The sequence below is a fragment of the Blastocatellia bacterium genome (assembly GCA_035275065.1).
Lineage (GTDB): Bacteria > Acidobacteriota > Blastocatellia > UBA7656 > UBA7656 > DATENM01.
The window spans coordinates 57,672-115,342 of record DATENM010000087.1 but is presented as its reverse complement, the minus strand read 5'-3'; the positions used below and the strand labels follow the sequence as shown (position 1 = coordinate 115,342).

The following is a 57,671-nucleotide window of genomic DNA, read 5'->3' as shown; positions in this document are numbered from 1 at the left end:
TTGGCAGAGCTTCCCGCCTGATCTTCGCGCTCATCGTGACGTTGTTTGCTGCCGTGCGCTTTTGGAAGCTCGCCGCTTATGGCCTGTTCAGCGACGAAGTCTTCAGCGCCGAGACTGTGCATCGCACCTGGCCGCAGTTGCAGCGCGCCGTCATCAACGACGTCGTTCACCCGCCGCTGTTTTATTACCTGCTGAAAGCCTGGATCGCCGCGGGTGACGGCCTGCTGTGGATGAAGCTGCTGCCGGTGCTCTTCGCGCTGATAGCCCTCGTGCCGTTCGTCTTGCTGTGCCGTGAATTGAAGCTGCGCCCGTTGACCATTAACCTGGCCTTGTTCCTGATGGCGGTCAATGAGTACCTGGTCAACTATGCGCAGGAGCTGAGAATGTACAGCCTGCTGCTGCTGTTGGTCATGACTTCGATGTGGCTGTTTGCACGGCTCACGAACGCCCGCCACCGCGCCTTCGCTCTGCAACTGGCTTTACTGGCGACGAACCTGCTCCTGGTCTACACGCATTATTACGGCTGGCTGATCGTCGCGGCTGAATCGCTTTTTGTGATTCTCAAGCGCCGCGACTTGCTGCCACCGTTTAGTCTTTCAGTCGTGGCGCTGGTCGCGGGCTTCCTGCCGTGGATGTTCGCTGTCGCCGAAGTGGCTTATGATAAAGGCGGCCTGGGGCCGAATCTGAAATGGAATACCCGGCCAACGGCGACCGATTTTTTTCAGCACTACGTTACCTTGAACGGCCCGGTTTATACTTCGTGGCGCGCCTACGCCATCGTCTTTTCAAGCGCAATCTTTTTCACGCCTCTCTTGCTCTGGTTGTGGCGGCGGCTAAGGAAGGCAAAATATGGCGTGGGATGCGCTGACGCGCGCGGCGGCAAAGGTAATGCGCAATCGACTACGGTCAACGATTCGGATAGCAATGTTTTTGTGTGGCTGGCGCTGCTGGCGCTGCTGCCGACAGGTATCGCCTTCGCGGCGAGTTATCTGCTGGCGCAGTCGGTCTGGGGCAGCCGTTTCCTGATCGTCGTCGCGCCGGCTTACCTGCTGCTGGTCGCCCTTGCCGTGACAACGCTGCAACCGCGAAGGCTGCGCCATTTTGCTATGGCGCTGATCGCGTCGTGGGCGGCGCTGAGCGGCGCATTGCAGCTCACGCATCGTGACAAGATCAACTGGCAGCCGCTGGTCGAGCGCATGGCTCAACAGGAGATCAGTCAAGGCCCGGTTTCTGTCTACACGCGGCAAGGCGTCACCGGCACGACCATTCAATACTATCTTGATCAAGCCGGCGAAGCGCGGCTGCGCGTTCAGTACGTTGACGACTACAGCCGCATCGATGACACGCAGTTCTGGATCGCCTTCATCCGTTACCGCCACGAGACCGGGCCGCTGCCTTCCGAAGTGCTGGCGGCGCGCGGCGACCGGCTGGGCGAAGCCATAGAAGCCGACGCGCCCGGTCATAAAGTCATCTTCATCCCTGTGCGACACGGAAGCCAATAAGGCGTTCAGCTTGTCCGACTATAGCGGATTTCAATCGGGTGTAGCACAAGGCGGTTAGCTTGCGCACGGGCTCGCGCAAGCTAACCGCCTTGCGCTACAGGGCAAACGCAATCGAAATCCGCTCTAAGGCTCGGTGAGGATGGTGATGTCTGCACGCTGGCGGGTGGCGTTGAGAAAGCGGTCAATCTCCTGATTGATCTTCTGCTGGCGGATGATCTCGGTGATGCGGGCGCGCACGGTGAGGTTTTCATTCGGCAGCCGGTCATCGAGCCCCGGCACCACCTGGCCGCGCTCGCGGATGCGCGGCGCCAGCGTTTCGTCGTAATAGCGCTGAATCTCTGCCTCGGTCACAAAGATGAACGAGCGGAAGCGAAAGTCCACGAAGCGCTCGATCAGCAGCATCTCGCGGATCAAGTCGTTGACCCGCGCCGGGGTCAGGCCGACCGCCCCTGTGCGTTGTAAGAATGCCTGCTCCGAGCGAAATCCTTTCACCAGCGCCGCGCGCCGCTGATTGATATCTTCGGCGGTAATCTCGGCGGTCGGCACGCGGCGCGCTTCCTGCGCAATCAACCGTTGATCGAGCATCACGTCGAGCTTCTGGCGCAGCAGCTCAGAGCTCACCCCTTCCGCCGGGTTGGGCGCTTGCGGGTCCATCGCCAAACTCCACAGCAAATCGCTGCGCGTGATAATGTCGTCGTTGACCAGCGCGACGATCTGATCCACCACCTTCTGGGGCTGTGCCGCAGACAAGTAAAAAGTAAAAAGTAAAAAGTAAAAAGTCAGGAAGCCAATCGCTCTCAGCCTGCTCGCCAGAGAATCGCTTTGTACCGAGCTGCGTTCCTTCTTTTCCACTTTTGCCTTTTACCTTTTACCTTTTTACTTGATTAGAACGTCTGTCCAATCGTGAAGTGGAGATGATAACTGTCATAGCCCGCCGGCTTGTTGAAGACCAGGAAGCCGACGTCAAAGCGCACAGGCCCGACCGGCGTTTTAACCCGCACGCCGAAGCCGAAGGTCTGTGTCAGGTTCGACGGCTTCATGTCGCGCACGCGCTGGAAGACGTTGCCGGTGTCTGAAAAGACCGCGCCGCCCAGGTCGCGCCAGATCGGGAAGCGTAGCTCATTGTTGACGACCAGCACGGCGTTGCCGCCCAGCGGGCTCAACATCAGCTTCGGTGTGCCATCGTCATTGCGAATGATATTGCCCGCCGTGTCGCGCTGCGGCACCAGGATCGTTGGCCCGGCTTCTTCAAACCCGAAGCCGCGCAAATCGCGCGAGCCGCCGGCGAAGAATCGCTCAGAGATCGGCAGCGTGGTTTGGCCACCGAACGGCGACGCCAACCCTACCCGCCCCGACAGCGAGTAGACGGTGTCGCGGAAGCGCGGCAGCGCGTAGTAACGGTTGTGCTCGAGGCTGAGCTTGATGAATTGCTCGTTGCCGCCCAGCGCCTTCGAGGCGAAATAAAAACTGCCAACCGTCTGCATCCCCCTGGTCGGATCAAACTTATTATCGCGCGTGTCGTAAGCGAAGCTCGGCCCGATGCGCCCCAGGCGGATGGGCCGCGAGTTGCGCTGAATCTCTTCCAGCGACAGGCCGGGACAATCGCCCGCCTCGACTTCGCTCAACTGGCAGGGAAGGCCAAAGATGCTGATGCGCTCGAAGTTGTAACTGGCGAAGACGATAAAATTCGGGGTCACGCGGCGCTCGGCCTGCAACGACGCCGTGTAGCGATCAGAGCGAAAGTCGCGCTCACCCAGCCGCCGCGCGAAGAGCGAAAACAGGGTCGGGAAACGTGTGCCGAACGGGCGCGGGTTCTGCAACGAAATCTGTCCGAACAGCTCGTTTTCGGCGACACGGATCTGCGTGCTGCCGGTGTAGAGCTTGCCGAAGAGGTTGTAATAGGTGAGCTGCGTCAGGCCGCGGACGCCGTGCAGAAAGGCGAGGCCGGGGATCGTCTTGGTATTGACGTTCGCCTGATAGCCGAAGCCGAACAACAGGTCGCGCCGCTTGGCTTCCAGGAGGTTGACGGTGACGGCGCGCTCTTCGATGTTGTTGGCGGTCTGGCCGACCGCTTCAGACGTGATGTTGACCGAGTTGAAGGCGTTGGTGTCGTAAAGCTGTTGCTCGGTCTCTTGCAGCAGGTCGTTGCGCAGCCAGTCACCGGCTTTGAACAGGTAGAAGTCGCGTTCGAGCCGCCCGGTGTCGCTGTGCGCCGTGCCGCGTGTCGTCACACTCTGAATGCGCACGCGATTGCCTTCGTTGACCGCAAACAGCAGGCGCACGCGGTCCTGACCTTCGAAGGTGCCAAGCTCGACCGCTTCGGATATGACTTCCGCCGCCGCATAGCCGCGCGTTGTGTAGACCGAAAGCAAGCGCTCCGTGTCACTGTTGACGACTGAGGCCACGAGCGGCTCGCCCTGCTTGATCTCCATGTCTTGCCGCAACTCGTCAACGGTCAATACCGTGTTGCCGCGAATGGCAACCTCTTCGACATAGGTGCGCGGCCCCTGCTGCACGTCGTAGGTGATGATCAGGCTATTGCCGGTCGGCGACACGCCGCGCCGCACGTCGACGTGAGCGCGCCGGTAGCCGACTTCGCGCAAGCGCTTCTGAATCAGGTTGGCGTCCTGCCGCAAGTAATCGTCGTTGGTCAGGCCATAGTGGTTACCGATGATCGGCAGCGAAGATGCCACCTTCGACTTCATCTGCTCTTCGAGGGTGCGATGCGGGATGGCGTCAACCCCATTGATCTCGATGTCGGTCAGCTTGTAACGCCCGCCCGTCGTCACCTTATAAACCAGCGTCGCCGCCGTCTGCGTTCGGCGCGGCGCCTGCGGGCGCGTCACGCTGGCGAAGAAATAGCCCTTACCCTGCGCATACTCGCGCAGGCGGCGCGCGCCTTCTTCAAGCGAGAAGTCATCGACGCCGCCCTGTCTGAAGAAGGGCAGTGTCTTGCGCATCTGATCGCGGCTGATGTCCAGCCCTTCGACGCTGACCGTGATCTTCGGCCCCGAAACCACATTGACGACGACCGCCACCGAGTTGGTGTTGACGTCGGGCGTGATGTTCTGAGTAATGCGCGCGCCAAGATAATCCTGGTTGAGGTAGAAGTCGCGCAGGTGGTCCATCACGTCCTGCACGGCTGACGCCGAAAACGGCTGGCCTTCAACAATCGTGTGCGGCAGCTTGCTGAAGTCGAGGCGCTCGCCTCTGACCGTAATCTCGAACTTCGAGACCTTCGCTTGCTCGCCGGGATTGATCGTGTAGATGACCGTCGCGCGGGTGCCGGCCGGGTCGAGCTGCACGTCAGAAGTGATCTGCGCCTTGAGGTAGCCACGCGATGAATAGAACGCCTGTAACTCGCCGAGGCCGCGCTGCACCGCCGCGCTTGAGGCAAACTGGCCCGGGTCGAGCTGATTCAGGCGGGCGCGCAATTCGGTGGCCGGAAAGATGGGGGTGCCCGCGAAGGCGATGGCATCGATGCGGGCGCGCGGACGGACGAAGAAGCGCAGGGCGACGCCGTTTGCGCCGTCTGCCGTCGCTTCGACGCGCGCGTTGGCGATCAACCCTGAGCGAAAGAGCCGCACCAGCGAATCGTGAATGCGCCCCGGCGAATAATCCTGGCCCGACGCGACGTCAATCAGCGCGCGCATCTCGGTCACGGCGCTGCCCGGCGCGCCTTCGATCTCGACGGTCACGCCGGTCACCTGCCGCCCCAAAAACTCCGCCGTCTGCGCCTGCGCGCAAACGGAAGGCAAAAGGCAAAAGGCGAAAACAAGGAAGATCAAACCGACCGCAGAGGCCGCGGAGGGACGCAGAGGAGCATACTCGACAAGCCTCTGCGCCCCTCCGCGGCCTCTGCGGTCGCTCATGCTGTCCAGATCGCTCTGCCGGCTTTGCATACGGAGCTTCATCATTAGAAACGTTTGCGTAAGCGCACATCGAATCCCAGCTCGCCGCGCTCGTTGCGATAGCCGACGACCGAGAAGCGATTGCTCAAGCGGTACTCGACCAGGATCACCCGCTCGATGCCCGACGGCCCCGAAGTCAGGTTCTGCGAATAGGTCACGGTCAGGTCTTTGGTGATCCGCTGGCCAAAGGTGACGCGCGCCGTCGGGTCGCTGCCGCGTCCGATCAACAACGGGTCAATCGAGAAGCGGCTGCCGCTGGTGCCGAACAGGCGCTGCGTGCCGCGCTCGATCTGTTCCGAAAGTGATGCGGATAACAGAGACTGCGCCAGCCCTAATCCGGTCTGCGTTACTGCCGCGACTTCCGTGCGCTGGCCCGACACACTGCCGGTCAGCACCAGCGAGATGATGTCAGGCTCTGGCAGCGGCGGGTCCGAAGAAACGGTCGTCTGCAACTTGGAAAGCGTGCCGTTGAAACCGACAGTGATGTGATAGCCGCTGATGTCAGCTTCCGATTGCAGGTCGAGGCTGAGATCAGCGCCGCGCCGCGGCGGCAAGGTCAGAATGCCGCGTGACAGCTCGAAGCGCCCGCGCCGGAATTCGATGGTGCCGCGCGACAGCAGCACGCGGCCCGAGATGACCGGGGCATCCACCCCGCCGCGCAGGTTCAAGTAGGCGCTGCCGACCGCATCGGCGATGTTGTTTTTGATAATCAGCGTATTGTCCGCGGTGATGCGCAGGTCGAGCGTGGTTTGCAAGCCGCCGCCGCCGACGCCTTCGCCGCCGCCGCCCGGCCCGACTTCGACGAAGGTCGGCGATAAGGGGCCGTTGCTGCCGAGCAATTCTTCAATCGTCAGGTCGCGGGTGTATGAAGCGCGGCGCACTTCGGCAGTGCCCGATAGCACCTGCACGCGGCGATTGCCTTGCAGCGTCAACTCGGCATCAATCACTGTCTGCGTGTCGCGCGGGTATTCGACGCCGACCTGATCGAGCGTCGTTTCAATGCGCCAGCGATCCGGCACCAGTCCCGCGAGCGCCGCGCCGCCGCTGATTTGAATCGTGCCGCCGCCCGGCGCGTTGCCGCTGAAGTTTTCGATCACCGCTTGATTCGAGGTGAAGCGAATCGTGCCATTGCCGCGCGCCAGTGAGAGCGGCACGTCGACGACGCGCACGCCGATGTTGCGCAGCGTCGCCACGCCCAGCAGTTGCGGCGAATCGAGCGGCCCGACTAGCGATGCGTCAACGCGCGCGATGCCGGTCGTGAAGACGATCTGCGTGAACGACGACAGCAGCCGCAGGTTGATCTCGCCGTTGACGTTCAGGCGCGACTGCGCGCCGCCGTTGCGCGCCAGCGTGCCTTCGATGGTGATGCTTGTGCCTTCGCCGACCAGCGTGACGCGGTTGATCGAAACCCCTGTGGGGCTGGCGGTCACAATGATCGGCCCTTGATTGGCAATCGTATAACGCTGGCGCTCGTTGATCGCGCCGCCGAATTCGAGCTTGGTCAGATTGGCTACGGCTTGAAGCTTGTCGGGATCGCGCAGCGGGCCGCTCAGTTTGATCGTGCCGGTAGCGGTTCCTGAAATGCCGCTCAAGCCCGGCGCGACCAGTTCGAGGTAAGGCCCAATATCTGTGTCGGTGAATTCGATGTTGGCGCTGACCGGGTAGGCGTCGCGGTCACGCAGGTCGATAGTCGCCGCGAGCGTGCGCGGCTTATCCAGCACGTTGGCCGTGGCTTCGACTTTCAGCAAGCCATTCTCGGTGAGGGCCGTGACCTTGGCATTGCCGAGGTCGCGCCCGTTGAACGTGACGTTCTGGCCTTGAATCAGCGCGTTGAGGTTCAACTCTGACCAGTCTTCGGTATTGCCCCACTTGCCCTGACCGTTGACCGTGACATCGGCGGTGCCGGTCATTCGCACGCTCTCTGAAAGCTTTTGCGAGAGATCGCTGAGATCGATATTCTTGCCCGTGGCGTTGAGCGAATACGCGTAAGTGTCGAGGTTGAATCGCCCCTCGCCTTGAACCTCTGACTGATTGCCGACGCGCATGCGCAGGTTCTGAACGGCAAGCTCGCTGTTGGCGAAGGTGATGTTGCCGGTGAATTCAGGAACCGTGATTTTGGCTACATCTTGCCCTTCTTCGGTCGAAGGCAGGTTGAATTCGCCGGCGCTGAGCGACAGGTTGGCTGTGCCTTCGATGCTGCGCGGGCCGGGCAGCCCTTTCAGGTCAATCGTCCCGGTGATCGTGCCGCGCCCGATCAGGTTGGCCAGCCCCGGCTGTGCCACGCGCACCAGACTCGGCAAGTCGAAGCTCTGCACGTTGGCTTTGACGGCGATGCCGTTCTTGTCTTTGGCCGCTTGCTGGTCGAGCCGCGCCGTCAGTGAAAAGTCGGCGCGCGAGCCGTCCGGCCTGACCAGCGCGGCATTGTCTATGCGCAGCAGCGCCGGACTGTAAGCGATGTCACCTTCGAACGAGCCGACCTCTTGCGGCGGCACATCGCTTACCGTGTCGCCGGCGGATTGAATCGAATCGAGCTTGAGATGGCCGCCGACTTCGGGATGGTCGAGCGAGCCGGAGACGCGACCCGTGAACTGGCCCGGCCCGGTCAAGGCAACGGGATAGTCCCGCTTCATCTCGTCGGTGACGAGGCCAAAGGCTTCGACGGCGCGCTGCACTTCGGCCATATCCGCCGAGTTGAACTTCACATCAAAATTGGCGTCGCCTTTCCAGCCGATGCTGCCGCTGACAGTCAGGTCGCTGTTGGCCGAATGCACGAAGGCGCGCTCGACGTTGAAGCCGCGCCCGTTGGCGGCCAGCGCAATCTCGCCTTTGGCCGGCAGCGGCTCGCCGGTTGATTCCGTAGGCGACACCGCCGCATCAAAGGTCGCATCGATGCGCCCGGTCGCCGCTTGATAGTTCAGGCCGGGGAACTGCAACCGCGCCGTGCCGTTTGCGGTGCCGCGCACCTGCACCTGTCGAGCCGCCGCGGCGGTCGCCGCTTGATCTAAATCGAGCGAGCGGAACTGCACGTCAACCGCCGATGCGCCGCCGCCATAAGCGATGGTCGCGCTGCCGGCGACCGTGCCGCCGAGCGTCGCGGCGGTGAACGATTCGAGACTAAATTTGCCGCGGTCTGCCGTCAGCCGCCCGCTGAGACCGCTGACGCTGATGCGCTCGCTCTTGAGCGCCGGCACGTTGATCGCGGCACTCACATTAAAACGGTCGCCCTCGCCTCTGACGCGAGCGTCGTCTACGCGCACCGAGCTGATTTCGACACCGCGGCCCGCCGCCTGCCCGGTCGAAAGCGCCCCTGTCGCGTTGTACTCGTCGCCGCTGCCCTCGACGTTGGTCTTGATGCGCAGGCCGCTGACGCGAAAGCCTTCGGCAGTGAGCGCCGATGATGTGACTTCGCCGGTCGCGTGATAATCCGCGCCCTTGCCGCTGACGTTGGCGTTGGCCTGAAGGCCGGCGACCGTGACGTTGCCGGCGGTCAGCGCGTCCGAGGTCAGCAAACCTTTCGCCGTGTACTCGGCATCCACGCCGCTGGCCGAGCCTGTGAAGCCGACCGCGCCTTTCATCCGGGTTTCCGGCATGAACACTTTAGCGATCTGCTCAAGCGCCGCCGACGCTTCGACCTGCGGCAGGTTGTACTTCAGCGGCGCGAAGCTTTCGACGTTGCCGCTGACATTGACGCTGCCGACATCGGAGCCAAACTTGAAACTCAGATCATCGATGCGCTGCTCGGCGCGGTTCTTCTCGTCGTAGTGAACGACGGCGCTGGCGGCGGCTTGAATGTTGTTGATCGTCTGACCGTCGCGGCTAATCTGCGCTTTGTCAAAGTTGAGCGCGAGGTCGTGATTGATTTTGTCCACGAGGGCGCGCGGCTCGCGCGGCTTCAGCTTCAAGGTCAGCCCCGCCATGTCTTTGCCGGGGTCAAAGGGCAAGATGGCGTGGATGTTGCGCTGCAAGTCGTCGTAGTGGAACGCGGCATTGTTGACTTCAAACAGCGCGGTCAGAAAGGTGACGCCGCTCTTCTTTTCTTCTTCGCTGCTGGGCGGCGCGTGCAGCTTGTCGAGGTTCGAGCGTCCCTGCGCGTCCACGCTCATCCAGACTTCCGGCTGGTTGACGGCGACATGCGTAATATTGATCTCGCGGCGCAGGTAAGAGATCACCGAGAACTCGGCGGTCATCTGCTTGACCTTGCCGAACGGCTCGCGGGCGTCGCCGGCATAGAGCGTCACGTCGTCGAGCGTCACCTTGTAGCCGCGAAGGTCGAGGTGGGTGTTGCCGATTTCGGCGCGGATGCCGAAGTCGCTCAACGCATCAATCACCTGTGATTGCAGGTAGAGATCGAGCCGCCCGCTGCGAATGTAGAAGACGACGGCAATGAATAAAAGAAGAATGACCCCGAGTAAGGCGAGCGCGGCGATGAGTAGCTTTCTCCGCATAATGATGAACAAGGAGTCAGGAGTCAGGAGTCAGAAGTCAGAATGGATAAGGAAGTCGGCGGCAGCGAGTACGCTTATCGCGCTTCCACTTTTTATTCTGACTTCTGACTTCTGACTCCTGACTTCTACACCTTCGTCAGCAAATGGCCGAGTTTTTCGCGCCGAGCGCGCAGCACTTTTTCGTTCGACTCGTTGGGCTCCATCTCGATGGGCACGCGGTCGGTGATCTCCAGATCAAAGCCTTCGAGCGCCGCGCGCTTCACCGGGTGGTTAGTGATCAACCGCATCTTGCGGACGCCGAGGTCGTGGAGAATCTGCGCGCCGATGCCGTAATCGCGCGGGTCCATCTTGTGCAATCCGACGATGGCCGCTTCGGCTTCGACGGCGTCCTTGTTCTGCTCGTCCATCAAGCGATAAGCGCGCAGTTGATTGACCAGGCCGACGCCGCGCCCTTCTTGCTTGAGGTATAACAACACGCCGCGCCCTTCGTTGGCGATAATTTCAAGCGCGCGATGCAGTTGCCAGCCGGTGTCGTCCCTGAGCGAGCCGAAGACATCGCCAAGCACGCATTGCGAATGAACCCGCACCAGCAAGTCTTCGTCCGGCTCGATGTCGCCCATGACCAGCGCGAGATGCACGTCATTGTTAATGTCGTTGGTATAAGCCACTGCGCGAAACTCGCCGTAAACGGTCGGCACGCGCGCTTCGCCGGCGCAGTGGATCAACAGCTCGTGGGCCATGCGATAGCTGACCAGGTCGGCGACCGAAATGATCTTGATGCCATGCTGGATGGCGAACTCGCGCAACTGCGGCAGCCGCGCCATCGTGCCGTCATCGTTCATGACTTCGCAGATGACCGCCGCCGGCATCAACCCGGCGATGCGCGCCAGATCAACCGACGCCTCGGTCTGACCGGGCCGCACCAGCACGCCGCCTTTGCGCGCCCGCAGCGGAAAGATGTGACCGGGCCGCGCCAGGTCCGCCGGGCGGGTGCGCGGATCAACCGCGACCTGAATCGTCGTCGCGCGGTCGGCTGCCGAGATGCCGGTGGTCACGCCGCGTCGCGCTTCAATCGAGACACAAAAGGCGGTGCCGCGCGAGGCGGTGTTTTCGGCTTCCGAGACCTGCAAGGGAATTTGCAATGCATCCAGCCGCTCTTCGGTGAGCGGCAGACAGATCAGGCCGCGTCCAAAGCGCGCCATGAAATTGATGATCTCGGGAGTGACTTTTTCGGCGGCGCACGCCAGATCACCTTCGTTCTCGCGGTCTTCATCGTCCACGATGATGATCATGTGCCCGGCGCGAAATTCTTCGATAGCTTCGGCGACAGTTGCAAATGACATAAAGCGTCCTCAGAGGGTGTGGGGTGTCGGGTGATAGGTGTTAGGGAAGAGAGCGCCGCGTTGTCCGGCACCCATCACCCGACACTCCACACCTAACAGCCGATACCTGACACCCATTCAGTATCCCTTTTCCTTCAAGTATTCCAGCGACAGTTTCCCCGGCGCGGCGGCGGCGCGACCGGTCTGCTCAAGCAAGCGCTCGACGTACTTGGCCAGCACGTCCACTTCGAGGTTGACGCGGTCGCCGCTTCGGCGGTCGGCAAGTGTCGTCTCGCGCCAGGTGTGCGGAATAACCGCGACTTCAAACCAATCGTCGCCGAGTGCGGCGACCGTCAGGCTGATGCCGTCTACACAGATCGAGCCTTTCATTGCGATGTAGCGGCCCAGCTCGCGTGGGAAGCGAAAGCGCACGCGGTAGGCGTTGCCTTCCCGCGTCGTTGACATCAACTGGCCGGTGCCGTCAACGTGGCCCTGCACCATGTGGCCGCCCAGCCGTTCGCCGACGCCGAGGGCGCGTTCAAGATTAACTCGGCTGCCGGCGCGCAGCTCATTCAGGGTCGTGCGCCGCAAGGTTTCAAGCGAGGCGTCGGCGGTGAAGTAATCCGTGCCCATCTCTGTGACCGTCAAATCAACGCCGTCAATGGCAATCGAGTCGCCGATGCGCGTGCCTTCTAAAACCTTGCGCGCCGCAAAGACCAGGTAGGCGCCATCGGCGCGGCGCTCGACGCGGCGCACATGGCCTACTTCCATAATCAATCCGGTGAAGATGCCCATACTAGTCTTTGAATGTGAGACGCGCCCGAAAATATTCCGCTCGCACGGCGGCGAGCGGCGGGCGTGACAATTGCGGCGAAGTGCTGGCGAGCGTCGAATTCAAGCTCTCATCGTTTCCAATTCGAGAAGAATTACTTTTAAGCATTCCGACGATAACGACAATGAAGTTTAGCTGCGCGCTTGAATGATTTCAAGGACGCGCTCGATGACGCGGTTGAGGGGCATGGATGACGTATCAATGAGGATGGCATCGGGCGCTTTGACGAGCGGCGTCGCCTCGCGCTCGCGGTCGCGGCGGTCACGCTCGGCAAGCTCGGCCTTGATCTGTTCAATGCTGACTTCGCGCCCGCGCTCGCGCTCTTCGAGAAAGCGGCGCGCGGCGCGCACATCGGGCGCGGCTTCGAGAAAGAGTTTAACCTGCGCATCGGGGAAGACTTTGGTGCCGATGTCGCGCCCGTCCATGACGACGCCGCCGGCGCGGCTCATCTGGCGCAGCTTATGGACAACCGCCTCGCGCACTTCGGGGATGGTCGCGACAATCGAAGAGGCGCGGCTGGCGTCGGGCAGGCGGATGGCTTCGGTCACTTCGCGGCCATCGAGAAAAACCCGCAAGTGATCCGGGTCGCCTTCGAGCCGAATGTCGGCATCGCGGGCGATGCGGGCGACGGCCGCCGCGTCCGTGAGCGCCACGCCGCCGTCAAGCGCTTTGCGCCCGACGGCGCGATAGACCGCGCCCGAATCGATGAAGAGATAACCGAAGCGCCGCGCCAGCGCTTTGCCGAGTGTGCTCTTGCCGACGCCCGACGGCCCATCAATCGCGATGACCAGTTTGTCCATGCTATGCGTTTGCGGTTGCCAGGACATCACGAACGGCAGCCAGAGCGGTTTCGCAGTCCTGGCGTGTGACGTCATGGTGCGTCACCATGCGAAGCTCGCGGGGGTTGATGCCGATGGCCAGCACATCGCGCGCTTTCAGCCGCGCCATCCAGTCGTTAATGCTGATGCCGGTATCGCTGATGTCGAAGATGACGATGTTGGTGTGAGCCTTTTCGGGATCGATCTTCAGGCCGGGAATCCCGGCGATGCCTCTGGCTAAGAACTGCGCGTTGGCGTGATCTTCGGCCAGTCGCGCGGTCATCTTTTCAAGCGCGATCAGTCCCGCCGCCGCCAGCACGCCGACTTGTCGCATGCCGCCGCCGTACATCTTGCGCGCCGCCAGGGCGCGGTCAATGAATTCGCGCGAGCCGACGATGAGCGAGCCTACAGGCGCGCACAGCCCTTTTGAGAGACAGAACATCACCGAATCGAAGGGCCGTGCCAGCTCGGCGACGTTGCGATTCAAGGCGGTCGCGGCGTTAAAGATGCGCGCGCCGTCCAGGTGAACCGGCAAACCGGCTTCGTGAGCGCGATCACAAATCTCTTGCATGCGCTCTAAAGACAGCACGGAACCGCCGGCGAAGTTATGCGAGTTTTCGATGGCCACCAGCCCTGTATATGCCAGGTAATACGCGGCGCGCGGGCGCAAGGCGGCGGCAATCGTCGGCCAGTCGAGCAGCCCGTCTTCGCCGCGCACGGGCCGCGCCAGCAAGCCGCTGAGCGCCGCCATCGCCGCCAGCTCGGCGTTAAAGATATGACTGCGTTCTTCACAGATGACTTCCTGGCCGGGCCGTGTGTGCAGGCGCAGGCAGATTTGATTGCCCATTGTGCCGGAGGGCACAAACAGCGCCGCCTCTTTGCCTAGCATGGCGGCGGCCATCTCTTGCAGGCGATTGACGGTGGGGTCTTCGAGAAAAACGTCGTCGCCGACTTCGGCGCGGGCCATCGCCTCGCGCATCTCCGGCGTCGGTTTGGTGACCGTGTCGCTGCGCAGATCGATGAAGCTCATGCGTGCTCCTCATTGCCGTGAAGGATTGATCGGCAATCATAGCACGCGGCCCGCCTGCGGCGGGAAGTAAAAAGTAAAAAGTAAAAAGGCAAAAGTAGCTGGAGCGCATGGCAATTTCTGCGCCGCTACTTTTGCCTTTTTACTTTTTACCTTTGCCTTGCGGCTGAGCCAGCGGCTCAGCCGCTGAAGCCGCCGCGGGTGAGCTTGACCTGGCCGTTGACGCCGTTGACGATGATCGGCGTGCCGCCGGCGCCAATCTTGGCGCGGAAGTTATTGCGTTCGAGCTTGCCCATCACGGTGACATTCGGCACGTCGGCGTTGACGCGGCCATTGATGCCAGTGACTTCGACATCGGCGTTGAGGTCTTCGGCGAATTGCATTTCGACGCCGCCGTTGATGCCGCTGACGTGGATGCCGCGCTCGCTCAGACGGAGGATGCTCACTTTGACGCGCCCATTGATGCCCGACAGGTTGGCATAGCCGACCGCCTGCGCGACTTCGACCGCGCCATTAATGCCGCTGATCGTCACAGGGCCTTCGATAGCCCCGACCGTGGCGCGTCCATTGACGCCGCTGACGTTCAGCTCGATCTGCCGCGGCAGGCGCAGCGTGACTTCGTGGCGCACTTGATGGTCGCCGGAGTCGTGGTTCTTTTCTTCGCCGCGCACCACCAGGCCGCCCGCCGTCTGCTCGACAAAAATCTTGTGATAATTCAGGTCATCGCGGTTGCGCGCCTTGCGGACGACGTGAACCTCGGCGGTCGCTCCATTGCCGGTTTCGATATCTACTGTGCCGTTGACGCCGCGCACTTCGACGCGCGCCCCCGAAGCCAGCGTGAAGGTCTGGTTGATTTCGTCGCGTTCGCTGAATGATTCGTCATTGTCGCGAGTATGCCGTTGCGCGTTGGCCGCCATCGGTACGATGAGCAGCGCGACAAGGGCGACGAGGGAGAGCAGCAGGGATCGGTTTTTCATTTTCATACCTCTTTCAATAGTTGTGCGCCTGCCCTTGTCGGGCGGGCTTGCGGGTCATTTACAAACCTTCAACGCGTCGGCTTTCGCCTTGGCCAACTGCACGCCGCCGCTGAAAGAATCAAGGGTAAGCTGGGTACTGCCGTCGCCGAATCGCCCGACGAGTCGGCGGTTGGTCGAACCGCCCGACGCCTGCGATTCCAGCTTCAATGGGAATGCCGTATCGATTTCGCCGTTATAGGTCGTCAAGGTCGCCGTGAATCCCGGCGCGTCCGGCTGAATGTGCATCTCGATGGCACCGGAGATCGATTTGAGCCGATAGCGACCGCCGTTGCGGATCCGCCCGGTGAAGCTCACTTCGCCGCTGGTGCTGATGGCTTCAATGTCGCCGCCGACGCCGACCAGTTCAATGGCGCCGCTCACGGTATTGACTTCGGCGCGTCCCTTGATGCATTGCGCGGTGACATCACCGACCGTCATATTGGCGCGCAGATCGCCGGCGGCGTTCTGCACGTTGAGGCTGCCGTTGGTCGCCGCCGCATCAACCGCGCCGCCGATGTTTTCAAACGTCAGGTCGCCGTTGGTGCTGCGGGCGACGGCGTCGCCCTTGATCTCGCGGGCGGTGATATCGCCGTGGCGCGTCGAGGCTTTCAACGAGGCGACGCGGACGACGGTGATGGCGCCGTTGTTGGTGTTGACCGCGACCGGCGCTTCCATGCCGCTCACCTGGATGTCGCCGGTGGAACTCTCGACGGCATCAATGGTGACGTAGCGCGGCAGCTTGACATAGAGGTTGATTTCGTGGGCGGCGCGGCGAACCATCGTCACCGGCACATAAATCAGCACCTTCGGATTCGCTTCGTCGCCGCTGTTCTGCGCCTTGACCGGGTAGGGGCCTTCGTCGCTGGTGGCAGAGGCTTCGAGCGTGTCGCCATCCACGCCGTTGATGTGGATGTTAACCCTCTGGCTGGTGACGGCGACGCGCACATTGCGCGCCACCTTCATCGACAGCGGCGTCACCTGTTCCTGGCCGGGGAGCGGCATGACATAAACAGAAGCCGGCGGGCGCGGCGTGGCCGCCCGAGGCGTGGCCGGCACCGCTTTCGGGGCAGGCTTTGCCTTGACGGATGGCCGGGTCGTTGCCGGCGGTTGCGGCGTTTCCTGCGCCAGCGCCGCGCCGCTCGTCATCGCCATCACCAAAATTAAAATTGTAAGAAGTCTTCTAAACATAGCGGTCAGAGGTTTCTCGTTTCTGGTTCGCTAGTTTCTAGTTCCCGAACCAGAGAACAGAAACCAGGGACCCGAAACCAAGTCTTAATCGAGTGACATTGCCCGCAGGGTATCCACCTTCTTAGCATAAGCGCCGAGCAGGTATTGCAAAGCGACCGGGTCATCCGGGTTACGGCGGACGATCTGCCGGGTCTCCTGAATGGTGCGGTCAATGTCGGCCAGCGCCGAGTCGAAACGCGCCAGCACCGTCGGGTCGATCTGCGAGCGGCGACGGCTAACGTCCTGGGATAAGATGGCAATGGCCGCCTGATATTTCTGCTCGGCTTCGCGCACCAGCTTCATCGGGTCGGGCGGCGCTTGCGGCTTGTTGACCGCGAGCTGTTTTTGCGGGGCCGGCTTCGGCGCTATCGCTGTCGGCCTGCCGTCATTTGTCCCGGTTGCGTGTTCAGGTTTCTCTGCCAGTTCACGGCCCGTTTCGTCGGTGCCGGTCTGCGGCGGTGTCGGCGCGGCTTCGTTCTTATTGCCGATGCCGGGTTGGTTCGAGTCCTTCGCAAGCGATGACGGATTGCCGGGGCTGCGAGATTGTAGATAACTCATCACCACGACGGTGAGGCCGATGGCCAGCACGACCAGCGCCGCGGCAAATGCCGGGCTGATGTGCGGCATCGCGAAGAACCCCTTGAGCCGGTCGCGCCACCCTGGCGTCGGCGGCGCGATGGGCGTCGTTGACTTCTCGGCTTTGATGCGCGCTTCGATGCCGGCCCACAGCGCCGGCGTCACTTCGAGGTTGCGCTCGTAGCGCGCGAATAGCTCTTGCTCCTGCCGCAGCTCGGCAAGGATTGCGGCGCACGCCGTACAGCCCGCGAGGTGGGCGCGGACTTCAGCCGCGTGCCTGACCTTCAGCTCGCCGTCGAAGTATTCTTCAAGTATTGGTTGGCACACTTCACAATTCATAGCCCGCCCCCAGATAAGGGCTGATGCGCCGTTTCATCTCGGCGCGCGCCCTGTGCAGGTCCGTCTTCAGCTTGGCGATGGAAAAGCCGGTGATCTCGGCGATCTCTTCATAGCTGCGCTGCTGAAAAATCTTCAGCGTGAAGACCATGCGTTTGTCTTCGTCGAGCGCCGCGAGCGCCGTGCCGATGACGCCGCTCAATTCCTTGTCCAACAATTCACGATCCGGCGGCAGTTTATCATCTTTCAGCTCAAACACGCCGTCGGCATCGATCTCGACGCGCTGGTCGTCGCGCTGGCGCGAGCGCAGCGATTCGCGGGCGACGTTCTTGGCGATGCCGAACAGCCAGGTCGAAAGCTTGGCGTTATCCTGCAAGCCGCCGAGATTCTTATATGCTCGCACGAACGTCTCCTGCATCAGTTCTTCGGCCAGGTCGCGCCGGCCGACCATATCGTAGATGAAACTGATAATGGGCCGCGAGTAGCGCTCGAAGATCAGACGGAAGGCGTCGTCGTCGCCGCGCCGCGCGCGCGCGGTTATGTCGTCTGCGCTCTGCATCCTTGCACCGGCGCGTGCACCCATCAAGCTCACTAAGCTGGCCGCCTCCGTCATTTCGACTTCACCCTCAGTTCGCCTAGTTAGTGGCACGCGCGACGAAAAAGTTTCAGCGCCGGCTATATTTTATCCAAAAAAGGGTTGGGCACCGCAGCCGGCGGCGCTGCGACCATCATACATCATTTCGACGCCGCGGCTGGCTTTTTGCGCCGCGGTTTGTTACATAGCTCTTGCCTGCGACTCACTGTTTGGCTTGGGCGAGACGGTTCGATCAACTAAAATCAGACCCCGGAACAGGGGAGAAGCCATGCAAACCTACGATTTGATTGTCATCGGTTCAGGCCCGGCAGGGCAGCGCGCCGCCATCCAGGCGGCCAAGCTCGGCAAGCGCGTCGCCCTCATCGAAAAGCGCGAAGTGGTCGGCGGCGCCTGTATCAATACCGGCACCATCCCCAGCAAGACGATGCGCGAAGCCGTCACACACCTGTCAGGCTACCGCTATCAGGGCATCTACGGCATGAACTACCGCGTGAAAGAGAAGATCACCATGGCCGACCTCTCTTTCCGCGTCCAGCACGTCATTAAGACGGAGGTTGACGTGACGCAGGCGCAGTTGTCGCGCAACGAGGTCGAAATGCTTTTCGGCGCGGCCAGCTTCGTTGACCCGACGCACCTGCTGGTCGTCAACTCACGCGGCCAGTCAGAGCTTGAGGCCCACAACATCATCATCGCCACCGGCACCAAGCCGGCCATCTCGGCGACGGTGCCGATCAATGGGCGGACGATCATCAGCAGCGATCAGATACTCGACATTCCGGCGATTCCTAAAACTCTGATTGTGGTCGGCGGCGGCGTCATCGGCGTCGAATACGCCAGTATGTTTGCGACGCTCGGCGTGCGCGTCATTCTGATTGAAAAGATGCCGCGCCTGCTCGGCTTCGCTGACCAGGAGATTGTCGAGGCGCTCTGCTATCACTTGCGCGACAAGCGCGTCACCCTGCGCCTGAACGAGAGCGTCGAAAGCGTCGAAGAGACGCCCGAAGGCGCGGTGGTCGCCAATCTGGAAAGCAAGAAACGCATCTCCGGCGACATGCTGCTTTACGCCGTCGGCCGTCAGGGCAACGTCGAAGATTTGAACCTTGCCGCCGCCGGGCTTGAGGCCGATTCGCGCGGGCGCATCCATGTGGACGAGAATTATTGTACGGGCGTAGCGAACATCTATGCGGTCGGCGACGTGATCGGCTTCCCGTCGCTGGCTTCTGTATCGATGGAGCAGGGAAGGATTGCCGCGGGCCGCGCCTGCGGCGTCGAGCTGGACACCGAGCCGGCGAATTATCCTTACGGCATCTACACGATTCCGGAAATCTCTTTCGTCGGCAAGACCGAAGAGCAACTGACGGAGGAGGACGTGCCTTATGAAGTCGGCGTCGCTTATTATCGCGAGATCGCTCGTGGCCAGATTCAAGGCGACACCACAGGCCGGTTGAAGATCATCTTCCACCGCGACAGCAAAGAGATTCTCGGCGTCCACATCATCGGCGAAGGCGCTTCAGAGCTGCTGCACATCGGCCAGGCGGTCATGGTTTTGAAGGGCACGGTCGAATACTTCGTCAACACGGTATTCAACTACCCGACGCTCGCCGAATGCTACAAAGCGGCGGCATTCAACGGGCTGAACAAGCTGACGAGACTGTGAGACAGAGTGACAAGTGACAAGTGACAAGACGATGTCGCTCCATTTCCTGGCGAGTCGTCGTCTAAGGCCAGTTCTTTCTTGTCACTTGTCACTTGTCACTTGTCACCAGGAGAAAGCTTATGGGACTACAGATCGGCGTTTTGGCGGCGGAGCATATCGCGGCGGGCGCGGTCGAACATCACGCGATTGTCGGCGGCATCCGGCGCTTTCCCGACCAGAGTGATAAAGATTATCTGGCCGAGATGCCTGCCGAAGAGATCGCCCTGCGCATCGTCGAAGAGGTGCAGATTGCCCGCGAAGGACAGACGGTTGATTGTCTGGGCGTCGGCTTTCCCGGCATTATCCGCGACGGCGTCATTGAAGAGTCGCCGAACCTGTCGCAGATGAAAGGTCAGAACTTCAGCGTGTTGCTTGCCGCGCTGCTTGAGCGCGCCGGCATCAGCGCGCCGGTGCACCTGCTCAACGACGCTGACGCCATGGCCGCGGGCATCGCCGCCGAGCGTCGCCAGCTCGACCGCGTCGTGCGCGTCTGGTTCCTGGGCAGCGGCATCGGCTATGGCCGCTACCCGCAGGCGGGCCTGATCGGCGAAGGCGGCCACACCGTGGTCACGCTCGACCCCAAGGAGAAGTTCTGCCAGTGCGGCGGCGTCGGCCACCTGGAAGGCATTATGGGTTACCGCGCCATGCGCCGGCGCTTTCTCGACATGGAGCCGGATGAAGTATTTGAAGAAGCGCGAGCCGGTGACGCGCGCTGCGTGGCCTTCGTCGAGCTATGGCACAGGGCGCTGGCGGCGGCGACGGCGACGAGCATCCATTACGAAGGGCCGGGCAAGTTTTACATTTCGGGACCCGACTCGCGCTTCGTGCAGACCGAGATGTTGCAAATCTACCTGCGCGACATGGTCAAGATGAGCTCGCTTCAGGGCAGCGCCATCGAAGTGATCCCGACCAGCGACGAGATCGCCATTGTCGGCGCGGCGGTGAGCGCCGCACAAACCATGTGCGCCCGCGGCTAGGTGCTGGTCTTTAGATGCTGGACGCGTTATGCCTACGATTTTGAATACAGGCCCGTACCGCATCTACTTTTACAGTCACGAGCCTAATGAGCCGCCACATGTTCACGTAGATCGTGACGCGCAGTCTGCGAAGTTCTGGTTGAATCCTGTAAGTCTTGCGCGTAACCTTGGCTTTAGCGCGAAGGAGTTGCGACGCATTGAGGAAATAGTCACCGATCATCAAAGCGACTTTCTGGAGAGATGGAATGGGTATTTTGGCGCTAGCGGCTGACGAGCGAGTCGCTGATGTAAAGATAACTGAAGACGAACTGAGCGTGCGCCTGTGGGACGGGCGGACGATTTCTGTCCCTTTGAGCTGGTATCCACGTTTATTGAACGCCACGGAAGAGCAACGAAAGAACTGGCGAATTATCGGCGGCGGCTATGGCATTCACTGGGAGGATGTTGATGAAGACCTAAGCACGGAAGGCTTGCTACGCGGAGCACCTGCACCCCGCTAGGCCCAAACCAAAGGGGAGTGTTTTCTCCTAACCACAAGAATCGCTCTCCCGATGAGAGAGAGTACTTCTGCTGTAGCGAAGAGCGTTGAAACTGAAAGTGGGGAAAATATCTCGGACTACGACCAGACAATTAACTTTGAGATGATTTCTTCTTCCCGCTCGCGTTCAATCTTCGGTAGCGCCAAGCTCACCTGAATATGGGCATAAGCCATTGTCGGCGCGGCGGTGAGCGCGGCACAAGCGGCGTGCGGGCGCGCTTGAACGGCTCATCTATTCTATTCGCCGGCGAAAGCCTGTAGCGCCTCCTCGGCTGGGATCGTGACGACGCGCCCGTTCACGACGATCAGCTCATTCTGCTGAAGCCGCGACAGGGCGCGTGAAACGACTTCGCGCACGGTGCCGATCCGCGCCGCGATCTGCTGGTTGGTTAAGACCAGCTCAAAGACGACTTCCTTACCTGTGCGCCTGCCATGCGCCCGCGCCTCGTCGAGCAGCAATCGCGCCAGGCGCTCGTCCACTTCATGCAGCGAAAGCGATTCGACCAGCTCGGCGCAGCGGCGCAGCCGCGTGGCCAGCAATTTGAGGGTCGCCAAAGCGATGTTCGGGTGGCTCAGACATAACTTGCGCACGTCCCGCTTGTCTATGAAGAGGATGAGCGAGTCCTCATTGGATCAATATGGGAGCCGTTGCCATCACGACGCTCGCCGGGGCGCGGCTGATCCTTGCCGCCCCCGATTGGACGCTGCTCGGCGAGACGCTGCCTTTCCTCAAAGGGTTCACGCTATTCTTCTGGGCGGCGGGCACATGGTGGATACCCCTGCTGGTCATCCTCGGAATCTGGCGGCACGTTTACAAGCGCCTGCCGCTGACCTACGAGCCGCAGTACTGGGGAATGGTCTTTCCTTTAGGCATGTACACAGCCTGTACCTTCCAGTTATCAAAAGCGATCAACTTCGAATCCTTGCTGTTGATCCCCCGCTACTTTATTTATGTGGCGCTCGCCGCATGGCTGTTGGCGTTCGTTGGGCTGGTGCGTGGCCTGCTGTTCAAGCAAGCCTGAGCTTAAGCGGCGATGGAGGCCGGCAGCGCGCGCTTGTGCTAGACTGCCAGCGCCAGAGGCATTCGTTTGCGTTTGCCCTGTGGCGCAATCTAACAGATTGCGCCACCTACAAAGGAGAGCGTGTATGATTCGCTACCTTTACTTGCTGCTGTGCGTCTTAGGCGTCGCCCTGCCGAACTCGCAGTTGCTGCCCTTCTTGCGCGAGCATGGGATGAACCTCCCTCTGTTCGTCGAGCAGTTATTTGCCAACCGAATCTCCGGCTTATTTGGTCTTGACGTTATCGTTTCTTCGCTGGTGCTGTGGGTCTTCGTGTATACCGAAGGCCGCCGCCGGCAGATGAGACATCTCTGGTCGTACGTCGTCTGCAACCTGCTCTTGGGCTTGTCGCTCGCCTTACCGCTGTTCCTCTACGTCAGAGAGAAGCGGCTGCATGAGAAGCGCGGCGCGGCGGCAATGCCTTAGAGCAGCTTTCGGTTGCCTATGACCTGGGAGCGCGTGCATCTTGCCCGCCGGTATTGCGCATGCGAAAGCTTGCGGGCGAGACGCCCGCGCTCCCAGGCTACACCCGATTGATAACCGCTCTCCAACTTACTTACCTGAGAGCCTGGCCAGCGCCGCATCACACTCGGCGATCTTCGCCGCCTCTTCTTCGGGCACGCCATACTCGACGCTGGCGAACTCGCCGCGCTCTTTCAAGTCTTTCAAAATATCATAGCTGTGTTGATAACCGTCGCGCGCCGCCCGCCAGTGATCGGCCTGACGGCTCGGCTGTCGCTCGCGCCCCGCCATCGTCACATGAATCTGGCCGAGTATTGAATAGCTCGACGAAAGCAATCCGCGATACTCGGCGTTCGTCGGGTTGACTTCGCTAAGCACGGCGATGATCGCGCGCGCCTCTTCGGCAACCGTCAGGGCTTGCGCCCCCTTGCCGTTCAGCGCCAGCGCCAGGCCCAGGTGGATATGACCGTAAGCCATCTCGGCGCGCGCGAATTCGTTGTACGGCTCGTTGACGGCGAAATACCTGTAGATCGCCGCGGCGCGCTCGATGGCCCGCAAGGCTTCGGCGTATTGATTGAGCTTGAGCAGGGCGCGGCCCAGGTTGATCTGCGCCGAAGCGACGTTACGCCGCGCCTGCGCGTCTGCCGGGTCGGCGGCGGCGACCGGCTCCATGATGGCGGCGGCGCGGCGATAACTTTCCGCCGCGGCGCGCGGGTTGCCCGCGTGCATATGCACGTCGCCGATGTCCTGGCAGGCCTTCGCCAATGACTTTTGGAATTCTGGATTGTTTGGCTCGGCGGCGGCGATCTGCTCGTCAATCCGCAGAGCTTTTTGAAAGGTATCGAGCGCGCCGGCAAGCTCGCCGCGCTCGCCCTGCGCCTGGCCGAGCAGGGTCAGCGTCGCCGACATATCGTGACGCACGCCTTTGTCGTCGGGGTAAGCGGCCATCAGCCGTTCGCCGAGCGCCTGGCCCTTGCGCAGGCTCTCAAGCCCGGCGTTGAGGTCGCCGGTTTCCGCCAGCGCATAAGCCAAATTGCGATAGCCGGCCCATAGCTCGCGGCTCGTCGGCAGGTCGAGCCGATCACCTTCAGCCATCCCTTCGATCAGGCGTATGCCCTCGTGATAGGCTTCCTGAGCCAGTTTCGTGTCGCCTGTGCGCCAGCCGATGTCACCGATGCGCAGATAACTGACGGCCAGAGCGCGCCGATCATCGTCGCTATCCGGGTGCTTCCTTGCCAGTTCGGCGCGAATGGCCTGCGCTTTCTGATAACTGATGAGCGCGCCGGCAGGGTCGCCGAGGTTAGCGAAAAGTGGGTTGCCCTGCACGTCGCCGACTTTCTGGTAAGCCGTCGCCAGCTCGCGCTGCAATGACGAATCGCTGCCGCCTTCGCGGGCGAGATCGTCCAGGTATTCGAGCGCCCGCCGGACGACCAGCTCGCGCGCCGGTGTCGAGCCCGGCAGGTCTTTGATGGCGTCATGGAACTCGAACAGAAACGAGCTTGCCAGATGCCGCACATCGTTGAAGCGGCGCTCGGCGCGGGCGCGTTGTTGCAAGGTCATGACCGCGCCGGCAATCAGCGAAGCGAGAATGAGCACGGCGGCGAGCATCCCTGCGCGGTGCCGCCTGACGAATTTCGCCGTGCGGTAAGTGAGCGTGTCTTTGCGAGCGATGACCGGGCGGCCATCAAGGTGGCGGCGAATGTCGTTGGCCAACTGGTCAACCGAAGCGTAGCGCCGCGCCGGCTCTTTGCGCATCGCCATCAGCACGATGTTGTCGAGATCGCCTGCCAGCCGCCGGCGCAGCTTTTCGGGATTGCTGTCGCGCGTCCGGCTGATGGTTTCAGGCGTCACCTGAATGGTTCCGGTGCCGTCTGCAAGCGGGTAGGTTTCGACGCGCCCGACGACGGTGCTGGGTCGCTGCGGCTCTTCTTCGCAGACGACGCGGGCCACTTCAAGCGGCGTGCGATTGCTGATCCGGTAAGGGCGGTGGCCCGTCAGTAATTCGTACAACAGGACGCCGAGCGAATAGACATCGCTTGCCGTCGTGATGGCTTCGCCCTTGACCTGTTCGGGGCTGGCGTATTCCGGCGTCATCAAGCGCACGGCGACGGCGGTGGCTTCAATCGTGTGCGCCACCAGATCAGGATTCAAGAGCTTGGCGATGCCAAAGTCGAGCAGCTTCGGTATGCCATCGGCGGTCACCAGGATGTTTGACGGCTTGATGTCGCGGTGGATGACGAGGTTCTGGTGCGCGTAATGGATGGCGGCGCAGACCTTTTGAAAGAGCCGCAAGCGTTCGACGGTTGATAGCTGTTGCTCGTCGGCATATTGGTTAATGGGCCGTCCTTCGATGTATTCCATCACGAAGTAAGGCCGGCCATCCGCCGTGGTGCCGCCGTCTAAGAGGCGGGCGATGTTCGGGTGGTTGAGCGCGGCGAGGATTTGCCGCTCGCTCAGAAAGCGCCGCACCACGAACTCTGAATCCATGCCGCGCTTGATGAGCTTGATGGCGACCTGTTGCTTGAATTCGCCGGTGTCGCGCTCGGCCAGATAGACCGCGCCCATGCCGCCCTGGCCGATGCGTCGCAGGAGGCGATAAGCGCCGATGTGTGTGTCGTCGAGGAGCCTCTGCTGTTCGTTTGCCGATAGCGCGATGGTGTCGGCGTCCTGCATAAAAGCCGTCGGCCCTTCGGCATTCGTCACGCCCTGGAATTGACCCGACGCCTCGCGTATGGCGATGGTCGTTTCGACGTCGAGGCGCAGCCCTTCATCTGTGCAAGCGCGGTCGAGGTAGGCCGTGCGCTGGCCGGGCGCGAATTGCAGCGCCGCTTCGACGATCTCGCTGATCCGCCGGTCGCGGTCGGTTAGGATTTCGGATTCCATACAACTACACAACTATAAATGGCCCAAGCCGTCAGCTTCAAGTGTGGCCGCAAGGGCAGTAGGGTCTATTCATTCTCCGGACTTAAACCGCCAAGACGCCAAGGCCGCCAAGAGAAGACAGAGCTTTTCTTGGCGGTCTTGGCGTCTTGGCGGTTCATCCCCCAATGGTTATTCGAGAATGAATAGGCCCTGGCAAGGGCAGGGAAACGTCGGACGTGACGGACTGGAAACGCGGCGATGGCGATGCGATGTTGTCTAGAATCGCCGCGCGGGGATAAACTTCTATTACCGATGGCCGCGGAATCACCAGACAAACAGCAATGCGCGGGGTGCGGCGCGACACTGGCCGCGAACCTGCGCTACTGCGTCAACTGCTATCGCCCGGTGGCGGGTGCCCGCCCATCGCGGGCGCACGTCGAGACGGCTCGGCAAGTAGAGACCACGCACCGCCCCGACCCGACGACGGTTTTTCTACCCGAAGTTCATGAAGCCAACTTGCGCCGCGCCCGCCGCCGCAAGCGCGCCGCCATCATTTCTGCAACCGTCATCCCGCTCGCCGCCGCCGCCATCGCCACCTGGCTGGCGCTGACGCATCAATCGCCCGAGCAGCGTCAGTCGCTGGCGCGCAGCGAGATGGCCCGCCGCGAGTTACGCCTGATGGCCGAGGCGCTCGAACACTTTCGCAATGACATCGGGCGTTACCCGACGGGCGTCGAAGGGCTGCATGGCCTGATCAACCGCCCGGCGGCCTTCAGGCCGAGCGACGACGCGCGGGTCAATCAGTGGCTCGGGCCGTACATGGAGCGGCTGCCCGAAGTTGACCCGTGGGGCAACGATTATGTCTACGAGGTGACCGAAGCGGGGCAGGGATTCTTGCTCTACTCGCACGGGCCGGGGGGCGAAACCGGCTCTGATGGCCAGTTCCAGGTGACCTCGTCGGGGCAGGCGCGGGAGTAATCACTAATTCCGCCGCCTTCCCGGAAGCGGTTTCCCGGCAAAATCGCCAGGCGCTGATCGCCGAGGTCGCCGCTTGGAAAGAACGCCTGGGCAATACGCCGGTAATCCGTTGAGTGTTTGCTCCGAGAAACGGCTATAATGAAAAACACAGGGCGATGATGATCAAGACGATTCGAGTGGGCGACACCATCGGCTTCAGGACGTTCTCGAAGGCCATCCGTTACGGCCAAGTCGTCGAGCTAGTGATGCGCGGCAAGGAGGGCCGCCCTTCGCGCCGTGATGAAATCAACGTCCGGCTCAAGCCCGACGGTCACGTCGTGATGGTGCAGCGCTGGCGCATCGCCGAGCGTTACGACGGCAAAAAGTTATGAGGTTCTTTAACGCAACGAATCCAGCAATGCGGCGCGCGGTGGTCTTTACGGCACTGACCTGTGCGCTGCTACTCCCCTTTGACGCCGAGGCGCAGAAGCGCAAGAAGAAGCCGCCGCGCAATCCGCCAGGCGAGCTTGCTCAGCGCATCGCCAAAGCCAAAGATGAAGTTGTCGCCGCGGCCCAGAATTATAAAGAGAGCCTCGGCAAGCTGCTGGTCTTTCAAGAAGGCGATGTGAAAACGGCCAGCGAAACCGTTGAGAAGCGCAAGGCGCTGGTTGAGCAGCAGATCGTTTCAAAGCGCGAGCTTGAAGAGAGCGAGCGCGCGCTTGCCGCCGCGCAAGCGAAAGTCACCGAGACGCGACGCCAGATGACCGAGGCCGATCAGTTGATCGCCGAAGCCACCGCCGAAAAACAACTGGCCTTGATGCCGCCGCCGCGCGTCGGCACGACGGTCAGCAACGCGGTGCTCATCCGCTACAGCGGCGCGCACTGGGCGCTCACGGATTCGGCAAAAGTCCAGAGCTTCTTCGTCGGCCAGTTTCACCACGCCCTGCCCATCAGCGCCTTTGGGCAGACCGCCACGCATACACATCTCGGTTTCGATCACAGCAATGCGATGGACGTTGCCGTCCATCCCGACAGCGCCGAAGGGCAGGCGCTGATGGCTTACCTGCGCAGCCAGGGGATTCCCTTCATCGCCTTTCGCCAGGCCGTGTCAGGGTCGGCCACCGGCGCGCACATCCACGTCGGCTACCCTTCACACCGCTTCAAGTGAATGCGCGCTACGCGCGAAGGCAAAGGTGAAAAGTAAAAAGGCAAAAGGTCGGCAGGGGATTCAATAAATCGCCTCAGGCTACCTCTTAATCCGGCTCCAGCCTTTTGCCCTTTGCCTTTTGCCTTTTGCCTTCCTCGTGCTATCCTCTCGTCACCCGTTGGCGTGGTCGATCATCAACGCGAGAGCATGAGCATGAAGATCAAGATTTTGCTGACAGCCGTCATGGCCCTGGCGCTGGCCATCGGCATCGGCGGCAAGGCCCGTCCGTCGTCAGCCGCCGCGATCACCAAAGCCGCGCAACAGTTTCTCGCCTCCTTGACCGCCGAGCAGCGCGCCAAAGCACTCATGGAGTTTAATGACGAAGAGCGCTTCAACTGGTTCTACGTGCCGCGCGCCCGGCGCGGCATCCCGCTCAAAGAACTCGACGATCATCAGCGCCGGTTAGCCCAGGACTTCCTCAAGGCAACGCTCAGCCAGCGCGGCTATTACAAGGCGACGACCATCATGGAGATCGAGCTGGTGCTGCGCGAGATGGAATCGCCAACACCCGGCGATGCCGCCACCGCCGCGCGCCGTGATCCGGCGCTCTATTACTTTTCTTTCTTCGGCCAGCCTTCGGATAAAGCCGCCTGGGGCTGGCGCATCGAAGGCCATCACCTGTCGCTCAATTTTACGGCGATCAATGGCCGCGTTGCCGCCACGACGCCGAGCTTCTTCGGCTCGAACCCCGCGGAAGTCCGCCAGGGGCCGCGCCGCGGCTTGCGCGTCCTGGCCGCCGAAGAGGACATCGCCCGCGAGCTGCTCCATACGTTCAGCGACGCGCAACGCGCCAAAATTATCTTTCAAGCCGACGCTTTTTCCGACGTCGTTACGACCAATGCCAAGCGTGTGGATCCGCTGGCGCCGGTCGGCATCCCCGCCAGCCAATTCAATGCGCAACAGATGAGCCTGCTGGTGCGCTTGCTTGAAGAGTACGCCGGCGCGATGCCGGCTGATCTGGCGACGCAGCGCATGGAGAAAGTAAGGCAGGCAGGCTTAGAAAAAATCTGGTTCGGCTGGGCCGGCGGCACAGAGCTGGGGCAGCCGCATTATTACCGCTTGCAGGGGCCGACGTTTGTCATCGAATACGACAATACGCAGAACAACGCCAATCATGTCCACAGCGTGTGGCGTGATTTTCAGGGCGATTATGGCCGAGACTTGCTGCGCGAGCATTACTTGAACGCGCCGCACCATCATTCGCATTGAGCGGCGGCAAACTTCATAAAGAGCGATGAACTCTTCGGCAGAGCAAATGAACGTCGGCACCGAGTGGATGATCGATGCGCGCGGTTGCAAGTCAGAGCCGCTCGCAGACCTCTGTCACATGCGCCGGTTGTGCGAACGGATCATCCGCGAGCTTGATCTGAAAGTGATCGGCGACGGCCAGTGGCATCAGTTCGCCGCGCCGGGCGGCGTCACCGGCCTTTACCTGCTGACCGAATCGCACCTTGCCTGTCACACCTATCCTGAGCTTGGCGTTGCCACCTTCAATCTCTACTGCTGCCGCCCGCGCCCGCGCTGGCTGTGGGAAGCGCGCTTGCAAGCGATGCTCGGCGCGGCCAGCGTGAGCGTAAAATGTTTCACTCGCGAGGCGGTCGGTAATGATGCTGTGCCGGCTGACAACGCCCTCGCCATCCATGAGGTGGCCAACCCGTGAGCCCTGTGCAAGCATCCTGCCCGGCCTGTGGCGCGCCGATTCAATTTAAGATCGGCTCGTCCGTCGTCGTCGTCTGCGAGTATTGCAACTCGGTCGTGGCGCGCGGCGACCGCCGGCTCGAAGACCTCGGCAAGATCGCCGATCTGGTCGAAACCGGCTCGCCCTTGCAAGTCGGACTGCGCGGCGTCTATCGCGGTGCCGCTTTCGAGCTGACGGGCCGCGCCCAGCTCGGCCACGCTGCCGGCGGCCTCTGGGACGAATGGTACGCCGCCTTTCAAGATGGCCGCTGGGGCTGGCTGGCCGAAGCGCAGGGCCGCTTCTATCTCACCTTTCCCGGCAGCATCCCGCAGCAAGCCTTGATCGAGCCATTCGACACGCTTGAGCTGGGCGAGCCGGTGCCGTCGCTGCCGCTGCAAGTGCCGTTGATCGTCGCCGAAAAAGGCACGGCGCGCATGCTCGGCGCTAAAGGTGAGATACCTTACAAAGTCACGCCCGGCGAGCAGTACGAGTACGCCGACCTGTCGGGGCCGCACGGCGAGTTTGCGACGCTCGATTACAGCGAGCAGCCGCCGCTGGTCTTCATCGGGCGCGAGCTGCATCTGTCGGAGCTTGGCTTTCCGCCCGACGTTGTGCCGCCCGAGCATGAGTTTCGCCGCGTCGGCGCCACGCAGCTCAACTGTCCACAGTGCGGCGGGCCGCTTGAGCTGCGCGCCCCCGACAAGTCCGAGCGCGTCACCTGTCCTAATTGCAGCTCATTGCTCGACGTCAGCCAGGGCAAGCTGGCGTTCCTTAAAGCGCTCGACCCGCGCGTCAAGCCCATGATCCCGCTCGGCTCCATAGGCCAGTTCAACGGCACGCGCTTTATGTTGATCGGCTTCATGGTTCGCAGCGTCGAATTCGAAGGCGTCCGCTATTACTGGGAAGAGTACCTGCTCTACGAGCCGCAGGTCGGCTTTCGCTGGCTGGTGCGCAGCGACGACAACTGGAACTTTGTCGAAACGGTGCCGCCCGCCGCTGTCACGACGTCAGGCAATCGCGCCGTGACCTATGAGGGCAAACGCTTCAAGCTCTATCAAGACGCCGCGGCGCGCGTCGAGCATGTTTACGGCGAGTTCTACTGGAAGGTGATGACCGGCGAAGTCGTGCGCGCCGCCGATTACATCGCGCCGCCGTTGATGCTATCGCTGGAGACCAGCCATACCGTCGAAGCGCCGCCCGATGCGAAGGCGAAGAAGCCGGCAAAGGCGGCCAGGGCGAGCGAGATTAACTGGTCGCTGGGCCGATTCGTCAAGCCGCAAGAAGTCGAGCAGGCGTTCGGCATCAGCGGTCTGCCGCGCCCGTCGAAGATCGCGCCCAACCAGCCATACCCGCATAAGAAGATTTATAAGTACTGGGGCCTGCTGCTGCTGGCCAGCATTGCTACAGCCATCGTGCTTGCGGCGACGACGCGCCCGCAAAAAGTCTTCGAGCAGACCTACACGCTCGAACCGATCAAGAGTCTCGAAGATTCGCAGGTGCGCTTCTCCGAGCCGTTCGAGCTCAAGGGCCGAAAGAACGTTGTCATCACCGCGGCGGCCAGCGTTGATAATTCGTGGGTCGAGATCGAAGGCGATCTGATTAACCAGGCGACCGACGAGAGCGAAGCCTTCTCGCTGCCCGTCGAATATTACTCCGGCGTAGAGGATGGCGAGTCGTGGAGCGAAGGCAACCGCTCGCCGGACGTTTACCTGTCGGCGCAGCCCGCGGGCACCTACATTCTCGGCTTCGAAGCGCGCTGGGAGAAATTCCAGCAGCCGATGGCCGTCACGTTGCGCGTCGAGCAAGGCGTCTTCAATGGCGGCTACATCGTGCTCGTGTTGTTCTTGCTGTCGCTATTTCCCATCGTGATGTTGATCTATCACTGGCGCTTTGAAGCCAAACGCTGGGCCGATAGCGACTACAGCCCATATCAATCGAGTTCGTAAACAGAGGGAAGACGAATGCTGAGTCGAGCTTATCTCATCATCGGGTTGTTGATCGTTGGCGGCTATGGGTTGCTGGCCTTCACCGGCAAAGAGCTGGGCAGCTCGCACCGCGAAAAGATTCCCGCGGATGTGCGTCAGTCGCCGGGCGGCTACCGCTCGTTTCATTCCGTCAGCATCTGGCACTCAGGTTATAGAGGAGGAAAATAATGCCCATCAATTGGCTCGCTAACGCAACCTTATTCGCGCCGCTCGGGCGGCTGACCGCCATGTTTGTTCCCCTGCAACTCGGTGGCCTGGCGGAGTTGATTGTGGCGACGCTGGCGTTTTCGATTCTGGGAATCCTGCTATTCGCGCTGGCCTTCTGGGTCATCGTCAAAGTCGCGCCGTTTTCGGTGCGCAAAGAGCTTGAAGACGACCAGAACATCGCCCTCGGCATCGTCATCGCCTCGGTCATCATCGGCATCGCGCTGATCGTTTCGGCGGCAGTGCATGGGTAGCATCGGGGGCGAGGGACAAGGGGCTAAGGGCTAGAGGTCAGTTCAGCGCCTCTCGTCTCTGCTCCCCAGTCCCTAATCCCTAACCCCTGGCCCCTTGTCATGAACACGCCGGTCTTATTCCTCAATGTCCTGATCATCGCCACCTGCGGGCTGGTTTACGAGCTGCTTGCCGGCACGCTTGCCAGTTATGTGCTGGGCGACGACATCACGCAGTTCTCCCTGATTATCGGCATCTACCTGTTTGCGCTCGGCGCCGGCGCGTGGCTGTCGCGCTATATCGATAAGGGATTGGCGCGGCGCTTCATCGAAGTCGAGCTGGCGGTCGCGCTGCTCGGCGGGGCGTCGGCGCCGCTGCTGTTCTTGAGCTTTGCGCGGCTGAGCTGGTTTCACGTCGCGCTCTACGGCATCGTCTTTGCCGTCGGCACGCTGGTCGGCCTGGAGCTGCCGCTGCTGATGCGTATCCTGAAAGACAACCTCGATTTCAAAGAGCTGGTGTCGCGCGTGCTGACCTTTGATTATGTCGGCGCGCTGGTGGCTTCGATCCTTTTTCCGCTTTTCTTCGTGCCGCGCATGGGACTGGTGCGCACCTCGCTTTTATTCGGCCTGCTGAATGCGGGCGTCGGCTTGTGGGCGACATGGTTTATGCGCCCGCTGATTCCGGGCAGCGTCACCGGCCTGCGGGTTCGCGCCGTGATCGTCATGGCGTTGCTCTTGATCGGCGTCATCAAAGCCAACACGCTGACGTCGCTTGCCGAAGACGAGCTGTTTGCCGACGAGATCGTCTATTCGCGCACCACCCCCTATCAACGCATCGTTGTCACACGGGGCCGCGCCGGCTTCCAGTTGTTTTTGAATGGCCACCTGCAATTCAGCTCGGCGGACGAATACCGCTATCACGAAGCGCTGGTGCATCCAGCGATGATGCTCTCGAACAACCCGCGTCGCGTGCTGGTCTGCGGCGGCGGTGACGGGCTGGCGCTGCGCGAGATTCGCCGCTATCCATCGGTCGAATCGATCACGCTCGTAGACCTCGACCCGGCGATGACGCGACTTTCGACGAGCTTCCCGCCGCTCGCCGATTTGAATCAGCATTCGTATGATGACCCGCGCGTCCGCGTCGTCAACAAGGATGCGATGATCTGGCTGGAAGAGACCGACGAGCAGTTCGACGCGGCGATCATCGATTTCCCCGACCCGAATACGTTTGCCCTGGGCAAGCTCTACACGACGCGCTTTTATCGTTTGCTGAAATCGCGCCTCTCGCCGGCGGCGGCCATCAGTGTGCAGAGCACATCACCGCTGTTTGCGCGCAAGTCTTACTGGTGCATTATGCGAACGATTGAGGCGGCAGGCTTCACCGTCAAGCCGTATCAGACGACGGTGCCATCGTTCGGCGTCTGGGGCTACGCGCTGGCCCGCGTCGCGCCATTCGATCCGCCGTCGGTTGCGCCGCCGGGCTTGCGTTATTTAGATGACAAAGCGATGGCGGCGCTGTTTGTGCTGCCGGCTGATCTCGACGCGCTGCCGGTCGAAGTCAATCGGTTAGATAATCAGGCACTGGTGCGTTACTACGAATCGGAATGGAAGCGGTATGAGTAAAGCCGCCAGTCATCATTCGGTCTCGCGGCGCGAGATGCTGGCGACGATGCTCGGATTACCGGCGGCGCTGGCGGCGTGTCGCTCGAATGAAGCGCCGCGCTTGCCTGGAGGCGAGATTGTCGGCGCGTCGGATGGTTTCGGCCATCGCTTGCGAGACCGGTTAAATATCGAAGTGCCGCAAGACCGCTGGGAGAAAGCGACAGTCGTCATCGTCGGCGGCGGGGTCGCGGGACTGGCGGCGGCGCGGCAGTTGTTGAGAGCCGGCGTTGAAGATTTCGTGATGCTTGAGCTTGAGCGCGCGCCGGGCGGCACGGCACGCAGCGGCTCGTCAGCGGTGGTCGCTTATCCGTGGGGCGCGCACTATCTGCCCGCGCCGATGAAAGAGAACGTCGCGCTGGTTGAGCTGCTCGACGAGATGGGCATCGTTGAAGGGCGGACGGCGGACGGCGAGCCGATCATCGGGGAGCAGTTCCTTTGCCGCGACCCCGAAGAACGAATCTATTACAAGGGCCGCTGGTATGAAGGCTTATACTTGCGCGCCGGCGCTTCGACGGATGACCTGGCGCAGCTCGACGCCTTCAACAAAGAGGTCGCGCGCTGGGTCGGCTGGCGCGATACGCGTGGGCGTCGCGCCTTCACGATTCCGCTGGCCAATTGCTCGGACGATACGGAAGCGACGGCGCTCGATCAACAGACTATGCGCCAGTGGATGGAGGCTCGCGGCTTCACCTCGTGGCGCTTGCGCTGGCTGGTGGACTACGCGTGCCGCGACGATTACGGCCTGACGCTTGAGCAGACAAGCGCCTGGGCCGGTCTGTTTTACTTCGCCTCGCGGGTCCGTAAGCCGGGCGGCGAAGCTGAGCCGCTGATGTCCTGGCCCGAAGGCAACGGGCGGCTGGTGGCGCATCTCTATCAAAGGGCGCAAGCGAAAATGCGGCTCGGCTTTGCGGCGGCGGAGATCATCCCGACCGAAGCGAATGGCGAGAGCGGCGTTGACGTAATCGCCATCACTCAAGATGGACAGACCGCCACGGGGATTCACGCCGGGCGCGTGATCTTTGCCGCGCCGCATTTTCTGAGTCGTTATGTGATTCGCGACTGGCGCGATGCGCCGCCGCCGCACATCGCCGAGTTTCATTATGGCGCGTGGTGGGTGGCCAATCTTTTCTTGAAAGACCGCCCCGAAGAGAATAGTTTTCCGCTGGCCTGGGATAATGTGCTGGTCGAGAGCAAATCGCTCGGCTATGTTGTCGCGACGCATCAGCAAGGGTTGGATCGCGGCCCGACGGTGTTCACTTATTACTACCCAATGTGCGACGATGATGATCCGCGTCAGGCGCGAGAAAAGCTGCTGGCGATGGAGTGGCGCGAGTTTGCCGATGTCGCCTTGACCGACCTGACGCGTCCGCACAGAGAGATTCGCTCACTGGTTGAACGGCTGGACGTGATGCGCTGGGGGCATGCGATGATCAGCCCGCGCCCCAATTTCGTCTGGCGCGCGGCTCGCCGTGACGCCGCGCGCCCGTATCGCAATATCCATTTCGCGCACACGGACCTGAGCGGCGTCGCCTTGTTTGAAGAAGCCTTCTATCATGGCATGCGCGCCGCCGACGAGGTGCTGGCGGCGACGCGGGGACGCCGAGGAGAGACGCGGGGACACGACGACGCGGCGACGCGGGGATGATGCGGCGCACCTTCTGTTCAGGCTGGTTCTAGCAGTAAAGAGTGGAGAAATGAGTTCAGTAGCAAGCAGCAAAATCACGACAGATTCGCCGCGTCGCCGCGCCGCCGTGTCGCCGCGTCGCGCCGCCTGGCTGTTCTCGCGCAATACCGACCTCACGGTCTTCCTGGGCAGCGCCGTCGTTTCATTGTTGGCGTTGTGGATCGGCGCGAGCGCCGGCGTGCTTACGGGCGACACGCCCGATTGGGCATGGGTGCCGGCGGTGCTGATGATCGATGTGGCGCATGTCTGGTCAACCGTCTTTCGCGTCTACCTCGACAAAGACGAGATGCAGCGCCGCCCGGCGCTCTACTGGCTGGTGCCGGTGATTGGCTTTGCCATCGGTGTGGCGTTGTACTCGGAAGGCGAGCATGTCTTCTGGCGCGCGCTGGCCTATGTGGCGGTCTTTCATTTCGTGCGCCAGCAATACGGCTGGGTGGCGCTTTATCGCGCGAAGGCCGGCGAGCGTGACGCACTCGGACGATGGGTTGACACCGTGGCGATCTATGCCGCGAGCATTTATCCGTTGATCTATTGGCATGCCCACTTGCCGCGCCGCTTCTGGTGGTTCATGACTGGCGACTTCACCGCGCTGCCGCTGCTGCTGGCGAAAGCCGCCGCGCCGCTTTACTGGCTGGCGATGGCGGCTTATGCGGCGAAGTCGCTGCACGCCTGGTTGATTAAGAAACAGGCAAATCTCGGGAAAGATATCGTTGTCGTGACGACCGCCGTTTGCTGGTATGTTGGCATCGTGGCGTACAACTCTGATTACGCCTTCACGGTGACCAATGTGGTGATTCATGGCGTGCCATACTTCGCGCTGATTTACTGGTACAGTCGCCGCCGCATGGGGCAGACCGGCGGGCGCGGCGTCTATCGCCTCTTTGCGCGCGGGCCGCTGCTGTTTCTCGCCAGCCTCTGGGCGATTGCTTACGTCGAAGAGCTCTTCTGGGATCGCGGCGTCTGGCAGGAGCGCAGCTGGCTCTTCGGCAGCCCGTGGGAGATCGGCGCATTAAAGCTAATCCTGGTGCCGCTACTCGCGCTGCCGCAGTTGACGCATTATGTTCTCGATGGCTTCGTCTGGAAGCGCAAGAACAATCCCGACTTCGCCCTTCTCGCCGCGAACGAACCCGCGCCCGCTGCCGATCATCCATGACTATGCGCGCCGCTTGCGCGCTCGCTCGGTGACGAATCATAATTATGATTTAGCAAAGGGGAGCTCGTATGAAAAAACTGATCAACGCCTGCCTTGTCTTGGGATTGCTTATGCCACTTAACGCATCCGCGGATAGCAAGATTTTTCCGTACAAATACTTCACCGACGATTTGCCGAACGGTCTGCGCGTCGTCACTGTGCCGACGGCTTACCCGAACATCGTCGCGCTCTACATCGTCGTCGCCACCGGCTCGCGCAACGAAATCGAGCCGGGCAAGTCGGGCTTCGCGCACCTGTTCGAGCATCTGATGTTTCGCGGCACGCCAACCGTCTCGCCGCAGCAGTACAACGCCGCGCTCAAGCGCGCCGGCGCCGACTCGAACGCTTACACCGAAGACGACCGCACCGTCTATCACACGGTCTTTTCCAAAGAAGACTTCGACGAGATTCTCTCGCTCGAAGCCGACCGCTTCCAGAATCTCAAAGTCCCCGAGGCGCTCTTCAAGACTGAGACTCGCGCCGTCCTCGGCGAGTACAACAAGAACGCTTCCAGCCCGACGCGCAAACTCTACGAAGTGCTGCGCGACACCGCCTTCGGCGCGCACACCTACAAGCACACGACGATGGGCTACCTGCGCGATGTCGAGAATATGCCCGACCTCTACGACTACAGCCTGGAATTCTTCAAGCGCTATTATCGGCCCGAATACACCACCATCGTCGTTGCCGGTGACGTAGATCACGCGCATGTTCTTGAGCTGGTGAAGAAGTACTGGGGCAACTGGCAGCACGGCTCCTATGCGCCCGATATTCCGGTTGAGCCCGTACAGAAAGAAGAGCGCTCGGCGCATGTGGACTGGCCGCAGCCGACGCTGCCCTGGCTCGCCGTGGCTTACAAATCGCCGGCCTACTCGGACACGGACAAGGACAAGGCGGCGCTCGACCTGATCGGCAACCTCGGGTTCTCGCAGAACTCGGAGCTCTATCAGCGGCTGCTGATTAAAGAGCAGAAAGTAGACGCGCTGGGGCCCGACTTTGAGGACCATCGCGATCCCTACCTCGTCACTGTGCTGGCGCGCGTCAAAGACCCGAAGGACGTGGATTACGTTCGCGGCGAGATCATCAAGACGCTCGATTCGTTCAAGACGCAACTGGTGGCGAAAGACAAGCTCGACGCCGTGAAGTCGAACCTGCGGTACAGCTTCGCGCTGTCGCTCGACAACTCTGAGGCCATCGCCGCCAACATCGCGCCCTACATCGCGCTGCGGCGCACGCCGGAAACCATCAACCAGGTTTACGAAATCTATGCGGCGATCACGCCCGAAGATTTGCAGGCGGTGGCAAAGAAATACTTCATCTCAGAGCATCGCACCATCGTCACCCTGTCGCATAAGGAGAAGTCAGAGAATGTTACGCAGAAGTAAACGTGCCCTGTTGCTCGCGCTCGTCATCGCCTCGTCGGTCATTGCGCCGATTGCCGAGGCCGGAAAGGCCGCATCGCCTATGGCTATCGTGTCATTGCCAAACTCGTCGCCGCTCGTCAGCTTTCGCCTGCTCTTCAACGTCGGCTCGGCGAGCGACCCGAAAGGCAAAGAAGGGCTCGCGGCGCTGACCGCCAGCCTGTTAGCCGGCGGCGGCAGCCGCGACATGACCTACGAGCAGATCGTCAGCGCCATGTACCCGATGGCCACCAGCTTCAACTCGCAGGTGGATAAAGAGATGACGGTTTTCTACGGCACGACGCACGTCGATAACCTGCCGAAGTTCTATCAGATCATCTCAGGCATGTTGCTCAATCCCGGCTGGCGCGCCGACGATTTCACGCGCCTGCGCGAAGACGCCATCACTTACTTGAAGGTCGGGTTGCGCCAGGCCAACGACGAAGAGCTGGGCAAAGAGGCGCTCTACAACTTCATCTACGGGGCCGAACATCCTTATGGCCACAACAACGCCGGCACGATTGCGGCGCTTGAGAAGATGACCATAGACGACCTCAAGCAGTTCTACCGCGACCATTACACGCAGGCGAATTTTGTGCTGGGGCTGGCGGGCGGCTACCCGAAGGGCTTCGAAGAAAAAGTGCAGCACGACTTTGCTTCGCGTTTGCCGGCGGGCAGCGCTGAAAGACTGAGCCTGCCGCAGCCGGCGGCAATCAACGGCCTGGAGATGGAAGTCATCGAGAAGAACACGCCGGGCACGGCCATCTCGTTCGGCTTCCCGCTCCCTGTCACGCGCAAAGACGCCGACTGGCCGGCGCTGCTCGTCGTGCAGTCATACCTCGGACAGCACCGCTCGTCGAACAGTTATTTGTATCAGCGGCTGCGCGAGATTCGCGGCCTGAACTATGGCGACTACGCCTACATCGAATACTTCCCGCGCGGCATGTTCCAGTTTCATCCCGACCCGAATCTGGCGCGCCGGCAGCAGATCTTTCAGGTGTGGATTCGCCCGGTCGAGCCGAAGAATGGCCTGTTCGCGCTGCGCGCCGGCCTGTTCGAGCTCAACAAGCTGGCGCGCGACGGCATGGCGGAAAAGGACTTTGAAGCGACGCGGCAATTCCTCAGCAAGTTCGTCAACGTGCTGACGAAGGACCAGGACGCGCAGCTGGGCTACGCGCTCGACAGCCGCTATTATGGCCTGCCGAGCTTCACCGACTACGTGCGCGCGCAACTGGCGAAGCTGACTCTGAGTGATGTCAACCGCGTCATCAAGAAGTACCTGCAAGCCGACCGCGTCAAGATTGTCGTCGTCACTCAGGACGCCAAAGGCTTTATGGCGCGGGCAACGGCGGGCCAGCCGTCGCCGATCAACTACACTTCACCGCCGGCAAAAGAGATACTCGACGAAGACAAGCTGATCGAGAGCTATAAGCTGAGCCTCGACCCGAAGCGCGTCGAAATCGTGCCGGTCGAGCAGATGTTTCAACGATGATCGATCCGATGGGTGCGCGCCGGCGTTCGGCGCGCACCCATCACGGCGGCAGTGGGCGCTTAACGCATGGCAGAGAGTGAGCCACGTGACTGCATCGAAGTCTGGCGACCGCGCGATCTCAGCCGCCTTGAGTTGAGGCGCGGCTTCGGGGTGGCCCGCCCTGTGCCGCGCCACTGGCACGACGATTATCAGTTCTGTCTGATTCAAGCAGGCTCAGGCGACCTCGACTATCGCGGCAATCGCTTGCCGACGCCGTCCGCCAGTCTCTTCATGGTCCACCCCGGCGAAGTTCACTCGAACCGCGCACACGACCAGAAGGGCTGCACTTATCGCACGCTCTTCGTGGATGCCGAGCTGATGCGCGAAGCGGCTCACGAAATCTTTGGCCATGCGGCGAGCCTGCCATTCTTTCCGACCGCCGTGATCTTCGACAGCGCGATCATTCGTCAATACCTTGAGCTTCACCTCGCGCTCGAACAGCCTTCGTCGAGCCTCGAACGACAAGCGTTGCTATTGAATCTGCTGGCGGCATTGATCGCCCGCTTTGCCGATGACTCGCCAGCGCCGCGCTGCTGCGCCGCGGACCGGCAAGCGGTCAGGCGCGCTTACGAATACCTCGCCGAGCATTATGCCGAGAACATTAGCTTAGATCAGCTTGCCGCCGTCGCTGCCCTCAGTCCCTATCACTTCAACCGTGTCTTCTCCGAGCAATATGGCATGCCGCCGCACGCCTTTCAGACGCAGCTGCGCGTCTTGCGCGCCCGCTTGCTCATCCTTCAAGGCTGGCCGCTGCCGCAGGTCGCCTCGCAAACAGGCTTCGCCGATCAGAGCCACCTGACGCGCCACTTCAAGCGGCTGGTCGGCGTCCCGCCCGGCCAATATCAGGCGAGTAGCAAGAACGTTCAAGACCCCGCCCGCCGTCGCGCGCTACACTTCGGCTGATTGCACTCCATCAAGCTAGCGGCTCAACCAGGCAAAGGCCGAACCTTTGCCCTGGCTTCTCACACCCATTTCAAGGACTGGAGAGTGATATGACTGGATGGCTCTCTGACCTGTGCTTCGGGCTGCGCCTGTTGCGCCGCAATCTGGAAGTGACGCTGGTGGCTGTGCTGGCGATGGCCCTGGCCATCGGCGTCGCCGGCACCGTCTTCAGCGTCGTCAACGCCATATTGATTCAGCCGTTGCCGTTCGGCCAGCCGGATCGATTAGTAGCGGTCTGGCAGGTTGATCCGGCCAACCCTGCGCAGTGGCGTCCGTGCGCCCCCGGCAACTACGCCGACTGGCGGCGGATGAGCGGGTCGTTTGAAGAGATCGGCGCGGCAGTCAGCATCTCGAAAACGCTGACGAGTTTTGACGAGGCCGAGACGCCGTTGATGCAGATGGTGTCGGCGGGATACTTCGAAACGCTCGGCGTGCGCCCCATCCTGGGCCGCGAGTTCACGCCCGAAGAAGACCGGCGCGGGGCCAGAGCCGTCGTGCTGTTGAGCTACGACTTATGGCAGCGCGCCTTCGGCGGCGACCGGGCGGTGATCGGGCGAACGACGGAGCTGGACGGCGTGCCTTTCGAGATCGTTGGCGTCATGCCGGCGGATTTTGACAACCCGATCTTCGGACTGACCGAGCGCCCGCAAGCATGGATACCACTGGCCTTGCCTGAAAACGGGTTGGATCGGCGCGGCAACGATCATTTCGTGGTCGCGCGCCTTGCCGCCGGCGTGTCGGTCGATCAGGCGCAGCAGGAATTGTCGCGTTTGTCGGCGGCGCTCAAAGAGCAATACCCGGACACCAACCGCAACGTCACGGCGCTGGCCGTGCCGCTCAAAGAGAATATCGTGCGCGGCGTACGCCCGGCGGTGCTGCTGCTGCTCGGCGCGGTCTTGTTCGTGCTGCTGATTGCTTCGAGCAACGTCGCGCACCTGCTGTTGACGCGCTCGGTCGTGCGCGAGCGCGAGTTCGCTTTGCGCCGGGCGCTCGGCGCAGGCGCGAGCCGTCTGCTGCGCCAATTGGTCATCGAGAGTTTGCTGCTGATGACCTGCTGCGCGGTGCCGGGGTTGCTGCTGACGCTATGGGGAACGCACAGTGTCGGCTGGCTAATTCCCACAGGATTCAACATTCCCCACTTCGATTTCCAGGTAGATCGCAACGTCTTGCTGTTCACGCTGCTGATTGCCCTGCTGCCCGGCCTCATGCTGGGACTGATTCCGGCGCTCTATGCGCGGCGCGTCAATCTGGTCAAAGGGCTGACGGGAACGGCGCGCGCCACCGGCAGCCCCGGCAGCCGTCGCCTGCAACGATTCCTGGTGATTGCCGAAACCGCATTGTCGCTGGCGCTGTTGATCGGCGCGGGCTTGATGGTGCAAAGCTTTCGCAACCTTCAACGCCTCGATCAAGGATTCGACCCGGCTAACGTCCTGACCTTCCGGGTCTCGACGCGCGGCGCGCCGTACAAAGAGAGCGACCGCCGGCAGCGATTTTTTAAAGAGATCAACGACCGGCTGGCGGCGCTGCCGGGTGTCGGAGCGGTCGGCGCTACACAATTCCATCCCTTCTATCCACAGTTCGGCGCGACGACCGTCTTATTAGAAGGGCAGCCGCAACCGGAGCCCGGCAAAGAGCCTCGCGCCACGGCCGTTCATTCGTCGCCCGATTATTTCAGCGCCATGCGCATCGGCCTGCTGCGCGGTCGCCTCTTCACGGAAGCCGACACCGGAGCGACGCCGCCGGTCGTCGTCATCAGCGCCCGCATGGCGCAAGCACTTTGGAATGGAGAAGACCCGCTCGGCAAGCGATTGAAGATCAAAGGCAGCGGCGATGTGTACCGCCAGGTCGTCGGCATCGTCGGTGACGTGCGCACGGATCAGTTTCCGCCCGACCCGCAGCCAACCGTCTATGTGCCCCTCGAACAGGACGTCGCGCCGCTGACGATGGCTTATGTATTGCGCACGACAGGTGACCCGATGGCTTTTGTCGAAGCGGCGAAGCGCGAAGTGCATGCCGTAGACCGGGCGATGCCGGTCTACCTGGTGCGCTCGCTGGCAGAGATCGTCGGCGGGTTGGACTGGCGCACGCGGTTTGTGATGTCGCTGCTGGCGATCTTCAGCGTGCTGTCGTTGCTGCTGGCAGTGACCGGAATCTACGCGGCGCTGTCGTACGTCGTATCGCAGCGAACGCGCGAGATCGGCGTTCGCATGGCGATTGGCGCCGAACGCCGCGACATCCTGCGGCTGGTCGTCGCGCAGGGGATGCGGCTCACCTTGATCGGCATCGGCATCGGCGTGGTGGCGGCGGTGGCGCTGACGCGATTGATGGCGAGCCTGTTATTCGGCGTCAGTGCCACCGACCCGCTGACCTTTGCGCTGTTGACGCTGCTGCTGTTGCTGGTCGCGCTGCTGGCCTGTTATCTGCCGGCGCGGCGCGCGACACAGGTTGATCCTATCGTCGCGCTGCGCTGCGAATAACCGGAGCGGGGCCGCGTGATGCGCTCCGGTCACGCGGCCCCGCCGATGAGTTTACCGAGCAGGGCGGCGGTCGGGCCTACGAGTAGAGGCGACAGAATCGTGATGATGCGCGGCAGTTGCTCGCGGATCGAAAACGTCAGGCCATTCTCTTTCAGGAAAGACGCCGGGTCAGTCGGGCCTTCCTTGCCGCTTTGGGGATCGGTTGTCATGGTTGACTCCACGTATTGCGTGGCTCTTTCCCGCAGCACCAGGAAAGCCGGCAGGTAGAGGGCCGCGAGGACGACCGTATAGCCAATGCTTTCCTGTGTGATGACGCTGCGGAGAAAACCGTCAAAGGCGGTGTTGATCCCCTGGAGATCGAGATACGATAGAGCCCAACTGACGAACGCATTCGACTGAAAGACTCTGGCCACCAGGACTGCCGCCGCCAGGTAAAGCAGGATGCGCAGCATTCGGCCACGCTTTTTCAACTCTTCCATCACTTCATCAACGGGCGGATTAGTGTCTGCCGGAATAACCAGTGCCAGGGCCGGCGTGTTGGCCGGCAGGTTGGCCGCCGAGGCATTCGCTCCATCAGGTGGCGGCGCCGCGGGCGGCGCGCCAACTATCGGGGCCAGTGGCGGCTCGTTCGCCGGTGGCAGCGAGTTCGGTTGTTCTCCGGTTGCAGGCGTTGGTGTTGCTGCGGTTGCAGGCGTTGGTGTTGCTGCCGTTCGTTTAAACGGCAAACCCCAGGTCAGGATTGCACAGGCAATGGCCATCAGGACACCGACCCCGACAATCAACATTTCGTAAAGGGGAAGGCTGCCGATTAACCGCGGCCAATCATTTCCTATTGTCGAGCCCACCAGGCCGGGCGACACCCAGTAGTTGCTGAACCAGGGCGCCAGCAAGCCCAGGCCCACACTAAAGAACACGGCAATAGCGATCACCCTCCCCCGCAGCTTGCCCTGAACCACCTTGATGATGGCGAATATCGCACCGCAGATGGCGATGCCGCAAATGACCAGATAAGCAATTGTGAAGGTGCCCCAGCGAATGCGCCCGGCGTTATCGTTGAAAAGCCTATTGGTCAGTGCCCGCCGCGAGTCTTCTTCTTTCTTTTCCTCTTCGAGGAACTTTAATTCCGCCGCATAGTCGCGAGCCGCGTTACTGTTCGCGATGCTGCCCAGAGCTTTGCGCCTGGCCCTCAAGACTTTTTCTCTTTCGTTGAGATAATCCCGCTCGGTCTCTGGCCGCACTTCTGCAAACGAGGTGTCCGATGACGGCGGGTTGCTCGGTTCTTTCGGCTGAAGGTCACGGGCCTGTAAAGCCTGTTCGATCTTCTCTTTGGCGTGATAAGCGGGAACGGTCTGGCTCGTGATAAAGCTCACGGCCAGCACCACGGCCATTGGAATCAAGCATAACAGGGGAGTAAGCCAACTCTTGTCTGTCCGTATCGCCCGCGCCGATTTGTTCTTCATGCCGGTTCGCTCCTTCCATGCCAAGTTGACAGAACTGCCGCAAGAACGCCTTGCGGGCGCATCGCTGTGCGGTCGTTGGATGAATCATGCCGTTGACAGAGCCATGTCGGGTGCTGATTAAAGCCGCCGCATTATATGAAACTCGTTACACCAGGGCAAGCGCGCTCTGGCGACCGACCCACATTAGTAATGTCAACTGCCGGGGAAATATTTCAGCCGCCGCGCGGACGGCTATTCGATGAAGATGGCGGCGGCGTCTTCGAGACGCGAGGTCGTGTGGCACTGAGGGATGCTGGCGAGAAAGTAGCGGCCATAGGCTTTGGTGCGCAGCCGCGGGTCGAGGATCGATAGCACGCCGCGATCACGCGCCGAGCGAATCAAGCGGCCCAGCCCCTGCTTCAAGGTGATGGCCGCCTGCGGCACCGAGTATTCGTAAAACGAGTTGCCGCCCTGCTCGTCAATGTATTTCTGCCGCGCCGCGACTACCGGGTCGCTCGGCACGGCGAACGGCAGCTTGGCGATGATGACGCAGGACAGCGCATCGCCCTGCACGTCAACGCCTTGCCAGAAGGACGAGGTCGCGAACAAGACTGCGCCTTCGGTGTTGCGGAAGCGGTCGAGCAAGCCCGCCTTCGACCCCTGCCCCTGAATGAAGATGGGATAATCCACTTGCTCGCGCACGCGCTCGTAAGTCTCGCGCATCGCCGCCGTGCTCGTAAATAGCACGAAGGCGCGACCGCGCGTCGCTTCGATGATCTGTGTGATCTCGGCAACCGAGGCGTCGAGGAAGTCGCGGCTGCGCGGGTCAGGCATGTCGGGCGGCAGGTACAAGACCGCCTGGTGCTGATAATCGAAATGCGATTCGATGATCTGCTGGCGCGCGTCTGCAATGCCGAGCCGTGTGCGAATGAAATCGAAATTGCCGCCCGCTGCCAGCGTCGCCGAAGTCAGCACCGCGCCATGAACTCGCGCAAACAGCCGCTCTTCGAGAATCCCCGATACGTCAATCGGCGTGGCGTTCAAAAAGATGCCGCGCCCGCGCCGCTCGTACCAGTAGACGAAGCTCGGCTGATCGCCGGTGACGATGAATTCGAGATCGAACTTCATGCTTTCGGCGCGGCGCAGGATGTTGTCTAGCTCTGACGGCGGGTTCTTGACCATGCTGAGCGTTGCCGACAAACGGCCCAGGGCATTGGCCAGCGCGATGTAGGCTTCGCCGGAGGCGGTGGCGTTATAGGTGCCGTCTTCGTTGAAGCGCACGAAGTGCGATTCGCCAATCGTGTAGCGGCCGTCCTGAAAGCCGGGCGCGCGCGCGCGGTTTCGCGATTTGAACGCCGATGACCACTCGTCGCCCGCTTCTTCGCCGCGAAAGGTCAGCCAGAACGCATCGGCGCGTTGCGCCAGCCGCGCCAGCGCTTTGCTCAACTCGACCGAAGCGTCCGGCTCGGTGATCGAAAGCCTGCCGGCATCCTGTATCAGATCAAGGATGCGGTAGGTCGAAACCGTCGAGCCGAAATAAGCGGCCGCGACATCTTCAAGCTCATGCGCTTCGTCGAAGATGACCGTCGAATAGTCGGGCAGCACCGCGCCATAATCACCGCCGCGCAGCGCCAGATCGGCAAAGAAGAGGTGATGGTTGACGATAACGACGTCGGCTTCCTGTGCTTGCTGGCGCATGCGCGTGATGAAGCAGTTGTCGAACTCCGGGCACTTCTGGCCGAGGCAGGTGTCGGCGCGCGCGTCAATCTGTGGCCAGAATGACAAATCCTCCGGCAGATCGGTCAGCTCGGCGCGGTCGCCGGTCTCTGTCTCACCGGCCCAGCGGCGAATCTCGTCAAAGGCATCCATCTGTTCGAGCCCTTCGAGGATGGGCATCTCTTCGGCCTTCTTCAAGCGGTGCAGGCAGATGTAATTGCCGCGGCCTTTCATGCAGACGGCGTCGAACTTGCGCGGCAGGATTTCTTGAAGAAAGGGAATGTCCTTTTTGTAGAGCTGTTCCTGGAGCGCTTTGGTTGCGGTCGCGACGATGACGCGATGGCCTGAGGCGAGCGCGGGGATCAGGTAAGCGAGCGTCTTGCCGGTGCCGGTGCCGGCCTCGATGAGCGCCACGCCGCCCTGTGTGAGGGTCGCGTGGACGGCTTCGGCCATCTCGACCTGGCCGGGCCGATACTCGTACTGCGGGTGGTAACGGGCGATTAAACCGTCAGGGCCGAAGACTTCTTCCATAAGAAAAACGGCTCAACTCTGGCATCAACGAAATGAGTAAATACTTGTCCGGCGCGGTTGCTAGGCTCAGAATCACCCCCTCGGGGTTTTCGGGAAAAGCTCGTCAACCGCAATTGACCAACCGGGCACGGCCAGGCCGGCATCTGCCACCTCGCCGCGCCGGAAGATGATCGGCGTGTCCGGGTCGCCGGCGTGATAGGCTTTGATGACGTCGGTGCTCTGCATATCGACGTCCCAGACGCACAGTGTCCCCGCGGCAAAGTAATCGCGCCGCTTCTCAGCCATCGCGCGCTCGGCCTTCGGGCCGTAGTCGTGTTCGCTCCTCACCTCGACGGCGAAGACCGGCGCGCCTTCCAGGAACTTCATGCCGGTCGGCTCGCCGATGTGCCATGCCGCGTCGGGGCTGAATGCCTTACGGTTCGGCAGATCGACATGGAAGGCGACGCCATCGCCGATGGCATGGCCGCTCCTGGTCTCTCGCTCCAATACCTTCAGGCTGAAAAGAATCTCACTTGCAGCATAGCCGGGCAGGTATCCAGTTGGCGGCATCTCGACAATCTCCCCGTTGACAATCTCGGCCTTGCCCTCAATGTGGTAGAGGTCTTCAATGGTGGCTTCGCGTGTTGTGGTCATCGCCTTTCCTCGGATGGATTACCTTTGTTCTGCCTTTATCGAGTTTGCGCGCGGCTGCGCACCAGGCGCTTCTCGTAGATGGGGAAGCGCTCGGCGAGCGTTTTGACGCGCGCCCGCACGCTCTGTTGCACGGACTCGCTGTCGGGCTCGGCCAGCACTTCGCTAATCAGGCCGGCGATCTCGCGCATCTCGGCTTCTTTCATGCCGCGCGTCGTCAGCGCCGGGGTGCCGATGCGAATGCCCGAGGCTTTCATCGGCGGCTGGGTGTCGAACGGGATGGCGTTCTTGTTGACGGTGATGGCGGCGCGCTCAAGCGCACGCTCGGCCTGCGCGCCGGTCAGGCCGCGCACAAAGACGTCAACCAGCATCAGGTGATTGTCTGTGCCGCCCGAAACAATGCGGAAGCCGGCGGCGGTCAGCTCGTCGGCCAGGACTTTGGCGTTGGCAATGACCTGCCCTTGATAATCCTTGAAACCGGCCTCCAGAGCCTCTTTGAAGCAGACCGCCTTGGCGGCGACGACGTGCATCAAGGGGCCGCCCTGCACCGTCGGAAAGACGGCGCGGTCTACCTCTTTCTGGAAGTCGGCGCGGCACATGATCATGCCGGCGCGCGGCCCGCGCAGCGTCTTATGGGTTGTCGTCGTCACGAAATCCATGTGCGGGACCGGGCTCGGGTGCAATCCGGCGGCGATCAGGCCGGCGATGTGCGCGATGTCGGCCATCGAGTAGGCGCCGACTTCGCGGGCGATCCGCCCGATGCGCTCGAAATCGATGACCCGCGAATAGGCCGACGCGCCGCAGAGGATCAGCTTCGGCTTATGCTCTTGCGCCAGCCGTTCCAGCTCGTCGTAATCGATCTGCTCGCTGTCCTGGCGGACGCCGTAGGGGACGATCTGATAACTGCGGCCCGAAAAGTTGAGCGGGTGGCCGTGCGTCAGGTGGCCGCCGTGCGCCAGGTTCATCCCCAGCACCGTGTCGCCATAGCTGAGCGCCGCCAGATAGACCGCCATGTTGGCTTGCGACCCTGAGTGCGGCTGTACGTTGACATGCTCGCAGCCGAAGATTTGTTTGGCGCGCTCGCGGGCGAGATTCTCGGCCACGTCAACGAATTCACATCCGCCATAGTAACGCTTCGCCGGATAGCCTTCGGCGTACTTGTTCGTCAGCACAGACCCTTGCGCTTCAAGCACCGCTTCGGAGACGAAGTTTTCCGAGGCGATCATCTCAAGGTTATAAGCCAGGCGGGTTTCTTCGTCGGCGATCACGGCGGCGATTTCCGGGTCAGCTTCGGCGAGCGGGCGGTTCATCATATCGGTCATCTGTGGCATCCTCTCTGCGGATGAATTAGCCGAGCGTGCGCGCCTTGCAGATGGTTGACGCTCACTGATTCGAGTCTAGCAAAACGCCGGACGCTTGTCAGCCGGCGCCCGCCGCCCGCTGCTCAGGCGGAGTGACCAGGGCGACCGGCGGCTCGCGGCGCGTCAGGCGATGGCCGAAGGCGAGGATCGGCTTTTCGATGAAGTAGTAACTCATCATGGCGATGGCGAGCAGGCTGATGGCGCTGCTCGGCCAGACCTGAAAATCCGCGGGCTCCTGATAGCGCCCGACGAACAGCGCCGATTGCCAGATGTAGATGCTGTAAGAGAGGCGACCGAACCAGGCCATCGGCTTCGATTCAAGCAAGCGACCGATGGGCGTCTGTGGGTGCAGCACTGTGCCGATCAGCACCAGCGGAATCAGCATGGATTCGGCGACGACGGCGTAGGGAAGAGGAATCGTCCAGTACGCCATGAGCGCCGCAAAGCAGACGAGCCATACAGGCATGACGGTCAGCCGCCGCAGGCGCTCGCGCCAGCCCGGCTGATGAATCAATAACGCCAGGGCACAGCCCCAAATCAGGCCGTCCATGCAGCGGTCTGTGCGCTGAAAAACCACCAGCCCTTCCGGGTGCGTCAGGCCATAAGCGAAGTCAATGTCGCGCCACGCTTGAAAGCCCAGAGCGATGAGCGGCGTCAGCCACAGGGCGCGCTTTGACCTGACGAGGAGCAGGAAGGCCGGCCACAATAAGTAGAAATGCTCTTCGACCGCCAGCGACCAGTAATGCCCCGTGTATGACGTGCTAACCCCCGGCGGCAGGAAATTGCGGAAGAAGAAGCACGAGGCGAAGGATTCGAGCGACGACGGCGGCGTCATATAGGAAAGCGCCGCCATCAGGTTGATGAAGAGGATGTAGAGAAAGGCCGGCGGCAGAATGCGAAAGGCGCGGCGCAGATAAAAGCGCTTCAGGCTGATGCGCCCGAAGCGTGCTTCTTCATCAAGCAATCGTGAGCAGATTAAAAAGCCGCTGATGCCGAAGAAGATGTTGACCCCGTGATGGCCATAATTGAAGACGGTGAACCACGGCGCCTCTGGTGACGTGCCGTGATAGCCAATGACCATCAGCACGGCGATGGTTCGCCAGCCATCGAGCGTCGGAAGATAATTCGTGCGCGCCTGTTCCATGAGGGTTAAAAGCCTGGGAGCGCGGGCCGCTTGCCCGCTGGTCTTGCGCATGCGCGAAGCGGCGGGCGGGGCGCCCGCGCTCCCAGGTTGCGCGCATTCGCAAACCGCAAAAGGCCAAGCCGTTATTCTTGCCGCATCTCGCTCGACGTGCGTTCCATGTCGATCACGCCGCGAACGGTTTTCAGCGCGTTCAGGGTCTTTTCCAGATGTTTGAGGTCGAAGACTTCGATGGTCAGCAATAGCTGGCCGCGCCCTTCGTTGTCCACCGACGCGTGAATGTCGCGCAAATTCGTGCCGATCCCGGCGATGGCCTGCGTCACGTTGGCGACCATGCCCGGACGGTCTTCGGTGACCAGCTTGATGGTGATTGAATAGGCCGAAGGGTTGGCGCCGTCTGACTTCATCCACTCGACTTCGATGATGCGCTCGGGGTTGACCATCAGGCTCGGCATGTTCGGGCAGCGCGTCGAATGCACCGCGACGCCTTTGCCGCGCGTGATGTAGCCGATGATCTCTTCGCCGCGAATCGGGTTGCAGCAGCGCGCGCGGTAGACCACCAGATCGTCCACGCCTTTGACGACGATGCGGTCTTCCAGGCCGAGGGCGCGCTTGACCACCTGCTTGAGCGTGGGCCGCTTCTCCTGCTCCAACTCGGTGACGCGCTCGGGCGGCAGAAGCTTGGCGATGATGTTGCGCGGCAGCGTCTTGCCGTAGCCGATTGACGCCAGCAGGTCTTCGGCGCGCGCCACGCCATAATCGGGCGCGATGCGGTCGAGGTCGCCATTCGAGAGCATCTTTTTCAAGCTCAGGCGATAACGGTCGGCCTCTTTTTCAAAGAGCTTCTTGCCCAGATCGATTGCCGTCGAGCGCTCGGATTCGGCCAGGTAATGGCGAATCTTCGAGCGCGCCCGCGACGTTTTGACGAAGTTCATCCAGTCGTGCGACGGGTGCGAGTTTGGCGAGGTCATGATCTCGATGACATCGCCGTTGCGCAACTGGTATCTGAGCGGCACGATGCGTCCGTTGACCTTCGCGCCGTTGGTCGTCAGCCCGACCTGCGTGTGAATCTGGAAAGCGAAGTCAATGGGCGTCGCGCCGCGCGGCAGCTCGATCACCTTGCCTTTCGGCGTGAAGCAGTAGACCTCGTTCGGGTAAAGGTCGAGCTTGAGCGAATCAAGGAATTCGCGCGAGTCTTTGACTTCCTGCTGCCACTCGATCAGCCGCTTGAGCCAGACGAAGGCTTCATCCTCGTCGGTGTGCGTGCCGCGCCGGCCTTCTTTGTACTTCCAGTGCGCGGCGATGCCTTCTTCGGCGATCTGGTGCATTTCGAGTGTGCGGATTTGCACCTCGAAGGGCTGGCCGCCTTCGCCGACTACAGAGGTATGCAACGACTGGTAGAAGTTCTCGCGCGGGATGGCGATCCAATCCTTGAAGCGCGTCGGGATCGGCTTCCACGCGGCGTGGATGACGCCGAGCGCCGCGTAGCAATCCTTCACAGACTCGGTGATGATGCGGATGGCGACCAGGTCGTACACCTGATCGATGGTGATGTGCTGACGCTTGAGCTTCTGGTGGATCGAGAAGAGACGCTTGAGCCGGCCATCGATCATCACGATATGGACGCCCGACTCGTCGGTCAACTGGCGGATGCGCGATTTGACCTCTTCGAGGAATTTTTCAAGTCGCGCCCGCCGGCTTTCGACCGACTCTTTGAGCTTCTGGTATTCCTCGGGCTCAAGGTATTGGAACGCCAGGTCTTCCAACTCGCCGCGCACGCGGCTCATGCCGAGCCGGTGAGCGATGGGCGCGTAGACGTCGAGCGTCTCTTGCGCGATCCGGCGGCGCGACTCGCCGTGCATGTATTCGAGCGTGCGCATGTTGTGCAGGCGGTCGGCGAGTTTGACCAGAACGACGCGCACGTCGTCAACCATCGCCAGCAGCATCTTGCGCATGTTGAGCGCCTGGCGCTCTTCGGACGAAGCATGGTCGAGCTTGCTGATCTTTGTCAGCCCGTCTACGAGGTGAGCGATTTCGGCCCCGAAGTATTCCTCGATGTCATGAATCGTCGTCTCGGTATCTTCGACCGTGTCGTGCAGCAGCCCTGTGGCGACGCAGACCGGGTCGAGCTTCAATTCGGCGAGGATGTTGGCGACTTCGAGCGGGTGGACGAGGTACGGCTCGCCCGACTTGCGAATCTGGCCGCGGTGCTGGCGGGCAGAGAACAGGTAAGCGCGGCGCAGCAGTTCTTCATCGGCGCCGGGGTGGTTTTCGCGTACTTTTTCGACGATGCTCTCGAAGCGAATCATGGCTGTTCACTGCCGATTGGATGCGCGTGCGGCTCTCTTTGTCTGCCTTTGTCCACGACAACGGCAAGCAAAGAGAGCCGTTCGTTGAAAGCATAACAACACGCTTGAAAATTAAAAAGGTGGCCGCCTCCGGGAAGGCGGCCACCTTTAATCTTAGCACAGGAGGGCAGCGCGCAGGCGATTAGCCGGCTTGCGCGGCGTCCGCTTTGCGTTTCTCGTACAGCTCTTTCGCCTTCTTGTCAGCGGCGTCAATATCTTTCTGGAGCGCCTGCTGTTGTGCCGTGTCGGTGGTGATGAATTTCTTCTGCATCAGCGACAGCTTCTTAATCGTCCAGACATCGGCGTAATTGGGATTGTATTCGAGCGCCTTGTTCAGGTACTCCAGCGCCTTTTCGATGGACGGGCGCATCTGCGCCGCCTTGTCCGGCGGGATCGGTTGTTTTAAGTCGCCCTTGTAATCAACATATGAGCGGCTGATCTTGAACGAGTCGCTCCAGTAGCTCTGGCCGATGCTGTAAAAGACGGCAGCCTTGGTCTCGTCCGTTGCCGCCGGCAGCGCGGCGCGCGATTCAAGGGTTTCGTGGTATTTCTTACGATACTCTGCGGCCTGCGCCTTGCCCTCGTCGCCTTTCTCTTCGGCGGACTTTGTCAGCTTGTCGTAGATGTCGGCCTGGAAGGCGAGCGCCCGGTCAACCAACTGCGGGTTGTCCTTGCTGGTGTCGATGATGTCCTGGTAACCCTTAAGCGCCCGCTCCGCCGACTCCTGGGTGCGCTGCTGATCGTAGAGCTGATAGATGGTCTGGGCGTGGAAGAGCTTGGCGTTCGCCAGATCGGGGCTGAGATCAACCGCTTCTTTGAATTTCGCTTCGGCGGCTTCGTACTTGCCTTTGTTGAACTCGCGGACGCCCTCGTTGAGCGAATTCTTGGCGCGCAGCTTGTTGATGACGCCGCACCCCTGGGTGGCCACGACGAGCGCCGCGAGCGCCAGCAGCAGCGCCATGTTGCGTTTTCGGTTCACGGGATAGTCCTCCTATGCCTTGCTACTGTAGAAAGTCGATTTGCAGGCCGATGGGCTGAGCGCCCGCGCCTTTGACCGCGTCAATGACGGCAACGATGTCGCCGTAGAGCTTGTCCTTGGGCGCTTTGATGAAGACGGTCTTGTCGGCCTCCGGGTTATTCTGGGCGCGCTGTTCGATGATCCCCTTGAGCGTCGTCTCCAGGTCGGTCACCGGCATCGGGCGGTTGTTGAGCTTGACCTGCTGGTCGAGGCCGCCGCCTTCGCGCATGACTTCGACGACAAGCAAGGTCTCGTTGGGCGGCGTGTTCTGCTGCGTGTCTTTCGGCTTTTCAGGAATCTGCGACTCGAACTTCGATTCCCTGTGCGGCTGGATCACCATGAAGATGATCAGCAGCACGAGCAGAACGTCAATCAACGGCGTGACGTTGATGTTGGGCGGCGCCAGCCCCAGTTTTCTGTGGGGCACGCCATCGGATTCGCTTGGTTCTCCATGTGCCATAATGATTTCAAGCTGCCGGTAGGCGGTGGCCGCCGGCAACGCCCTCCTTAATGAAAAATCTCTGTGGCGCGGGCGCAAGGGCTTAAGCCCCCTGCGCCCGCGATTCTACCCTGACGCGTCCAATGCCACTTCCGCGCGGACGCCGATTAAGTGCCGCCGCCGCCGGCGCCGGTCTTGGCCTTGTCTTTTTCAGCGACGAGGCCGATCTTGTCATAGCCGGCTTCGCGCACCGCATCAATGACGCTGACGACGGTTTCGTACTTCACCCCCGTGCTGCTCTTGATGTAGACGATCTGCTCGTTGGGCGGCTTATCCTTGAACTTCTCTTTGAGCTTGTCCTTGAGGATGTTCGGCAGGTCTTCTTTGTTCACCTTGTCGCGCCCGAAGTAGACCTCCGTGTCGGTCGGCACCGCGATGACCGCCGAAGTCTCCTTGATGATGTTCGGGTCGGCTTCGGGGTTCTTCGATTTCGGTAAGGCGACGCTGACGCCGCTCTGCAACATCGGGGCGATGACCATGAAGATGATCAGCAACACCAACATGACGTCGACCATCGGCGTGACGTTGATGTCAGAGACCAGCCCGCCTTCGCCGCTGCCTACTGCCATTCCCATAATGTCACCTCTTGTTACTTAAGCTCGCGGCGCTTGATGAAGTAATCGATCAGCTCCGAGCTGGAGTTGTCCATCTCGATGGTGAAGGCTTCGACCTTGTTGGTGAAGATGTTGAAGGCCCACACCGCCGGAATCGCCACCAGCAGACCGAAGGCCGTTTCAATCAGCGCCTCGGAAATGCCGCCGGCGACCGCCGAGATGCCGGTGCCTTCTGCCGCCTTCATGCCCTGGAAGGCCGAGATGATGCCGATGACCGTGCCGAGCAGTCCGACGAACGGCGCCGTCGAACCAATCGTCGCCAGGCCCGACAAGCCGCGCTTCAATTCGGCGGTCTTCAGGGCGGTGGCGCGCTGCAAGGCGCGGCGGGCGGCATCCATCGTCGTACCGGGAATGTCGGCGCCGGTCTGGTGTGCCTGAAACTCCTGAAGGCCGGCGTTGACGACCATCGCCAGGTGCGATTTCTTGTGGCGGTCGGAGATGGCAATCGCTTCATCGATGCGGTTGTCGCGCAGTGCGGCTGCAACTTTCGGGGCAAACTGACGCGACTGGTTGCGGGCGGCGTTGAACGTCAGCCAGCGCTCGACCATCACGGCGATTGAGTACATGCTCATGATCGCCAGCACGATGGCGACGACCAGCGCCGGCCATTTCATCTTTTGAATCATGCCCCAGAGCGAGAAGTCTTCCGTCGCCGGCTGATCCGACTTGGTGGCATCCGCGGCCTGGAGCATGAAGAATGCGAGCTTGTTGCCCGCCAACCAGATGTTCTGAAGAAGTAGCATTGGTAGAAACCCTCCGAATTCAAATTTGATGCTTTGATTGCGAGGCCGGGCTCTGATGAGCCCGGCCTCAAAGGCCATTCTGCCGCACGATCACAGGTTGAAGTTGAAGGTGATCGTGCCGATGACTTTCACGGGTACGCCGCTCAACTGGGTCGGCGTGAACTTCCAGCCGCGCGCCGCCGCTTCGGCAGCCGGCTTGAGCAGCGGGTGGCCCGAAATGGCGCGCGCCGAGATGACGTTGCCGGATTCGTCCACCGTGACTTCGACAACGACAGCGCCGCTGACGCGCGCCGTCTTCGCCAGTGGCGGGTAAGACGGCTCAACGCGACGAGTCGCCGAGCCTTGCAGGACGCCGCCCGACTTGCGAATAATCTTCGGCGGCTCGGGCTTCGGCTCCTCTTTAGGCGCTGGCGGCGGCGGCGGCGGCGGCGGCGCGTCTACGGGTGCGCCACCGGGAATGCCTCCGGGAACGCCACCGGGAACGCCGCCCGGAACACCTCCGGGAACGCCGCCCGGCGCGGCCTCAAAGGTCTGCACAGGAACTGGCGGTCGCTTCTCGACGACCGTCTTGATCTCTTTCGGCGCTTCCTTGACGGAAGCGAACTGCGGCACCTCGACGGGCTTGGTCACCTTCGGCGGCGGCGCGGGTGGCGCGGCGGCAGGCGGCGGCGGCGGCGCCGCTACCAGGGTGATGTTCTCGCCCGTGTCGTTCATGCGCGAGTTGACGAGCAACACACCGGTGACCGCGACGATCAAGAAAGCCACGGTCAACCAGACGCCCATCGTGTCGTAGAAGTAGATCACCCGGTCATCGCCGACGGTCTGCGCGTTGGAGGTCACCATCTTGCCGAACATCAGGTCGTGATCCTGCTCGGTCGCGACCGCCGCCGGCAGCGCAAACCATGCGTGCGCGATGGGCAGGATGGCGAGCACGATGCCGATCAGCAACACCCCCAGCATGCTCTGACCCGTGTACCACCAGACATCGAAACAGACGAAGGCGTAGAAGAAGGCGAAGAGGCCGTAGAGGAACCACAGCGTAGCACTGCGCCCTTTTTTCTTGGCGAGAAGGGCCGGAATCGCCGCCAGCGGCGCGGCCAGCACCGCCAGGATTAACATCTCGCGCAGCAGGGAGAGCACTAACTGGACTTGCTCGGACATCTGATTACCTCCGATAGTTCTTCGGTCGGTCTGAGAGGCCGCTCCGGCAGCCTGCCCGGTCGTCATCTGAGCGATGAAGCGAACTGATATGGAGTTGTTGCCGTCTCAGAGCGAAACGGGTAAAGCAATTCAGACTTGAAGCCGTCTATTCCCCGGATATCTTGCTGATAAGGTACAGGCTGAAGACCGGCTGAGTCTACTACTCGCCTTCCCGTCTCGTCAAGGAATTTTGAATTCCCTGGCGACTTAGACACCGCCCACACGGAGTTTGTTCCCATCCCTCGCCATTGCAGCTCGTGAGGTCGGAAACCCGGGCGTCACTTCAGCGCCCGAAGGCGTCACGCGCCGGGCGCGGCTGGCGAATGAGTTCGACGATTCGCCAGCCGCGCGCCTTAGACTTTCGCGAGCACGCGCTCGCCGGTGCGCGCATTGGGCGGCGGCGTCTTGCTCGGCTTTTTGCTGGTCCAGTAATTCCACCATAACATCATCGGGCTGGCGACGGCGATTGAAGAGTACGTGCCGATGATGATGCCAATCGTTAAAGCGAGTGCGAAGCCGCGCAGCACTTCGCCGCCAAATAATACAATCGCAACCACCGAAATGAATGTCAATCCCGAGGTGATGACCGTCCGCGACAACGTTTGGTTGATCGAATCGTTGGCCACCTGCGCCAGGCTATCGCGCCGGCGGAAGCGCAGGTTTTCTCGTATTCGGTCAAAGATGACAATCGTGTCGTTCATCGAGTAGCCGACCAGCGTGAGCAGCGCCGCGATCACCGTCAGGTTGATCTCCCACTGGAAGAGGCTGAAGATGCCGAGCGTGATCATGACGTCGTGGAAGACCGCCAGCACCGCCGCGACGCCGTAAATCCACTCGAAGCGGAAGGCGATGTAGACCAGCATGCCGGCGAGCGCCGCCAGCGTCACATAGATGGCGCGGTTGCGCAGGTCCGAGCCGACCACCGCGCCGACGACGTCTGCCGAGATGACCGCAAACGAGCCTTCCATAAAGGTCGGCTGCATCTTCTGCGCCAGGTCGCCCGGCAGGTTCGGCACCTGGCCGAGGTCGTTGATGACGCCGTTGCTGTTCTTGCGATAGTCGGCAATCGCCTTGGCGGCGTTCTTGTAGGTCTCGTCACCCGGGCCGGTGCCGAGCGGGTTGATGCGCGACAGCGCGTCCTCGATCTCCGAGGTGCCGGCGAGGTTCAAATCGATCTTGCCGGCGTAGAAGCGGTCGAGGATCAACTGCTTGATGCGGTTCTGGTCGAACTGATCATAGTTGCTGGCCGTGAGCGTCAATCCCTGGATGGCGTTGATGTCGGTGATGAAGCCGTGGTTCTGCCCGTCGCGGAAGGCGATGATCTGGTCACCGACCTGGCGGTACGGGTGGGCGGTCGCAAAGACCTGTTGATTGATGCTGAACGGGTCGGCCTGGCGCAGCTCGGCTTCGACGCCTGCGGCGTCAATCGAATTGATATTGACGCGGCCCGCGGCGACATCGCCCGCAGGGCTCAGGCTCTGCAAGCCGCGAATGATCCGCCGCTTGTCTTCGTCAACGCGGCGCTCGGATTCGCTGCCCTGCTCAAGCTGCGGCGCATGGATGATCAATTCGTTCGGGCGCGAGACCACCGGCTGCAAGGTCACCTTATCCGTCGGGATGCCGACCTTGCCGAGCGCGCCGCGGACGCGGTCGAGGCTCGGGTTTTCGGTGAAGCGCACGGTCATCAGCGTGCCGCCGGTGAAGTCTACGCCGGCGTTGAAGCCGCGCAGTTGAACTGAAACGGCCCCCAGCAGCATCAAGAAAATGGTGATACCGATGAATGTCCGCTTTGCCTTGATCCAGTTAATTTTCGGGTTATGAAATATCTCAACCATAATGCCTCTGAAAAGAGGGACGGAGGACCGGGGACTAGGAGCTAGAGGCCGGAAGTTTCCGCCGGCCCCTAGTCCCTAGCCCCTGGTCCCTGATCCCTAGATGCTCAAAGATTCCACGCGCGCCTTGCGGTTCAAATGCCACATGAAGATGGTGCGCGAAACGAAGACCGCCGTGAACAGGTTCGCCACAAGGCCGGCGACCAGGGTAGCCGCAAAGCCGCGGATCGGGCCGGTGCCGAAGACGAA

At 61.6% G+C, this 57,671-nt stretch carries 48 protein-coding genes (2 of these 48 cut by a window edge); 22 read left to right on the top strand and 26 right to left on the bottom strand.

The features are described 5' to 3' along the window. Positions 1–1,502: the 3' portion of a hypothetical protein gene (locus VJ464_20525; protein ID HKQ07522.1), read on the top strand. Its footprint begins 109 nt before the window's first position; the window shows 1,502 of its 1,611 coding nt (coding positions 110–1,611); its start codon lies off the left edge, out of view; it ends in the stop codon at positions 1,500–1,502. Between the two features lie 123 nt (positions 1,503–1,625). Here the strand turns inward: VJ464_20525 and VJ464_20520 are convergent, their stop codons facing one another. The 11 genes from VJ464_20520 to VJ464_20470 form a co-directional block, all read right to left on the bottom strand. Next, a complete protein-coding gene (locus VJ464_20520) occupies positions 1,626–2,354 on the bottom strand; it encodes a hypothetical protein (GenBank protein ID HKQ07521.1) in 729 nt (242 codons plus the stop codon). 32 nt (positions 2,355–2,386) lie between these two features. Continuing rightward, entirely contained in the window at positions 2,387–5,221 is a 2,835-nt protein-coding gene (locus VJ464_20515; protein HKQ07520.1) for a POTRA domain-containing protein, read from the bottom strand. A gap of 197 nt (positions 5,222–5,418) precedes the next feature. After that, the gene (locus VJ464_20510) at positions 5,419–9,858 is read right to left on the bottom strand and encodes a translocation/assembly module TamB domain-containing protein (protein ID HKQ07519.1); all 4,440 of its coding nucleotides are present in this window, start codon (positions 9,856–9,858) and stop codon (positions 5,419–5,421) included. A gap of 125 nt (positions 9,859–9,983) precedes the next feature. Continuing rightward, positions 9,984–11,201 (bottom strand): 3,4-dihydroxy-2-butanone-4-phosphate synthase, encoded by a 1,218-nt coding sequence (ribB, locus tag VJ464_20505; protein HKQ07518.1) that lies wholly within the window; start codon positions 11,199–11,201, stop codon positions 9,984–9,986. A gap of 117 nt (positions 11,202–11,318) precedes the next feature. Further along, entirely contained in the window at positions 11,319–11,975 is a 657-nt protein-coding gene (locus tag VJ464_20500) for a riboflavin synthase (protein HKQ07517.1), read from the bottom strand. Positions 11,976–12,143: 168 nt separating this feature from the next. Then, a complete protein-coding gene (cmk, locus tag VJ464_20495; GenBank protein HKQ07516.1) occupies positions 12,144–12,812 on the bottom strand; it encodes a (d)CMP kinase in 669 nt (222 codons plus the stop codon). 1 nt (position 12,813) lies between these two features. Next, the gene (locus VJ464_20490; protein ID HKQ07515.1) at positions 12,814–13,860 is read right to left on the bottom strand and encodes a GntG family PLP-dependent aldolase; all 1,047 of its coding nucleotides are present in this window, start codon (positions 13,858–13,860) and stop codon (positions 12,814–12,816) included. A 176-nt stretch (positions 13,861–14,036) separates the two neighbouring features. Further along, positions 14,037–14,834 (bottom strand): hypothetical protein, encoded by a 798-nt coding sequence (locus VJ464_20485; GenBank protein HKQ07514.1) that lies wholly within the window; start codon positions 14,832–14,834, stop codon positions 14,037–14,039. A gap of 54 nt (positions 14,835–14,888) precedes the next feature. After that, positions 14,889–16,061, bottom strand: coding sequence for a DUF4097 family beta strand repeat-containing protein (locus VJ464_20480; GenBank protein ID HKQ07513.1), 1,173 nt, complete (start codon positions 16,059–16,061; stop codon positions 14,889–14,891). A gap of 84 nt (positions 16,062–16,145) precedes the next feature. After that, positions 16,146–17,015, bottom strand: coding sequence for an anti-sigma factor (locus tag VJ464_20475; GenBank protein ID HKQ07512.1), 870 nt, complete (start codon positions 17,013–17,015; stop codon positions 16,146–16,148). Continuing rightward, positions 17,005–17,571, bottom strand: a complete 567-nt coding sequence (locus tag VJ464_20470) for a sigma-70 family RNA polymerase sigma factor (protein HKQ07511.1) — start codon at positions 17,569–17,571, stop codon at positions 17,005–17,007. Before VJ464_20470 ends, VJ464_20475 begins: the two co-directional genes overlap by 11 nt. Positions 17,572–17,875: 304 nt before the next feature. Between VJ464_20470 and sthA the strand changes: the two genes are divergently transcribed. The 4 genes from sthA to VJ464_20450 all read left to right on the top strand — a co-directional run bounded on the left by sthA (position 17,876) and on the right by VJ464_20450 (position 20,780). Continuing rightward, positions 17,876–19,264 carry a Si-specific NAD(P)(+) transhydrogenase gene (gene sthA / locus VJ464_20465; protein HKQ07510.1) on the top strand — a complete coding sequence of 463 codons (1,389 nt, stop codon included), beginning with the start codon at positions 17,876–17,878 and terminating at the stop codon, positions 19,262–19,264. 119 nt (positions 19,265–19,383) lie between these two features. Continuing rightward, a complete protein-coding gene (locus VJ464_20460) occupies positions 19,384–20,280 on the top strand; it encodes an ROK family protein (protein ID HKQ07509.1) in 897 nt (298 codons plus the stop codon). A 28-nt stretch (positions 20,281–20,308) separates the two neighbouring features. Next, on the top strand, positions 20,309–20,551 hold the full coding sequence (locus VJ464_20455) for a DUF4160 domain-containing protein (GenBank protein ID HKQ07508.1): 243 nt from the start codon (positions 20,309–20,311) through the stop codon (positions 20,549–20,551). Beyond that, entirely contained in the window at positions 20,526–20,780 is a 255-nt protein-coding gene (locus tag VJ464_20450) for a DUF2442 domain-containing protein (GenBank protein ID HKQ07507.1), read from the top strand. Before VJ464_20455 ends, VJ464_20450 begins: the two co-directional genes overlap by 26 nt. 275 nt (positions 20,781–21,055) lie before the next feature. Here the strand turns inward: VJ464_20450 and VJ464_20445 are convergent, their stop codons facing one another. Continuing rightward, positions 21,056–21,373: a Crp/Fnr family transcriptional regulator gene (locus tag VJ464_20445; GenBank protein HKQ07506.1), complete on the bottom strand. Its 318-nt coding sequence runs from the start codon at positions 21,371–21,373 to the stop codon at positions 21,056–21,058. An 83-nt stretch (positions 21,374–21,456) separates the two neighbouring features. On the opposite strand from VJ464_20445, the gene VJ464_20440 reads away from it, so the two are divergent. Then, positions 21,457–21,840, top strand: a complete 384-nt coding sequence (locus VJ464_20440; GenBank protein HKQ07505.1) for a tellurite resistance/C4-dicarboxylate transporter family protein — start codon at positions 21,457–21,459, stop codon at positions 21,838–21,840. Between the two features lie 124 nt (positions 21,841–21,964). Then, positions 21,965–22,303 carry a DUF2834 domain-containing protein gene (locus VJ464_20435; protein ID HKQ07504.1) on the top strand — a complete coding sequence of 113 codons (339 nt, stop codon included), beginning with the start codon at positions 21,965–21,967 and terminating at the stop codon, positions 22,301–22,303. A 126-nt stretch (positions 22,304–22,429) separates the two neighbouring features. Here the strand turns inward: VJ464_20435 and VJ464_20430 are convergent, their stop codons facing one another. Beyond that, positions 22,430–25,222 (bottom strand): protein kinase, encoded by a 2,793-nt coding sequence (locus tag VJ464_20430; GenBank protein ID HKQ07503.1) that lies wholly within the window; start codon positions 25,220–25,222, stop codon positions 22,430–22,432. Between the two features lie 291 nt (positions 25,223–25,513). Between VJ464_20430 and VJ464_20425 the strand changes: the two genes are divergently transcribed. The 15 genes from VJ464_20425 to VJ464_20355 all read left to right on the top strand — a co-directional run bounded on the left by VJ464_20425 (position 25,514) and on the right by VJ464_20355 (position 42,350). Next, positions 25,514–26,179, top strand: coding sequence for a type II secretion system protein GspG (locus VJ464_20425; GenBank protein ID HKQ07502.1), 666 nt, complete (start codon positions 25,514–25,516; stop codon positions 26,177–26,179). A gap of 155 nt (positions 26,180–26,334) precedes the next feature. Beyond that, positions 26,335–26,550 (top strand): hypothetical protein, encoded by a 216-nt coding sequence (locus VJ464_20420; protein HKQ07501.1) that lies wholly within the window; start codon positions 26,335–26,337, stop codon positions 26,548–26,550. Positions 26,551–26,576: 26 nt separating this feature from the next. Continuing rightward, the gene (locus VJ464_20415; protein ID HKQ07500.1) at positions 26,577–27,326 is read left to right on the top strand and encodes a hypothetical protein; all 750 of its coding nucleotides are present in this window, start codon (positions 26,577–26,579) and stop codon (positions 27,324–27,326) included. Positions 27,327–27,518: 192 nt separating this feature from the next. Continuing rightward, complete coding sequence (locus VJ464_20410) at positions 27,519–28,574, top strand: DUF3500 domain-containing protein (protein HKQ07499.1); 1,056 nt, start codon at positions 27,519–27,521, stop codon at positions 28,572–28,574. A 25-nt stretch (positions 28,575–28,599) separates the two neighbouring features. After that, entirely contained in the window at positions 28,600–29,025 is a 426-nt protein-coding gene (locus VJ464_20405) for an S-adenosylmethionine decarboxylase (GenBank protein ID HKQ07498.1), read from the top strand. Then, entirely contained in the window at positions 29,022–30,989 is a 1,968-nt protein-coding gene (locus tag VJ464_20400) for a DUF4178 domain-containing protein (GenBank protein ID HKQ07497.1), read from the top strand. Before VJ464_20405 ends, VJ464_20400 begins: the two co-directional genes overlap by 4 nt. A 15-nt stretch (positions 30,990–31,004) precedes the next feature. After that, positions 31,005–31,196: a hypothetical protein gene (locus VJ464_20395; GenBank protein HKQ07496.1), complete on the top strand. Its 192-nt coding sequence runs from the start codon at positions 31,005–31,007 to the stop codon at positions 31,194–31,196. Beyond that, positions 31,196–31,486, top strand: coding sequence for a DUF350 domain-containing protein (locus VJ464_20390; GenBank protein HKQ07495.1), 291 nt, complete (start codon positions 31,196–31,198; stop codon positions 31,484–31,486). Before VJ464_20395 ends, VJ464_20390 begins: the two co-directional genes overlap by 1 nt. 99 nt (positions 31,487–31,585) lie before the next feature. Beyond that, positions 31,586–33,085, top strand: coding sequence for a polyamine aminopropyltransferase (locus VJ464_20385; GenBank protein ID HKQ07494.1), 1,500 nt, complete (start codon positions 31,586–31,588; stop codon positions 33,083–33,085). Further along, a complete protein-coding gene (locus VJ464_20380; GenBank protein HKQ07493.1) occupies positions 33,078–34,769 on the top strand; it encodes an FAD-dependent oxidoreductase in 1,692 nt (563 codons plus the stop codon). The genes VJ464_20385 and VJ464_20380 overlap by 8 nt, the downstream gene beginning before the upstream one ends. A 49-nt stretch (positions 34,770–34,818) precedes the next feature. After that, a complete protein-coding gene (locus VJ464_20375; protein ID HKQ07492.1) occupies positions 34,819–35,961 on the top strand; it encodes a hypothetical protein in 1,143 nt (380 codons plus the stop codon). A gap of 68 nt (positions 35,962–36,029) precedes the next feature. Further along, complete coding sequence (locus VJ464_20370; protein ID HKQ07491.1) at positions 36,030–37,385, top strand: pitrilysin family protein; 1,356 nt, start codon at positions 36,030–36,032, stop codon at positions 37,383–37,385. After that, positions 37,369–38,892 (top strand): pitrilysin family protein, encoded by a 1,524-nt coding sequence (locus tag VJ464_20365; GenBank protein HKQ07490.1) that lies wholly within the window; start codon positions 37,369–37,371, stop codon positions 38,890–38,892. Before VJ464_20370 ends, VJ464_20365 begins: the two co-directional genes overlap by 17 nt. Positions 38,893–38,958: 66 nt before the next feature. Then, complete coding sequence (locus VJ464_20360; GenBank protein HKQ07489.1) at positions 38,959–39,834, top strand: AraC family transcriptional regulator; 876 nt, start codon at positions 38,959–38,961, stop codon at positions 39,832–39,834. 89 nt (positions 39,835–39,923) lie between these two features. Continuing rightward, positions 39,924–42,350 carry an ABC transporter permease gene (locus tag VJ464_20355; protein ID HKQ07488.1) on the top strand — a complete coding sequence of 809 codons (2,427 nt, stop codon included), beginning with the start codon at positions 39,924–39,926 and terminating at the stop codon, positions 42,348–42,350. Between the two features lie 29 nt (positions 42,351–42,379). Here the strand turns inward: VJ464_20355 and VJ464_20350 are convergent, their stop codons facing one another. From VJ464_20350 to secD, 13 genes are all read right to left on the bottom strand, one after another. Further along, the gene (locus tag VJ464_20350; GenBank protein HKQ07487.1) at positions 42,380–43,738 is read right to left on the bottom strand and encodes a hypothetical protein; all 1,359 of its coding nucleotides are present in this window, start codon (positions 43,736–43,738) and stop codon (positions 42,380–42,382) included. A gap of 303 nt (positions 43,739–44,041) precedes the next feature. After that, complete coding sequence (locus tag VJ464_20345; GenBank protein ID HKQ07486.1) at positions 44,042–46,036, bottom strand: ATP-dependent DNA helicase; 1,995 nt, start codon at positions 46,034–46,036, stop codon at positions 44,042–44,044. Between the two features lie 72 nt (positions 46,037–46,108). Further along, positions 46,109–46,669, bottom strand: a complete 561-nt coding sequence (locus VJ464_20340; GenBank protein ID HKQ07485.1) for a Uma2 family endonuclease — start codon at positions 46,667–46,669, stop codon at positions 46,109–46,111. Positions 46,670–46,704: 35 nt separating this feature from the next. Continuing rightward, positions 46,705–47,988: a serine hydroxymethyltransferase gene (gene glyA / locus VJ464_20335; GenBank protein HKQ07484.1), complete on the bottom strand. Its 1,284-nt coding sequence runs from the start codon at positions 47,986–47,988 to the stop codon at positions 46,705–46,707. Positions 47,989–48,085: 97 nt separating this feature from the next. Beyond that, positions 48,086–49,171 carry an acyltransferase gene (locus VJ464_20330; protein HKQ07483.1) on the bottom strand — a complete coding sequence of 362 codons (1,086 nt, stop codon included), beginning with the start codon at positions 49,169–49,171 and terminating at the stop codon, positions 48,086–48,088. A 122-nt stretch (positions 49,172–49,293) separates the two neighbouring features. Then, positions 49,294–51,477 (bottom strand): bifunctional (p)ppGpp synthetase/guanosine-3',5'-bis(diphosphate) 3'-pyrophosphohydrolase, encoded by a 2,184-nt coding sequence (locus VJ464_20325; protein ID HKQ07482.1) that lies wholly within the window; start codon positions 51,475–51,477, stop codon positions 49,294–49,296. 181 nt (positions 51,478–51,658) lie between these two features. After that, complete coding sequence (locus tag VJ464_20320; protein HKQ07481.1) at positions 51,659–52,495, bottom strand: hypothetical protein; 837 nt, start codon at positions 52,493–52,495, stop codon at positions 51,659–51,661. 22 nt (positions 52,496–52,517) lie between these two features. Further along, on the bottom strand, positions 52,518–52,994 hold the full coding sequence (locus tag VJ464_20315) for a biopolymer transporter ExbD (GenBank protein HKQ07480.1): 477 nt from the start codon (positions 52,992–52,994) through the stop codon (positions 52,518–52,520). A gap of 146 nt (positions 52,995–53,140) precedes the next feature. Then, positions 53,141–53,608: a biopolymer transporter ExbD gene (locus VJ464_20310; GenBank protein HKQ07479.1), complete on the bottom strand. Its 468-nt coding sequence runs from the start codon at positions 53,606–53,608 to the stop codon at positions 53,141–53,143. 14 nt (positions 53,609–53,622) lie between these two features. Further along, positions 53,623–54,390 (bottom strand): MotA/TolQ/ExbB proton channel family protein, encoded by a 768-nt coding sequence (locus VJ464_20305; protein ID HKQ07478.1) that lies wholly within the window; start codon positions 54,388–54,390, stop codon positions 53,623–53,625. A 90-nt stretch (positions 54,391–54,480) separates the two neighbouring features. Further along, positions 54,481–55,551 carry an energy transducer TonB gene (locus VJ464_20300; GenBank protein HKQ07477.1) on the bottom strand — a complete coding sequence of 357 codons (1,071 nt, stop codon included), beginning with the start codon at positions 55,549–55,551 and terminating at the stop codon, positions 54,481–54,483. Positions 55,552–55,943: 392 nt separating this feature from the next. Next, on the bottom strand, positions 55,944–57,425 hold the full coding sequence (gene secF / locus VJ464_20295) for a protein translocase subunit SecF (GenBank protein HKQ07476.1): 1,482 nt from the start codon (positions 57,423–57,425) through the stop codon (positions 55,944–55,946). 96 nt (positions 57,426–57,521) lie between these two features. Next, positions 57,522–57,671 carry the final stretch of a protein translocase subunit SecD gene (gene secD, locus VJ464_20290; GenBank protein ID HKQ07475.1) on the bottom strand. The gene runs 1,491 nt beyond the window's last position, so the window shows 150 of its 1,641 coding nt (coding positions 1,492–1,641); its start codon lies beyond the right edge, outside the window; its stop codon occupies positions 57,522–57,524.

Excerpts from the sequence above, each read along its gene's own strand:
- VJ464_20330 (HKQ07483.1), bottom strand. The coding sequence starts at position 49,171 with ATGGAACAGGCGCGCACGAATTATCTTCCGACGCTCGATGGCTGGCGA.
- VJ464_20485 (HKQ07514.1), bottom strand. The coding sequence starts at position 14,834 with ATGAAAAACCGATCCCTGCTGCTCTCCCTCGTCGCCCTTGTCGCGCTG.
- VJ464_20435 (HKQ07504.1), top strand. The coding sequence starts at position 21,965 with ATGATTCGCTACCTTTACTTGCTGCTGTGCGTCTTAGGCGTCGCCCTG.
- VJ464_20395 (HKQ07496.1), top strand. The coding sequence starts at position 31,005 with ATGCTGAGTCGAGCTTATCTCATCATCGGGTTGTTGATCGTTGGCGGC.
- VJ464_20455 (HKQ07508.1), top strand. The coding sequence starts at position 20,309 with ATGCCTACGATTTTGAATACAGGCCCGTACCGCATCTACTTTTACAGT.
- VJ464_20380 (HKQ07493.1), top strand. The coding sequence starts at position 33,078 with ATGAGTAAAGCCGCCAGTCATCATTCGGTCTCGCGGCGCGAGATGCTG.
- VJ464_20385 (HKQ07494.1), top strand. The coding sequence starts at position 31,586 with ATGAACACGCCGGTCTTATTCCTCAATGTCCTGATCATCGCCACCTGC.
- VJ464_20300 (HKQ07477.1), bottom strand. The coding sequence starts at position 55,551 with ATGTCCGAGCAAGTCCAGTTAGTGCTCTCCCTGCTGCGCGAGATGTTA.
- VJ464_20480 (HKQ07513.1), bottom strand. The coding sequence starts at position 16,061 with ATGTTTAGAAGACTTCTTACAATTTTAATTTTGGTGATGGCGATGACG.
- VJ464_20375 (HKQ07492.1), top strand. The coding sequence starts at position 34,819 with ATGAGTTCAGTAGCAAGCAGCAAAATCACGACAGATTCGCCGCGTCGC.
- VJ464_20490 (HKQ07515.1), bottom strand. The coding sequence starts at position 13,860 with ATGAGCTTCATCGATCTGCGCAGCGACACGGTCACCAAACCGACGCCG.
- VJ464_20440 (HKQ07505.1), top strand. The coding sequence starts at position 21,457 with ATGGGAGCCGTTGCCATCACGACGCTCGCCGGGGCGCGGCTGATCCTT.
- VJ464_20350 (HKQ07487.1), bottom strand. The coding sequence starts at position 43,738 with ATGGCCGTGGTGCTGGCCGTGAGCTTTATCACGAGCCAGACCGTTCCC.
- cmk (HKQ07516.1), bottom strand. The coding sequence starts at position 12,812 with ATGGACAAACTGGTCATCGCGATTGATGGGCCGTCGGGCGTCGGCAAG.
- VJ464_20370 (HKQ07491.1), top strand. The coding sequence starts at position 36,030 with ATGAAAAAACTGATCAACGCCTGCCTTGTCTTGGGATTGCTTATGCCA.
- VJ464_20340 (HKQ07485.1), bottom strand. The coding sequence starts at position 46,669 with ATGACCACAACACGCGAAGCCACCATTGAAGACCTCTACCACATTGAG.
- VJ464_20460 (HKQ07509.1), top strand. The coding sequence starts at position 19,384 with ATGGGACTACAGATCGGCGTTTTGGCGGCGGAGCATATCGCGGCGGGC.
- VJ464_20305 (HKQ07478.1), bottom strand. The coding sequence starts at position 54,390 with ATGCTACTTCTTCAGAACATCTGGTTGGCGGGCAACAAGCTCGCATTC.
- VJ464_20420 (HKQ07501.1), top strand. The coding sequence starts at position 26,335 with ATGATGATCAAGACGATTCGAGTGGGCGACACCATCGGCTTCAGGACG.
- secF (HKQ07476.1), bottom strand. The coding sequence starts at position 57,425 with ATGGTTGAGATATTTCATAACCCGAAAATTAACTGGATCAAGGCAAAG.
- VJ464_20470 (HKQ07511.1), bottom strand. The coding sequence starts at position 17,571 with ATGCAGAGCGCAGACGACATAACCGCGCGCGCGCGGCGCGGCGACGAC.
- VJ464_20430 (HKQ07503.1), bottom strand. The coding sequence starts at position 25,222 with ATGGAATCCGAAATCCTAACCGACCGCGACCGGCGGATCAGCGAGATC.
- glyA (HKQ07484.1), bottom strand. The coding sequence starts at position 47,988 with ATGACCGATATGATGAACCGCCCGCTCGCCGAAGCTGACCCGGAAATC.
- VJ464_20450 (HKQ07507.1), top strand. The coding sequence starts at position 20,526 with ATGGGTATTTTGGCGCTAGCGGCTGACGAGCGAGTCGCTGATGTAAAG.
- VJ464_20415 (HKQ07500.1), top strand. The coding sequence starts at position 26,577 with ATGCGGCGCGCGGTGGTCTTTACGGCACTGACCTGTGCGCTGCTACTC.
- VJ464_20410 (HKQ07499.1), top strand. The coding sequence starts at position 27,519 with ATGAAGATCAAGATTTTGCTGACAGCCGTCATGGCCCTGGCGCTGGCC.
- VJ464_20365 (HKQ07490.1), top strand. The coding sequence starts at position 37,369 with ATGTTACGCAGAAGTAAACGTGCCCTGTTGCTCGCGCTCGTCATCGCC.
- VJ464_20500 (HKQ07517.1), bottom strand. The coding sequence starts at position 11,975 with ATGGGCATCTTCACCGGATTGATTATGGAAGTAGGCCATGTGCGCCGC.
- VJ464_20355 (HKQ07488.1), top strand. The coding sequence starts at position 39,924 with ATGACTGGATGGCTCTCTGACCTGTGCTTCGGGCTGCGCCTGTTGCGC.
- VJ464_20310 (HKQ07479.1), bottom strand. The coding sequence starts at position 53,608 with ATGGGAATGGCAGTAGGCAGCGGCGAAGGCGGGCTGGTCTCTGACATC.
- VJ464_20425 (HKQ07502.1), top strand. The coding sequence starts at position 25,514 with ATGGCCGCGGAATCACCAGACAAACAGCAATGCGCGGGGTGCGGCGCG.
- VJ464_20345 (HKQ07486.1), bottom strand. The coding sequence starts at position 46,036 with ATGGAAGAAGTCTTCGGCCCTGACGGTTTAATCGCCCGTTACCACCCG.
- VJ464_20510 (HKQ07519.1), bottom strand. The coding sequence starts at position 9,858 with ATGCGGAGAAAGCTACTCATCGCCGCGCTCGCCTTACTCGGGGTCATT.
- ribB (HKQ07518.1), bottom strand. The coding sequence starts at position 11,201 with ATGTCATTTGCAACTGTCGCCGAAGCTATCGAAGAATTTCGCGCCGGG.
- VJ464_20405 (HKQ07498.1), top strand. The coding sequence starts at position 28,600 with ATGAACTCTTCGGCAGAGCAAATGAACGTCGGCACCGAGTGGATGATC.
- VJ464_20325 (HKQ07482.1), bottom strand. The coding sequence starts at position 51,477 with ATGATTCGCTTCGAGAGCATCGTCGAAAAAGTACGCGAAAACCACCCC.
- sthA (HKQ07510.1), top strand. The coding sequence starts at position 17,876 with ATGCAAACCTACGATTTGATTGTCATCGGTTCAGGCCCGGCAGGGCAG.
- VJ464_20315 (HKQ07480.1), bottom strand. The coding sequence starts at position 52,994 with ATGGCACATGGAGAACCAAGCGAATCCGATGGCGTGCCCCACAGAAAA.
- VJ464_20360 (HKQ07489.1), top strand. The coding sequence starts at position 38,959 with ATGGCAGAGAGTGAGCCACGTGACTGCATCGAAGTCTGGCGACCGCGC.
- VJ464_20390 (HKQ07495.1), top strand. The coding sequence starts at position 31,196 with ATGCCCATCAATTGGCTCGCTAACGCAACCTTATTCGCGCCGCTCGGG.
- VJ464_20475 (HKQ07512.1), bottom strand. The coding sequence starts at position 17,015 with ATGAATTGTGAAGTGTGCCAACCAATACTTGAAGAATACTTCGACGGC.